Consider the following 57,671-nt stretch of genomic DNA (forward strand, 5'->3'; position numbering starts at 1 on the left):
CGAAGGCTATGTTGCTGCTGATTTTTATCCGTCGGTGGTCGAGCGCGAGGCTATTGTCAGTACCGTGTTGGGTGAGGGGATTGCACTGCCTCACTCATTGGGGCTGATGGCGAACAAAACCGTGGTGTACACCGTGCTTGCGCCACAAGGTATTCGCTGGGGAGATGAGACGGCACATGTCATCTTCTTGCTTGCTATCAGTAAAAGCGAGTACGAAGAAGCGATGGCGATTTACGATCTGTTTGTCACGTTTCTGCGTGAAAGGGCGATGCCGCGTTTGCGCGATAGTAAGAATTTTGAGGAGTTTAAAGCGGTGGCAATGGATTGTTTGAGTCGGTTTTAATGCCCTCACCCTGGTCCCTCCCCGAGGAGTTGTCTCTTAGTCACATCTCTGTGAGTCGGGAGACAGTTCCGTTCACCCGATGTTCCGTGTTTCATATAGCCACTGTAAAGGTGAACGTCTTAGGGTGGCCACCGTCGCCACCCTAAGAACCCGGACTCCCGGCAAATCAATCGCCGCAAGCGGTAAACACCGTTTTTCACCCAACATTCGCGAACGACCCTGATGTTGGGGATAAGCTGGGGTTTACCGCGTAGCGGCAATTTAATGACCGGGCGACGGGGTCGCCAGGGGGATGTCGTTATCCCACTGGCACGTTCACCGTTTTCGGGAAATAAAGAGATAACTGAACGCACGGGTGAACGGAAAATCAGCGAGGCTTACAGATCTTACCCTGACAAAATTGCCCGGGTGAGTTGTGTATAAGAGGCAACTGAGGGAGAAGGAGATAAATTCCCTCTCCTGAGGGAGAGGGTTAGGGTGAGGGCAGAAATTACTTCAGCATCGTAAACGCAGTCGTCACATGCTTCACACCGCTGACGCGGCTGGCAATATCTGCCGCAGCTTTGGCTTCTCTGTCAGTGACTAAACCTAACAGGAACACTTCGCCGTTCTCGGTAGTGACTTTCACATTCGTCGATTTTACCTGATCGCTTGCCAGCAACTGCGAGCGCACTTTGGTCGTTATCCAGGTATCGTTAGACGCCGTTCCCAGGCCAATTGGCGCCATGTTACGGATTTCGTTATACACCTCTGTGGTGCCATCAACGCCTAACGCAATCTGTTTGGCACGGGATGAGAGTTCGGAATTAGGCGACTGCCCAACCAACAGCACTTTGCCCTGATACGCACTCACGTTGATACGCGTTTCTTTCTTAATTTGCTCGTCTTTGCCAAGCGCGCTATTTACGCGCAATTCCAGCGTACCATCGTCAACCTGAGTACCGACTGAACGCGGATCTGTCGCCGTTTTAGTGGCGACTGCTGCGGTACCCACTACTGCGGCAGCAACACAACCTTGTAGAAGTAGCGCAGTAATAAGGACTGCAAGTGGCTTATATGCCTTCATCTGTACTCCTTAATCGTCCTGGTGAGGGAATAACGTATTATCAATCAGATCGCATAAGCAGTTTACCGTCAGCATATGCATTTCCTGAATGCGCGCGCTGCGGTGAGAAGGGATGCGAATTTCCACATCCTGTGGCCCTAATAGCCCGGCCAATTCCCCGCCATCGTAACCAGTTAGTGCAACAATCGTCATATCGCGCGTTACGGCGGCTTCTACCGCTTTGACGATATCACGACTGTTTCCGCGGGTCGAAATAGCGAGTAAAACATCACCGGTTTGACCGAGCGCACGTACTTGTTTGGCATACACTTCTTCGTGTAAACGATCATTTGCAATCGCGGTTAAGACCACATTATCAGCATTAAGTGCAATGGCAGGTAAACTCGGTCGCTCAGTTTCAAAGCGGTTGATCATACTGGCGGCAAAATGTTGGGCGTTGGCCGCAGACGTGCCGTTGCCACAGCAAAGGATTTTATTGCCGTTAAGCAGAGACTGAACCAGTGTCATTGCTGCACGGGAGATAGCATCTGGCAGAGCTTCCGCTGCGGCAATCTGGGTTTGAATACTTTCCGTGAAGCAGACTTTGATTCTTTCGAGCACGTTAGTTTACCTGGTTACTTTAAACATCTGCGGTGAACGCGTTGGTTAACCACTCTATTTCATTGCCGGTGAAGGCTAACACATCGAAACGGCAATCCACAGTATCAAAACTTCCTGATGTGCGGGCTAACCAATACGAAGCAGTGTGTAATAATTTTTGTTGCTTACGGCGAGTGATGCTTGCGGCTGCATCACCGAAGTGGTTTGAGCGGCGATATCGCACTTCTACGAAGACGATAACGCTGCCGTGTTTCATGATGAGGTCGATTTCGCCGCCGCGAGAATGGACGTTTGCGGCGATGAAACGCAGTCCATTGCGTTCAAGAAAGCGGCGCGCCTCTAATTCGTAGCGCGCGCCAGCTTGTTGACGGGTCAGGATGCCGGAACGATTTGACCTTGACTGAATTGCAGCCAATTTAACTTCCTGTTAATGACGCAATCCTGGGTTGCAGAAAGCGTGCCGGTATTGCCATTCACCTGATAGCCAGGGACCTGGCGGATTTGAGAGAAGTGATTTGCCAGTGACCACGCGTCCACGCCCATGGCGTAAAGACGTGCCAGTGAGTAATCGTTATTCACGCTACCCAGTGCTTGCTGCATCAGCGATGGGTTGTTGCCGGCAAGCATCGGGATTTCACTGAACTGCAAACCTTCCATTTCCAGACGGAAATCCGGGCCACTTACACCCTGAGAGCTACGCGAACTGGCATACAGTTGCGCTGGGCTGCGGCTGCCGGTACGCATGGCGATCATTGGTTTGATCAATGCGACTTCGTCAGACGTTGCAACGATGTAGGCTGCATCTACGCCACCGGATGTACCACCCGTAATTTGTGCATCTGTTGGTGGAGCAGGAATTGTCAGCCCACCAATGGTCACAGCTTCCGGTTGAGCGGCGGCGGCATTAACCGGAGTGCCGCTCAGCGCGATACCTGAACCGCTGTTAATCCCTTGTTTTAGCTCAGCCGTTGAACCGAACTTCTGCTGTAGTACTGTGCCACCACCGAGTTTCAACCATTCATCGGCAAAAGCTTTAGTGACGCGGTCGCCAAGGGCGCTACGCGGAACCAACAACAGCGGAGCACGATGGCCTTGCTGCCAGATATGATCGGCTGCATCACGCGCTTCGTCTTCTGGCGACAGGGCGAAATAGCAGATATTTGCACGGTTCTGCACGTTTTCAGGTTGGTTAAGCGCCAGGATATTCAGCGGGGAAGTTGTTGTTGCTAACTGATCGACGTTGTTTTTAAGCAATGGGCCGACAACAATCGTTGCACCATCTTGCTGGGCCTGAGCGAGTATCTGAGCCAGCGGTTGTGTGGTGGTGTCGTAGACTTTAACTTCCGCAGCCGGATTGGCTGGAGCCGCGGCAGCTGCAGCTGGCTGTGTTTGTGGAGCAGCTTGCGGAGCCGGAGCTACTGGGGTTGCGTCAGGCTGTTGAGTTAAATCATCAACCGATGCCGCCGCCGGGCTTGCTACCATATTTGGATCTGCGGGTTTCGGCAATGCGGCCTGAGTGGTGTCAACAGGCTGCCCGTTGGTATCAGCAACCTGCGCCGGAGCCGTAGTTTGCGCGACTGGTGCGGAGCCCATATTTTTCGCCGCTTCAAAACCTTGCTGGATAGTGCGACCAAATACAGCGGCCTGGCCACTTAATGGCAGCAACAGTGCGATTTTCTCAGTAGAGGCAGGTTTGTAATTCTGCATATTACTGAGCTGAGCTGGCAACGTTTTCGCACCTGGGTTTTGCGGGTAACGCGTTTGCCAGTCTTTAATACCGGCTTTTAGCATTTCGGGATCGTTACGGTTGTCGTTCCAGACGCGTTGCAGATCCAGCCAGCCTTGCAGCGTGTTTTCGTCGGCATTAATGACCAGCGAATTCATCTGCTCCGGTGTCATCTGAGACAGTGCCTGCCATGTACCGTCGATATTCTTCTGATGCGCAGGGCCAGTCAGCATTGGCTCTTGTGCAATATACGCGCGCAGCAGTTCAAGCGACGGGCGGTTCTGGCTTGCGTCGATAACCGCCTGGTAGTAGCGAGTTTGCTGGTTTTTATTGAGTGTAGAAAGCTCGATTTTGCTCAGGCGCGTGTTGGCGTCAGCAAAATCCTTCTGGGCAACTTTCACCTCGACTGCCAGTAACTTCTGCTCACGCACCTGTTCTTCATTCATCTCTTTTGGCAGTTGATTGTAGAGATCAACGGCTTGCTGAGTTTTGCCTTCTTTTAACAGCGCATGAATGGCGAGTAATTGCCAGGTGGTCTTGCTATCATCGCTACTTTGCTGCATTTGTTGCAGGTAATACGCTGAATCAGCAGTCGCCTCGCCTTGAATATGGGCAGCAGACTGGTCTGGTGCTTTAGTTGTACAGCCGGCGAATATTAGCGCGGCCAACATAACAGGCAGACAACGCCCGGCTTTAGAACGAATAAATTTAGACGGTACCATTCTGTATCCAGTGTAATTTTTATCTCAGTGTTCAATATTAAATCGGCAATACGGATGAAACAATGAAACAACTCGAAACGGCGGCTATTTCTGCCAGCACGCTCTACATCGTTCCGACACCCATCGGTAACCTCGGCGATATCACACAGCGGGCATTAGCCGTGTTGCAAAGCGTTGACCTGATTGCCGCCGAAGATACTCGCCATACCGGTTTGCTGCTGCAACATTTTGCGATTAATGCGCGGATGTTCGCATTGCATGATCATAACGAGCAACAAAAAGCAGAAACCCTGCTGGCAAAACTGCAAGAAGGGCAAAGCATCGCGCTTGTGTCTGATGCAGGAACGCCATTAATTAACGATCCTGGTTACCATCTGGTGCGTGCCTGCCGCGAAGCGGGTATTCGCGTGGTGCCGCTGCCAGGCCCGTGTGCCGCGATTGCTGCATTAAGTGCTGCTGGTTTGCCTTCTGACCGTTTCTGCTACGAAGGTTTTCTTCCTGCAAAGTCCAAAGGCCGTCGTGATGCACTAAAAGCCATTGAGCAAGAACCCCGTACGCTCATCTTCTATGAGTCTACGCATCGCCTGCTCGATAGTTTAGACGATATATGCGCTGTGCTTGGTGAATCACGCTATGTGGTGCTGGCGCGAGAGCTGACGAAAACCTGGGAATCGATTCACGGCGCACCGATTGGTGAGCTGGCTGCCTGGGTTAAAGAAGACGAAAACCGCCGTAAAGGCGAGATGGTGTTGATTGTCGAAGGCTTCAAAGCCCCTGTCGATGACGCGCTGCCAGCCGATGCGCTGCGCACGCTGGCACTCCTGCAAACGGAACTACCACTGAAAAAGGCTGCAGCACTGGCGGCTGAAATTCACGGCGTGAAGAAAAATGCGCTGTATAAATATGCTTTAGAAAACAGCGAGAAATAGTGTTTTCCGAGCATGCTCGCACTCTTTCATTACAGGTATCTCTATTGTTAGTGTGGTTTAAATAAGCGATGGTAGTTTGCTCATACTTTAGTCTGTTCAGGATGAGCAAATTATGCCGGTGTTGTATCAGGGATATTCAAATTACCCTATCAGCTATAGCCCTTCCGCTCTTGAGCGAGCATTTGATGTGTCCGGCACTACAGATATTCTTGGTATGCCTGCATTGATTGTGCTGCGAAAAGATAAAACGGCTGCGGCAATTGTTTATGCAGAACCCTCACAGGAAGAAAATGGTGAATTGCGCCATCTTGTCGCCGCTAAACTGGATTTGATTCCGCGTAAAAGCACGAACCAGAATGAATCTATTCTGGCGGTTAAGCGCTATTGGGAATCTAAAGCAGTTTTGCAGGTTGAGGGTGTTGTGGTTGATAGATCTGTGCAAGATACCCGAGTAGCGACAACGCTTTATGAGCATTTGATCGTTGAAAAGGGACCGATCCTGATGAGCGATCATGATCAATATATTGGCGGTCAGAATATCTGGAAACGCATCGCCAGGGTGTCTAAAAAAATTGATGTATTTATCCTTGATACGGAAAGCGGGCGTTTTTACCCTTATGACGGTGAACGCACCCGTTACGACTGTGAAAGTATTCCCGAGTCAGAAATCTGGAGTCTTGCTCCCGATGAATCCCGCCGAGGTATAGTGCTGGTGGCTGAACGAGCGGCTGAATGAATTTCCCAAGTCGGGTAATACGACGATTACCCGACTTGGGAAGAGGTTTGCTTAAATCTTCAATCTGCTTGGGCAGGATTGATCCTTAATTTTCAAGTTCTTGTGTGAAGCGTGTACTGTCGTACAGGCAATGAACGTTTTGATGCATCCATAAGAAGGAAGATGGAGTCTGACAACTCACCTTTTTTTCCAGCAATTTTGAAAATGCAGACTGTTTCCATTCGCCTGCGACCAGAAATAAGATTTCGCGAGCCGCCATTATCTCTCGTAATCCTAATGTTATTCCACGCTCAACTGGCTGCTCTGAATCTTTAATCATTGCATGTTGGCGGGTATGTTCATCGAGCATGGTAATATGGCAAGCCGGTTCTAATGAATCACCTGGCTCATTGAGCCCCAAATGGCCATTTTTACCCAGCCCCAGTACACACAAATCAATCCCACCATTCTGGGTAATCAATTCGATAACGCGCTGACACTCCTTATCATCGACATTCTGTGAACGAAACGAGATGAACCGTTCGGGGGCGATATTTAGCGGCTGGATGATATGGGTTTGTAAGAATGTCTCGCAAGTGCCATCGGCATTGAGCGGGATATTGAGCCATTCATCCAACTTAACAAACGTAATCTGGCTGATATCAATATTGCGTTGCTTCACTTTACTGACAAACATTGAATAAGTGAGCAGCGGTGTACCGCCGGTCGCGAGGCAAATTGTCGCCTGCGGATTCTGTGTTATCGCTCTGATTAGGCACTCGCTTGCCTTTTCGCTGAGCGCTTGATAATCAGCGCAACGATGGAAAGCCATTGCGTCCATTTGATGCTCCCTCTGTCATTAGTGCCATTACGAGCGTGCGTCGCACGCTCTGTGAGGTTACAAAATTCCCGCAGCCGAAGCCGCAATAGAAAGAATAAATGTCACTCCAATCAGTAACACTGGGTGCGCTCTTTTCACGCGCAGAAAGTAGTACATCAGCAGGGTGTAGCCCATTGGCAAAATATTGGGGAATATTTTGTCGAAGAAATCCTGCTGCAAATGGACGCTATGAGTGGCATCGATAGCGAAAGCGGTCACTACGTTAATATGCACATAAGAGGCAATTAACCCGCCGATAACAGTAATCCCCAAAATGGTGGCGGAGTTGGCTATCATCTGCGAGTTTTCTCGCACTTTATCAATGGCTTTTACCCCCACCGAATAGCCGATGTGCGTCCAGCCGACACGCAGGAAAAAGATAGCCAGATAGACAATGAAAAATAGAATCGGGCCAAGAATGTTGCCCTGGCTGGCGAAAGAAGAGCAAATCCCCGCCATAATAGGGAGTAAGGTAAACCAGAAAACGGCGTCGCCAATCCCGGCAATAGGGCCAAAAAGTGCAACCTTCAACCCTTTAATGGTGCTACGGTTTTCCCCCTTTTCCTCCATCGAAATGAGTAACCCCATCAAAAAGCCAACGAAGTTTGGGTGGGTGTTGATAAATTCCAGGTTGTCCTTCATGGCGGCACTGAGGCCTTCTTTGTCATCCCGATAGATTTTTTTCAGCAACGGAAGCATGGCCCAGGTAAAACCGCCTGCCTGCATTCTTTCGTAGTTGAAACTCGCTTGTAGCAAAGAAGAGCGAAAACCTAAGCGGGTGATGTCTTTTTTAGTAATTTCAGATTCCATTGCTGTAATCCTCTTCTTCAGGAGTTTTCATTTCTTGTTGTAATTCAGATTGTTTTTTGGCTTTGGCGCTGAAGAATTCATAGATGGCAAAGCCTGCACCCAGTACCGCAACAGGGAGCAAATTGCTTACCTGGATGTAGCAAACAAACAGGAAACCGGCGATCAGGTAAGGGATGTATTTGGCTTTAAACATCACGCGCAACAGGAGACCAAAACCGACAGCCGGTAGTATTCCGCCAGCGACTTCGAAACCGTGGGTCAACCAGACGGGCATTGACTTAACCAGCGATTGCATCGCGCCCTGGGCAAGATAGGTACATAAAAAAGCAATCACGGCGTATGAGCTTGCGACAATCAATGTTGTCGTCCAGTTTAGACGTGAGAATGCAGCAGTATTACCGTCTCTGGCATGTTTATCCGCTTTCGACATAAAAAGTGAGAATGCGGAATAGAAAAATAGAATGACATACTGCATGAGTAGGCTGAATGGCAGGCCCAGGCCGATTGCAGTTTTGGCGTCAACACCGGTAGAAAATGCAATTACTGTCGTCATTAACCCCGCCATGATGGGGTTCGGAGGTTGCACACCGCCTGCAGGCGTGAGGCCCGCAAATGCCAGTTCAGTTAAACCGCCAGTAATCAGGCCAATATGGATATCACCAAGAATCGCGCCCGTTAAAGTACAGACGATTATTGGCCGGAATAAAAAAAGTGCTTCCAGCCAAAAATCTATCCCTAAGAAGAAAACTAAGGCTGCAAGCGATAGCCCTTGTATTAATGTTATTTCATGCATTTAAAATTCCTCGTCCAGATAAAAACCCTGTAAATAACGATGGTTAAAATCGTTTATTATCCGGGAATATTTTCTTTCTGATCTCCAGGCACATCCTGGATAAAAATATTGACGTGATTTTTCTGAATAAACTGGAGATCTGCCAGGTCTTGTTCATCAACGTAAACCTTGCTGCTGATCTGTTTTTTCCCTTCAGAAAAATGCATATTCCCAACGTTGACATCTTTGAGGAGGACGCCACCTTCAACCAACTTCCTAACGGTGGAGGGAGTACGGCAGATCAGAAATATTTTCTGATGTGGCGCAGCTTTGGAAATAATATTTATCGTCTTTTCAATGGTAAAGAAGCGGATGCCAAAGCCGTAAGTTTCCGCTGTCATTCCCATTAATTTTTGCTGGATATCATCGTTTGCGGTTTCATCATCAACGACGATAAGAAGGTTTGCACCAATGGTGGATGTCCAGGTGACACCTACCTGGCCATGTACCAGTCGATTATCAATGCGTGTTAATAAAATGTTTGGGTTACTCATAAGTTAAATTCCTGTCGTGATTATTCCATTAATGTTACGTAAGAATATTATTGAGTTATTGTTTTTTTCATAATTCATTGAATGAAAAAGATTTTTTCTCCCGGTAATAATTGTTTAATTAAAAACGGATTTAATTGTTTTCAAATTAAAATAATGGGCGGTTTTGTTCAATTAAAAAAATATATTATTTCGGATTTTCTGTGGCATATTTATGTGCAGAGCCACAAACATTAATTTTATTTCTGATAATAGTTTTCATCGCATCCATTCCCACGCGCATGTAATAGCGGGGATCGTTACCTTCCGGATTCTCGGCAAACCATTTTTTCACCGCGTCAGCAAAGGCGATTTTTAGTTCGGTTGCGACATTTACTTTGCACACACCCAGTTCGATGGCGCGTCTGACGTATTCGTCCGGCACATCGCTTGCGCCATGCAGAACCAGCGGAATATCCACAACTTCACGAATTTCAGCCAGGCGCTGGAAATCAATTTTTGGGCGCTTGGTATAAAGCCCGTGTGCCGTGCCGATGGCAACCGCGAGGCTATCGATACCGGTGAGTTCGACGAAACGGCGTGCTTCTTGTGGGTCGGTCAGGAAGGCGCTTTCTTCGTCGACATCCATATCGTCTTCCACACCGCCGAGGCGGCCTAGCTCTGCTTCCACGCTGCAATCATGGCGGTGGCAAAAATCAACCACTGATTTCACCAGATGCACATTTTCTGCAAGTGGGAAATGGCTGCCGTCGATCATAGCGCTACGCACCCCCGCATTTACTTTGTGGCTGATATCGGCGAGCGATTCATGGTGATCAAGATGCAGTGCCAGTGGCATGTCGTAGCTTTCAGAATAGGCTTCGCATAATGCATAAATCTCTTCAAAAGCGATATGTTTGAAGGTACCTGGGGTACCCGCAAGAATCACCGGTGACTGCATTTCTTTGCAGACTTCTAAAATTGCCTGAATAGTTTCTGCGTTGTGAATATTGAATGCGGGAACGGCATAACCCCGAGCTTGTGCATCCTGCAGAAGATATTTAGTGGAAATAATACTCATGTTGTTATCCTCTCAGCCTTTCCACGGATGAATAATCACACCCTGCACAACACGGTTTACCGTGCCGCTGGCAGAAGGCGAATCAGGGGTAATACCGGCTTTGATTGATTCCGTGAGCGCGAAAATCTGCGCATACATCAGGAAACAAAAAGCCTGCTCGACGTCGATGAAATCGCGGGAAGGTGATAGCCAGATGTGTGGCCCTTTTTCCACTTCCGCGCAAGGTGAGGAGCAGATAGCGACTATGCGAAGAGCTTGTTGGTCACGGTGCAACTCAGCCAGCAAATCAAGGTCATACTGGCGTGTGTATGGATGGCTTGAAACCATGACCACAACTAACGTTTCTTTGTTTACCAGTGATTTAGGGCCATGGCGGAACCCGGTAGGGGAGTCATAAAATGCCGCCAGTTTTCCAGCCGTGAGTTCCATAACTTTCAGTGCGGATTCACGCGCTACACCTTGCAAACCGCCACTGCCGAGGTAGACAACCCGGCGGAAAGGCAAATCACCAAACACGCTTTCGCTGAGATTACCCTGTGAAGTAATGATTTCTTCACAGCGGTCAGCCACATCCTGGAAAGTGGTACTGTTGATAACATCCGGTGCAAACACGGCCAGGCAGCTTGCCATCATGGTGGTGATACTGCTGGTCATGGCGAAGCCACGGTCGTGAGTTTCTGCGGGCATTAATAACGCTAGTGCATTGCTACCTGTCTGAGCGTTTTGATACAGGCTTCCGGCTTCATTGCAGGTGATGACCAGGTGGTAGCAGTCACTGACGACCTGGTTAACTAAATCCACTGCAGCCACGCTTTCCGGGCTATTGCCGGAACGAGCAAACGAAACCAGCAATGTGGGCTGAGCTGGCGTTAAATAGTCCAGCGGATTGGTGACGAGATCGGTAGTAGGGACTGCAACAAAGTTTTTCCCGGTGTGGCGTGATAACCACGGCGTAATAATCTCGCCAATAAATGCGGAGGTTCCTGCACCCGTCAGGATAATTTTCAGTGAGGTGTTTTGCAGCAAAGGCTCAAGAAATGCGTTGATGTTGCTACGTAACGTATCGATATTTTTTAGCGATCGGATCCAGCTTTCTGGCTGTTGACGGATCTCTTTTTCAGTCCAGGTTGTTGTGCCGGAAAGACAGGCAGATTGGGTTTCGCTCATAACTCAGTCCTTAGCAGTGCAAGATCATGGGAAGTAGCACAAAACAGAAAAGGACAATCTTTCGTTTTGTTTCATTTACTCAATTTAATGCTTGAATAAAATTTATATAAAAGAAAACGAAAGGTCAATGCAAGAAAAACAATAAAACGAAAAATGTGATCTAGTGAACGGTTGGTTTAATGCAACCTGTTGATTTATATGTATTAACATAAAAGAGGGTAGTGCTGATAAATTAAAAAAGAAAGGAAAAGAAAGGTCTGTCGATCAGGTGACGGCAGATAAAAGAGAGGTGTAATGAAAGAACTACAAAGGAGACGGTAGGCTGTAAATCCAGATGCTGTGCAGCAAAAGCTGTGAGCTCAGTGCAAGCAGATTGGCACTTTTGCCCACGGCGAGTGAACCTCGGTTGCTATCTAACCCCAGTAATTTTGCGGGGTGTAGTGAAGCCATGTGAACAGCGGCTTCACTCAAGGGCGGCAGACTTGCAACCGTGTTCTCATATTCCTTCCTCTACCGCCTCAGCTTCGCGGTGGCGCCCCATTTCATCCACCAGGCTGGTTAATCCGCGATGACCACACTCTAGTGCTTGCAGACGAAACTCTTGGCTGGATAAGCCATCGCGCTCTAGCGCCATTTCCAGCAGGAGTTGCAGATTGATACCAGTAATCACTTCACGCCCAGGTTTTTGTAATGCCAGGGTTGAAGCCACGCGGAACGGTGTACCGCCAAGCAAATCGGTTAAAAACACCAGCCCATCGCTTTCATCTAATGCGCCAATGGCGTCTTCAAACTGTGATGTGAGTATTGCAGTTGATGAGGTTTCAGGGAAATCGATAGCAATAAACTGCTCTTGTTCGCCAAGAATCTGCTTCATCGCCTTTTCCAGCCCGGAGGCAAAGCCACCGTGGCCACTAAGAATAATGCTTAACATATTGTTTTCTCTCTTTTACAAGTCATCACTTATAGGAGGGGAGCAAACTTTCCGACAATGCCCAACACAACCGTAAAATCAATAAGACGTATAGCACTCAAGCTGCCGCGAACCAGCGCGGACATGCACAAATTATAAACCAATGGTAAGAAGGGGGGCATTAGCTGGTCGACATTGAACACCAACCTGGCCGTGGCTCAGTCGCTCATCAATGCGGCTTAATACAATGTTTGGCATGTTGTTTCCCCTCTTATTATGTTGGGTTTAGTTCGCTGGCTGTGCGCTCTGGCAGGCGCAATGGTACTGGTGCAACACGTCCTGGATATGGTCGATAATCAGCTCATGCGGTGTGGCTGAAATTTTTCCTTCACGGGCCCTGGCGTACTGAAGAGGCAGATACTGACTGATCAATGGCAAAGGAATAAATTCACCTGCCAAATTAGTGACAAGATCTGAATACGCCTCATCAATGTCATGATCCGGCCAGTAATAGCGAATGCGATCCGAGTAGCTGTAACCGCGCGCCAGTCGGCGGTCGCTGTCATTGCCGTGATAATGGTGTTTCCAGTATTCAGGGTGCTCAAGCATCACGCTTTCAAGAACATCTCGAAGCCCGGAGCATTTATGTGCCGGGCGTAATTCGCGCTCGATAGCGGCTAATGAAAACAGTGCTTCACGCAGTGCAAAGGTCAGCGCTGGTCCGACTTTCAGAATCGCAAAGTGGTTTTGTACCAGTTGCTGCAATGCCTGTGGCGTCTGGTAATCGGTGGAATGCGCTTCAAACACCATGGTGTCGAAAGCTTCAATCATCTGGCTTAAGAAAAGTGATTTCTCAGGTTGGTAGTCAATAACCTGCGTGTGGTCGAATTCCACACCTGGCTGGACAACCAGCCCGATAATGCGTGGCCACAAGTCACTCAAACCTTGTAATTCAAACGCATGGCGATGGGCTTCGAGCGTTGTTTTTGCAGCCTGTGGTGTAGTGACAGCGAGTTCTGCCAGCGTTTCGTGCGCGCCACCAGGGACTGGAACTTCAGTGCCGATAACGTATACCAAATCGGAAGCACCAAATTTCTCAATACAGGTTTGTTCTGCAATCTTTGCCAGCCGGGCGGCACGCATGGCAACAATGGTATCAGTCAACGGAACCGGGTCATCTGCGCAAGACATGCTGCAATCCAGGTGGATCTTTTTGAAACCTGCCGCGACATAGCAACGGATGAGCTCGTCCGCGTTACGCATGGCTTCTTCTGCGGGCAGAGCCTGCCAACGGTTCGGACCCAGGTGATCGCCCCCCAGAATGAGTTGCTCCCGTGGGAAGTGGTATTTATCTGCCATTTGTTCGACAAAACCACGGAAGTCTTCCGGTGTCATTCCGGTATAGCCGCCGTGTTGATCGACCTGATTGGACGTTGCTTCTATTAATAAGAGAGATTTTTCGTCCCGGCTATGGCGCATCGCCGCTTCGAGAACTAACGGGTGAGCAGAACAAACGGCAAAAATGCCACATCGTGAATCCTGTTTATGGTCGGCCACAAACGCGGTTAAATGTTTCACTTTCCTCTCCGTATGGGTTGGCTATCTGTTTGTCTTTCGATTTGTTTCATTTAATAGTGGTGTATCGTGCGATAAAAACAAAACGAAAGATAATAGAATTGAGATCTGTTTCGCAAAAGAAACATAATGAAAGCATATTTGACACAATGACAGTGAGTGCAGCACGCGATGTAAAGGCTTGCTTTCCGTGAAAAGAAAGGTGTTAATAGACGAAGTGAAATGAAACGAAAGGTTTTATGAAAGGATCATGTATGAATAATACCGACGCAGCAACGGACAAGCGTGTAACAGGTACAAGTGAAAGGCGTGAGCAGATCATTCAGCGTCTTCGTCAACAAGGAAGCGTGCAGGTTAATGATCTATCATCATTTTTTGGTGTCTCGACGGTGACGATCCGTAACGATCTGGCTTTTCTGGAAAAGCAGGGCGTTGCAGTGCGAGCTTACGGCGGGGCGCTAGTTTGCGATTCGGGTACTGCTGCGGTTGAACCGACCGTTGAGGATAAAAGCTCTCTGAATACTTCGCTCAAACGCAGCATTGCGCTTGCAGCGGCGGATCTCATCAAACCAGGCCATCGCGTCATTCTTGACTCAGGTACCACCACTTATGAGATTGCGCGTCATATGCGCCACCATAAGGAAGTGATTGCGATGACCAACGGCATGAACGTGGCGAATGCGCTGCTTGAAGCTGAAGGGGTGGAGTTACTGATGACCGGTGGGCACCTGCGCCGCCAGTCGTTGTCATTCTATGGCGATCAGGCCGATCAATCTTTGCAAAACTATCACTTCGACATGCTGTTTCTGGGCGTCGATGCCATCGATCTTGAGCGCGGTGTTAGTACCCATAACGAAGATGAAGCGCGTCTAAACCGCCGGATGTGTGAAGTGGCTGAGCGTATTATCGTGGTCACGGACTCCAGTAAATTTAATCGCTCCAGCTTGCATAAGATCATTGATACCCAACGCATTCATATGGTTATCACGGATGCAGGTATTCCTGAAGAGAGCCTGAATGGTCTGCGTAAAGGCGGCATTGAAGTGGTATTGGTTGGGGAATAAAAGCTAATTGGATTGGGGGGCGATGAGTATGGGAATGGAAACGAACTGATTTTATTCACAAGTGTTCCAGTTATTCAGGCTGCATACTAATGCAGCCTGAATATTGTCAATATACGGAATATGAGGGAAAATCGTTAATAACCACCGGCACCACACTTCGATTTATATCTCTGATTTTCATCTAATTGTCCATGTCTATACTTGATTCAAAGGCATCTTCAATCAGTTGACTGAGGCTATTTTTCTCATGCATTGTTACAAGGAGATTTTTAGTTGCGCGGGTGAAACCGACATACAATCTGCGAACATGATCGGTGAGGTCTTCATCTTTACCAGTAATATGGCTGGAACCCACCATTGCTACAGCTTTAAATTCAAGTCCTTTGCTGCTCTGAATCGTGACAATGCAAATGACATCGCTTACTGGATTATAATTTTTCTTGCTGTTTGAGTCCCTGAGATGTGCATGAGGAATATCATTTTCCTTAAGCACTCTTTCAAAATAATCCCCATCCTGATGGGTTGTGCAAATAATGGCAATATCGTTCCATGATTTAAGTTTTTCTTTTTGGGATTTGATCCATTGAACAACATATTTTCCTTCCTCTATTTGAGATGAAAAAATCTGAAGCTCAGGTGGCTCACCTGTGGTACCTGCGGTTTCTGGATCTATAAAACAATGTTCGCCTTCATTTTTGCTTTTTAAGTGGGCACCAGCAAAGTTATAGGCGAAGGATAATATCTCTCTGGTGTTGCGATAGTTTATACGAAGGATTTGTGTTCTTCCTTTCGCCTGAATCCCTACACTTGCCAGCGAAAAATCAAGCGTGCCACTTTTCTGATAAATAGTTTGAGCATCATCATAAAGGAAGAGTAAATGCCCATTTTCTGCATCTGTCATTTTCGATAACAGGGATAACCATTCAGGCTTGAAGTCATGGCCTTCATCAATGAGAATGGCACCATATTGCTGAGTTGGAATACCACCACGGTCAACCTCTGCAATTACATCTTCGACATGCTGCTCATAGGCTTTTCTGCTTGGGTCCGATTTTAAATTAGCTTTCGAGAATTGGTTTTTGCACCAGCCATGAAAATGCACTATTTCAACTCGGTTACCTAATCCGGCTGCAGTAATCCTTCCCCTCAGACTAGCTGCCAATGTGACATTGAAGCAGACGACTAAAATAGGCGTCGTTAATTCTTCAGCAAGATATAAACAACGATAAAGTAATATTACTGTTTTACCCGATCCTGCAACACCATGAATAATTCGATGTCCATTCCCCATGCTTCTGGCTAAGTCTTCTTGATGGATAGACATCACTTTCGTCATTTCCGCAACCTGAACGGGTACAGTGCGGGGACTTGAGGAAAGAGCTGAATCTTCAAGTAAATCCATTTGGGAGTGGTTAAGTCGCACTTCAGGATAAATATGCCAACGCACACGATCAACTTGCTCTGTTGATAAACTATCCTTAAGTGAATATGGCAGATTATTCCAAAGTTTTGTTGCTAATAATGCAGGGTCATTAATTTCATCACTGCAAATAATCATGTGAGGAGGCAATACATTATTTTGCTCCTCAATTGTTAAAGCCGCATCCAGTTGCTTACGGGTTATAAAGCTGAAAAACACGGCATAACCATAAGGGAATAGTGGCTTTCCTGCGTATTTCCCTTCCTGGAAAACAAGCTGATTATCTGAGGCAAGTGTATTAATAGCTGTATAAGCGTATTGCCTGACTTGTTCTAAGGGATTGCCATAGGACTCTAAACGTTCATTACGTAAATACTTTACCGTTAGCTTGTCTATCTCTTTGATATTGTCAATTTTCCAGTCCTTCACCTCCAAAAAGAACATCCCCCTGTCGGGATTGAGCACAATAAAATCTGGATAGCGCTTCTGCGTTTTACTGCCTACCCATACGTCATACCAACAGAGACAATTATCGGAAAGAGTGGACTCCAGTTTCCTGCCGAGTCTTTTTTCTCCAGATGTTATTTTTCCTGAGCAACTACTTAGAGAGGGAATTAACTTGGCCATACTATTCCTTTGGGTTGTAACATCCTGAAAGTAAATCATTATAAGCAAATGTGGAGTTCTTTCAGAAGAAAAAAGGAATATCAGGAGGTAGATCATAAAAACAACATATGGAAGTAACGATATATTAATTTTAGGTTTTCTTGTGGGGATCCATCGGCGTTTCTCCACTCCAGATCTTCACCACAAATTAAACAAATGTGCCAGCGGTTAGATCGCCATTTCTTCCACCACCCTGGCGGTAGAAATGGCGGTAGAAATAGTTTTAATTGTTAACGTAGTGGATGGCATTTTTACCTAAGCCTGCGACAACTTATATCCCCGCAGTCGACTCACGCTCAGCGCAATAGCTAACACCGTCGCAACCACCGCCATCCACAAGCTGAAATGCGCGGCGCTGTTTTGCGCATAAATCGACATCATCACACCGACAAACGCGGCGCCCAGGCACTGCCCGAAGGTGCGCATGATTGCCAGAACACCGGATGCATATCCGCTGTTTTCCCGAGAGGCATTGGACAACATTTCTTTGTTATTTGGGCTTTGAAAACAGCCAAAGCCTATCCCGCAAATCAAACTGCGCAAACAGATATCCCACGCTTGAGCGTGTTCCGGAAGCATAGCCAGCAATGTCAGGCCAATGGCGAAGATACACAGCCCTGCTGTTGAGATTATTGCGGCTGAATATCGGTCTGCAAGGCGTCCGGCATGGGGTGCCGCCAGAATAATCCCGATGGGCCATGGCGTGAAAAGCAGTGCTGAAACCAGTGCGCTGTAACCGTAAACGCTCTGAAACAGGAAAGGCAGGGCAATGAACGTGATGCCCTGGCTGACAAAGGAGGCAAGCGAAGTGAGTGCTGCCAAGGAGAACCGTGAAGAGGCAAAGATATTGAGCGGAAGCAATGGCTTAGTCACGCGCTGCTGAACCCAGATAAATGCAAGGCCGGTGAGAATCGCGATGCTCGCGAAAATCACAGCAGTGGTCAGGTCACCGTTGCCGGGATGGGTAAATGCATCTGCGGCCATAATCAATGCGCCTAACGCAACTGCCGAAAGTAAGGCTCCGGCATAATCGAATGGTTCGCGTTTTAACGCCGGGTTATTGGGAATAACACGCAGCGTGAGTAATAAAGCGATAATGCCCAGCGGAATATTAATCGCAAACAACCATTGCCAGCTCAACGTGGAAAGAATCGTGCCTCCCAGAATCGGCGCGATGGCAGTGCTAGTGCCAATCAGCAGAGCATTGAGGCCAAGTATTCGCCCCAACAGGCGATTGGGGAAAACTGAGCGCAGTATCGCCGGGCCAATACTTAATGTTGCCGCACCACCAATACCCTGCAAAACCCGCATGATAACTAACATATCCAGTGAGGATGAGAGCGCACATCCCACAGAGGCCAACGTGAAAAGGCCAAGACCGAAGGCGAAAATCGAGCGAAATCCGATGCGGCTGGACAGGGCGGCAAATATCGCCAGTGTCATCGCCGCTGATAATAAATATCCGTTGGAAACCCAGACGGTGGCACCCAATGAAGCATCGAGTGAGCGGGCGATTTGCGGCAAGGCAATGTTGATCATCGAGCCGTCAAACACGGCCATGGTCGTCATGGTCATGACGGCGGCCATCGCTAAGCCGCGCTCACGGCCAGGCAAACCTTCATCGCCTGGCTGGTCGGAAAATAGTGCCATTTTTTAATTCTCTCGCTTGGGTGTGCCAGAAATATAGCTGTACTGGAGATAAGGCGGAAGGCGCAGCATTTGCATTAATAACCTGCACTAAACGCCTTCTCTCATTTCAATGTGCGCGCTACTATTGAGTTTATGACTGAACCCGATCTGAACTTACTTATTGCTCTTGATGTGCTTCTGGCCGAAGGAAGTGTGGCAGGGGCTGCGCGTCGTCTGGGGTTAAGTGCCTCGGCAATGAGCCGAACACTAAGCCGCCTGCGCGACACCACTGGCGATCCGCTACTGGTGCGGGCTGGGCGTAATATGGTGCTGACTCCTTATGCGGAAGAAATCCGCGAGCGCACGCAAAATGCCGTCTTTGAAGCCCGAGCGGTACTGCGCCCGTCATCGGATGCTTTTAATCTTGCAACACTTGAGCGCAGTTTTACCCTGCGTACTAACGCCGGATTTATTGAGATATTCGGTGCTGCGTTGATTGCTGCGGTAGCCGCCGTTGCGCCGTTGGTCCAACTGCGCTTTATGCCCAAACCAGAGAAAACAGCAAAGTATCTGCGTGAAGGTTTAATTGATCTTGAGATCGGTGTACCTGGAGAGATGGGCCCAGAAATACGATTAACGGCGCTTTATCGGGATAAGTTTGTCGGCGTGGTACGAAAAGGCCATTCGCTTGAGCAAGAGGATGATATTACTGCTGCGAAGTATGCCGATTTGGGGCATGTGGTGGTTTCCCGTCATGAACGAGGAACTGGACCGGTTGATGTGCTGCTGACACAGATGAATTTACAACGCAAAATTGCGGCAATGGTGCCGGGGTTTCCCGCGGCGATTGCGGTGGCTCAGGCATCGGATTTAGTGGCGTTGGTGCCAGCTACATTCCTGCTGAACCAGCCGGGGTTGAATGGCAATTCAGGGGAGGCGAGGCTTTATGTTTTTGAGCTGCCGGTGAAAACCAATGAGATTACGGTGTCTTTAATGTGGCATCCGCGCTCGGAAGCAGACCCGGCACATCGCTGGCTACGGCAGTTAGTGTTGAAGGTTTGCCGCGAGAAAGTGCCGGGGTGAGGCAATCATTGCCGTAATAAGAATACCCAAAATAATTCGAGTTGCAGAAAGGCGGCCAAGCCGTAAGACCCCGGGAGCATAGTAAACTATGTGACCGGGGCGCACGGGTGCAGCCAACGCATCTGCAGCTTGAAGTATGATGGGTATCAGGTCACTGGTGCTGGGTTGAAAACGGCGAGCGCATTATGCAATCCCCACTGATCCGAGAACGTTTTCTTACGGCCACTCGCCACATCAAGAATAAATTTGAACAACTCCCAGCCGACGTCCTCAATGGTCGCTTCACCGGTGGCGATAGTGCCCGCGTTGATATCCATTAAGTCATACCAACGGTTGGCCAGTGCGGTACGGGTGGCCATTTTAATCACCGGAACTGCCAACAAACCGTATGGCGTACCGCGACCGGTCGTGAACACTTGCACCGTGATGCCGGATGCCACCTGTTGGGTGCCGCAAACGAAATCGCTCGCCGGTGTTGCGGCGAAAATCAGGCCGCGTTTGGTTGGACGCTGCCCTGGGGAAAGCACCTCAACAATGGCGCTTTGGCCTGATTTAGCAATTGAACCGAGTGCTTTTTCCACCACGTTTGCCAGGCCACCTTTTTTGTTGCCAGGCGACGGGTTAGCGCTACGGTCGGTTTTACCCATATCAAGATAGTTGTCATACCATTCCATCTCTTCGAGCAGGCGCTTACCCACTTCTTCGTTGATGGCACGCGGTGTTAGCAGGTGAATAGCATCACGCACTTCGGTAACTTCAGAGAACATCACCGTTGCACCACAACGCACCAGCAGGTCAGAAGCGTAGCCCACAGCTGGGTTCGCGGTTACGCCGGAGAACGCATCGCTGCCGCCACACTGCATACCGACAACCAGATCAGACGCCGGGCAAGTTTCGCGTTGGCGTTGGTTCAGTTTGACCAGATGGCGCTCAGCAACGTTGAGAATGTCATCGACCATCGATTTAAAGCCGACATGGTGTTCATCTTGCAGACGCACAATGCTGGCATCGCCAACATTAATCGACTGCACGTCATCGGTGCCTTCCAGCAGGCGCTCTGGCTGCAATTTTTCGCAACCCAGGCCGATGACCATAATCTCACCGCCAAAGTTCGGATTCAGAGAGATGTTATGGATAGTGCGAATAGGAATGACTGCCGCAGGGGCGTTGATCGCCACACCACAACCGTAGAGGTGATTGAGGCCGACCACGCCGTCAACGTTCGGGTAGCGCGGCAGCAAATCACGTTCAATAATTTTGATGACGTAATCGACCACACCTGCAACGCAATGCACGCTGGTGGTGATGCCAAGCAGGTTTTTGGTGCCGACGCTGCCGTCGGCGTTGCGATAACCTTCAAAGGTATAACCTTCCAGTGGCGGCAGTGGCTCAGGTACTTTCGTGGCTAATGGCAAAGTGTGGAGCGGTGGCGCTTTTGGCAATTCCACTAATGATTCGTCAATCCAGCTACCGCGTGGAATATCACGTACCGCGTAGCCAATCACTTCGCCATAACGAACAATTTCGCCATGTGCCGGAATATCAACCAGTGCTGCTTTGTGCCCTTGCGGGATATGTTCGATAAGTTCTAATCCATCCGGAAAACGGGTGCCAGCTTTCAGCCCATTATCATTAACAATAATAGCGACATTATCTGTCTCATGAACTTTTATATAAAAAGAACCAAGGGGTTGTTGTTTAATTTCAATATTCGACATTGCCGCTATTCTCCAGAATTTTTTCTAATCGTGACTTCTCACAAGCTAAATAAAGAATGTCAGGCCGTGAGAAATAAAAATGTGAGCGAGATCACTTTATATTGCAAGGCATTGCCCACCAGGCAGGGTTATCTATGAAATTGTGCAATACACCCCACAAACATGTGCATAAGTTTAATTATTTGGCTTTTAAAGTGTTATCTATTGGGCGTATGCCTAATGTCCATTTGTTCTGTGCTGGCTATACTGTGTTGCGAATGACAAACACCAGGTTAATTTCAGAGAGCAGTATTATCCCGAAAATATATTCGTGAAATACTGCTTATATAAATAAAAAATCCTTGAATTAAGTACCCGCAACAGAGGATGTAGAAAATGATTTTGGATACAGCAGTTGAGTCGAAAAAAGGTAAGAACACACGATACTTAATATTATTAATTATCTTTATTGTAACGACGATTAACTACGCGGATCGAGCCACTCTTTCTATTGCGGGTACTGAAGTTGCTAAAGAATTACAGCTCAGTGCAATCTCAATGGGTTATATTTTCTCGGCGTTTGGTTGGGCATACCTGTTAATGCAAATCCCTGGCGGCTGGTTACTTGACCGCTACGGCTCGAAGAAGGTTTACACCTACAGTCTGTTCTTCTGGTCTCTGTTTACGTTCATGCAAGGCTTTGTTGATATGGTGCCGCTGGCGTATGCGGGTATCTCCATGTTTATCATGCGATTTATGCTCGGATTCTCGGAAGCACCATCGTTCCCGGCAAACGCCCGTATTGTTGCGGCCTGGTTCCCGACAAAAGAACGCGGCACCGCTTCAGCCATTTTTAACTCTGCACAATATTTCTCGCTGGCGCTGTTCTCTCCGTTACTCGGCTGGCTTACCTTCGCATGGGGTTGGGAGCATGTGTTTACCGTGATGGGCGGCATCGGTTTTGTGCTGACCTTCTTGTGGGTGAAGTTTATCCATAACCCAACTGACCACCCGCGTATGTCAAAAGAAGAGCTGGATTACATCACTCAAGGCGGCGCAGTGGTTGATATGGACCACAAAAAACCAGGTGCCGTGGTTGAAGGTCCAAAACTACATTACATCAAGCAGTTGCTGACTAACCGTATGATGTTGGGCGTGTTCTTTGGTCAGTACTTCATTAACACCATTACCTGGTTCTTCCTGACCTGGTTCCCGATTTACCTGGTGCAAGATAAGGGCATGTCGATCCTTAAAGTAGGGATGGTTGCTTCAATCCCGGCACTGTGTGGCTTCGCAGGTGGTGTGTTGGGTGGCGTGTTCTCTGATTCGTTAATCAAGCGCGGTTACTCACTGACCGTTGCTCGTAAGATACCGATTGTTCTCGGGATGCTACTTGCTTCGACCATCATTCTTTGTAACTACACCGAAAGCACGGCTCTGGTTATCACCCTGATGGCATTCGCTTTCTTCGGTAAAGGTTTTGGCGCGCTGGGCTGGCCGGTTATTGCCGACACCGCACCAAAAGAGATGGTTGGTCTGTGTGGTGCTGTGTTCAACGTGTTCGGTAACGTTGCTTCTATCGTGACTCCACTGGTGATTGGTTACCTGGTTTCTGAACTTCACTCCTTTAATGCAGCGCTGATCTTCGTAGGCTGTTCGGCGCTGATGGCAATGGTTTGTTATCTGTTCGTAGTTGGTGACATTAAACGTATGGAATTGCAGAAGTAATTAACGCAACAGATAACCTGATAAATAAGGGCAAAAGATGAATACCAATGTTTTCCCCAATAAATTCAAAGCGGCGCTGGCGGCAAATCAGATTCAAATAGGTTGCTGGTCTGCGCTGGCAAACCCAATCAGCACCGAAGTGCTGGGCCTGGCCGGGTTCGACTGGATTGTGCTGGATGGCGAACATGCGCCAAACGATATCTCCACTTTTATTCCGCAATTGATGGCGTTAAAAGGCAGTGAAAGTGCCGCTGTAGTTCGCGCACCGACCAACGACCCGGTGATCATCAAGCGCCTGCTGGATATCGGTTTCTATAACTTCCTGATTCCGTTTGTTGAGACTCAGGAAGAGGCGGTGCTGGCGGTCTCTTCAACCCGCTATCCACCTGAAGGGATTCGTGGCGTGTCCGTTTCACACCGCGCCAATATGTTTGGCACCGTGCCGGATTACTTCGCGCAGTCCAACAAGAACATCACGATTCTGGTGCAAATCGAAAGCCAGCAGGGCGTGGATAACGTTGATGCCATCGCTACAACCGACGGTGTGGATGGCATTTTCGTTGGGCCAAGCGACCTGGCGGCGGCATTAGGCCATCTGGGTAATGCTTCACACCCGGACGTGCAGCAATGCATCAAACACATCTTTGCTCGCGCTAAAGCGCACGGTAAACCAGCCGGCATTCTGGCACCAGTTGAAGCCGACGCGCGTCGCTATATGGAATGGGGCGCGACCTTTGTGGCGGTGGGCAGCGATTTAGGCTGCTTCCGCTCGGCAACCCAGAAATTGGCTGATTCTTTTAAAAAATAACTACCACCTAAAGAGAGAGACTGAATTATGACACTGAAAGTTGGGTTTATTGGCCTGGGCATCATGGGCAAACCAATGAGTAAAAACCTCATCAAAGCCGGTTATTCCCTGGTGGTTGCCGACCGTAATCCCGAGGTGATTGCTGAACTTATCACCGCCGGTGCAGAAACTGCTGCAACACCGAAAGATATCGCCGAGCAGTGCGATGTGATTATCACCATGCTGCCAAACTCCCCACACGTGAAAGAAGTGGCGTTGGGTGAGAACGGCATTATTGAAGGCGCGAAGCCAGGCACTGTGGTTATCGACATGAGTTCCATCGCTCCGCTTGCGAGCCGTGAAATCAGCGAAGCGCTGAAAGCCAAAGGCATCGATATGCTGGATGCGCCAGTGAGCGGCGGCGAGCCAAAAGCGATTGAAGGCACGTTGTCTGTGATGGTTGGCGGCGACAAAGTAATTTTCGACAAGTTTTACGACCTGCTGAAATCCATGGCCGGTTCCGTGGTGCACACCGGTGATATCGGTGCGGGTAACGTTACCAAACTGGCAAACCAGGTGATTGTAGCGCTGAACATCGCGGCGATGTCTGAAGCGCTGGTACTGGCAACCAAAGCGGGCGTGAATCCTGAACTGGTATTCCAGGCGATTCGTGGCGGCCTGGCGGGCAGCACCGTTCTGGAAGCAAAAGCGCCAATGGTGCTGGATCGCAACTTCAAGCCAGGTTTCCGCATCGACCTGCACATTAAAGATCTGGCAAATGCGCTGGATACTTCCCACGGTGTTGGCGCTCAATTGCCACTGACCGCCGCCGTAATGGAAATGATGCAGGCGCTGCGTGCAGATGGCCACGGTAACGACGACCACAGCGCAATCGCGTGCTACTACGAAAAACTGGCGAAAGTAGAAGTCAGCAAATAAAAGAGATGGGCACCTTTCGGTGCCCGATTTTCTCGGCACTTTTTTGGCATGGACACATTATGAAAATCGTAATCGCACCCGACTCTTATAAAGAAAGCCTCTCGGCGGTTGATGTGGCTAAGGCCATTGAAAAAGGTTTCCGCGAAATATTTCCTGATGCGGAATATATATCGGTCCCGGTTGCAGATGGCGGGGAAGGTACGGTCGATGCCATGATCAGTGCAACACAAGGCAAGAAAATCACCACTACAGTGACAGGGCCGCTGGGTGAGCCGGTTACAGCATATTGGGGTATGTCCGGTGACGGTAAAACCGCGTTTATCGAAATGGCTGAAGCCAGTGGGCTTGCACTGGTGCCAATCGTGAACCGCAATCCTCTAATTACGACTTCGCACGGTACTGGTGAGCTGATCTTACGGGCTCTGGATAACGGTGCGCGCAACATTATTATCGGCATCGGTGGCAGCGCAACTAACGACGGTGGAGCGGGCATGGTGCAGGCGCTGGGCGCAAAATTATGCGACGCGGTGGGCAAACAAATTAGCCACGGCGGCGGCAGTTTAATGAGTCTGAACAGCATTGATATTTCCGGCCTCGACAGTCGCCTGGCGGATTGCGTGATTAACGTGGCCTGCGACGTGACCAATCCATTAATTGGCGACAACGGCGCTTCGCGTGTTTTCGGGCCGCAAAAAGGGGCCGACGAAGCGATGATTGTGGAGCTCGATGCCAACCTCGCGCACTTTGCCGAAGTGATTAAAAAAGATCTGCACATCGATGTGAAAAACGCTGAAGGAGCGGGAGCGGCAGGCGGTATGGGCGCGGCATTAATGGCTTTCTTAGGTGCGGAATTACGCAGCGGCGTCGAGATTGTGACCGAAGCGCTGCATCTTGAAGAACATATTCACGACTGCTCGCTGGTCATTACCGGTGAAGGGCGCATGGACAGCCAGAGCATTCGCGGCAAAGTCCCGGTGGGCGTGGCGGCGGTGGCGAAAAAATACCGTAAGCCGGTGATTGGCATTGCGGGCTCGTTGACCAAAGACGTGGCGATTGTCCACCAATATGGCATCGACGCGGTGTTTAGCGTGCTCAATAGCATCGGCACGCTGGAAGACGCGTTGAAGAATGCGTTCGACAATATTTATCGTGCGTCGCGTGATATTGCGGCAACGGTTGAAATTGGGATGCGGATCACTCACTAACCGTGCGTGACACAGCCGCACAAACCCTCTATAATCCGCGCCGAAGCTGACCAGACAGTCGCCGCTTCGTCGTCGTCCTTCTTCGGAAGGAGACGGGCGGAGGGGAGGAAAGTCCGGGCTCCATAGGGCAGGGTGCCAGGTAACGCCTGGGGGGGTAACCCACGACCAGTGCAACAGAGAGCAAACCGCCGATGGCCCGCGCAAGCGGGATCAGGTAAGGGTGAAAGGGTGCGGTAAGAGCGCACCGCGCGGCTGGTAACAGTCCGTGGCACGGTAAACTCCACCCGGAGCAAGGCCAAATAGGGGTTCATAAGGTACGGCCCGTACTGAACCCGGGTAGGCTGCTTGAGCCAGTGAGCGATTGCTGGCCTAGATGAATGACTGTCCACGACAGAACCCGGCTTATCGGTCAGCTTCAACCATTCAACAAAACGCCCGCACAGTGAAAACTGTGCGGGCGTTTTGTTTATACCCGTCATACTTCGCGCTGCCTCTTTGTTGGCTACGCTCACTCGCCCAAATCGCTTACTGGAGTAAGCTCATCGGGACTTGTTCTCTTGCCGCCGCGATGCACCTCGAATTATTTAGGGTATATATAGAACAATTGCCATAATACGACTCCCGCCATCACCGGATTCCGCACCGCCATGATCAAGTCTCTGTACATCGACAACTACCGCTCGGTGCGTAAACTTTCCATCGATTTGGGGCGGCTGAACGTGGTTTTCGGCCCAAATGGCTGCGGGAAATCCAATATCTATAAAGCAATCCATTTGATCCACGGCGCGGCGATGGGGCAGTTGTCACACTGGCTGTCTGATGAAGGTGGTATCCAAAAGGTTATGTGGGCAGGCTCCCGCGCCAAAGGGTATGCCAGTGCGCCACGGCGTATGACGCTTGCAGTAGATACCGACGATTTTGAATATGAATTGCAGGTCGGCTTCCCGGACAAATTACCGTACCCCACGATGTTCGATCTCGATCCTATCGTAAAAGAAGAGCAAATCTGGCTGAGTGGTTTTCGCCGCCGACCTTCTTCGTCAATTATGCATCGTCGCAACCAGGCTGTTTTTCTCAACGATGTTAACGGTGAGAAAGTCACGCACGCCGCCACGCTCTACGAGAACGAATCGTTGTTCGGCCAACTTGGCGAGCCACACCTGTATCCCGAAGTTTCCAGCGCCCGCGAAACGCTATGTAACTGGCGTTTCTACCATGAGTTCGATATCACGAAAGGAGCCGGGTTGCGCTTGCCACAGGTCGGTTACCGCTCGCCAGTGTTAGCAGGTGATGGGCTAAACCTGGCCGCCGCGTTCCAGACCATCGTTGAAATTGGTGATAGTGAGTTACTGTTTGAGGTGCTGGGCGAAGCCTTCCCTGAATGCACATTTTTCTGTGATAACAGTAACGGACGTTTTCAGATGATGATGCACCGGCAGGGGATTAACCGCCCGCTGGAGTCGGCTGAGTTTTCTGATGGGACATTACGATTTTTGTGCCTGACTGTGGCGTTACTTAGCCCGCGTCCACCGCGCTTTATTGCATTGAATGAACCTGAAAATAGCCTGCATCCACAGATGTTACCCGCGTTGGCTCGCCTGATTGCAGAAGCGAGTCGTTACACACAAATCTGGCTCACCAGCCATTCGCCAGAATTGGCCACATTTATTGAAAAACATACGCCATTTACGCTTTATCAGTTGGGGATTGAGAATGGGGAGACGCGTGTTAACCGTCTCTCGTGAGGGGAAAATTCCCCGGTGCTAGCCGGGGAAGGAGATTAGAGAGTGCCTTCTTCTTCTGCCAGACGTAAATCAGCTTCGCTAACAATCGCTTCCAGCTCGGTCAGCATATCGTCATAGCTCATTTCAGCTTGCGGATTCGTTGCCACAACAGTTGCTGCAACAGCAGGTTGTAGTACTTTCTTCTCGTTTCGTTTTGCTGTTGATTTCTTACTCACTGATGACTCCTGTTTATCCATTGTCGACACTGGTCAGACCGGTAAATCTATCAGCAATGCGCGCAATGGGGTATCTGCAACCAGCGTAATGTTAGCTTCATCACGGATAAAAGCGCCGTCACCACAGGTAAGCCCTTCTTTCTCTTCAGCAGAAGTTACAGCATGGACCGTACCGTGAATTGACTGTAAATAAGCACGCGGGCCGTGTAGCTGGAAACTGAGCTGTTGGCCTTTCTCCAGTTCAATCTGGTGAATCCATACTTGTTGGCGCAGTTGTAAGCTCTCTTTACTGCCATCTGGCGAGGCCAGTAATTGTTGTGACCCATCTGTAAGCGTGATTTTCTGAACCAGCGGATTTTCGCGCTCCGGGCAAGCATCAAGCCACAGTTGCATGCGCGTCAGAGAGTTCTCTTTACTCAGGTTATGCTCGCTGTAACTCAGCCCTGGTTGGGTGGAAATGAGCAGTGCTTCCCCGGCTTTAGCCTGAACGTGGTTGCCCTCGCTGTCGCGGTATTCCGCTTCGCCTTCCAGAATCAAATTGAGAATATCAACCTTCGGATATGTGCGTGGCTGGAATGACGCCCCCGGGGCTAACACTTCCTGGTTGAGTACGCGCAACGAAGCATAGCCCAACAATTTCGGGTCGAAATAGTGACCGAAGGAAAACGTATAGCGGGCCTGGAGCCATCCATAGTCCGCTTTCCCGCATTGTTTGGCAGTTCTTGGCGTAATCATAATTTCTTGACCTCTTTTTACACTGTACCCATGGTAAAGCTCTGGACGCTGCATTGTTAGCCAGTTAATCTGCTTGGTATGTTCAAATTTCCTGAATGAGAACGAGATGGCTAAAGAGAGAGCATTGACGCTAGAGGCATTGCGGGTCATGGACGCAATTGATAGGCGTGGGAGTTTTGCCGCTGCTGCTGATGAGTTGGGGCGAGTACCGTCGGCGCTGAGCTACACCATGCAGAAGCTGGAAGAAGAACTGGATGTCGTGCTGTTTGACCGTTCAGGCCATCGCACCAAATTTACCAATGTCGGGCGGATGTTGCTGGAGCGCGGGCGAGTTTTGCTCGAAGCGGCTGAAAAACTTACCACTGACGCCGAAGCACTGGCACGTGGTTGGGAAACGCATCTTACTATTGTTACAGAGGCTCTGGTGCCGACGGCGAAGCTGTATCCGCTGGTGGAAAAACTTGCCGGTAAAGCTGACACGCAGCTGTCGATTATTACTGAAGTACTGGCCGGTTCATGGGAGCGTTTAGAGCAAGGTCGGGCGGATATTGTGATTGCTCCGGATATGCATTTCCGTTCTTCATCTGAGATTAACTCACGCAAGTTATATAAGGTGATGAGCGTTTATGTCGCAGCACCAGATCACCCGATTCATAATGAACCGGAGCCGCTATCCGAGGTGACGCGCGTGAAGTATCGCGGTATCGCGGTCGCTGATACCGCACGGGAACGTCCTGTGCTGACCGTGCAGCTACTGGATAAACAGCCGCGTCTTACAGTAAGTAGCATGGAAGATAAGCGCCAGGCATTACTGGCCGGGTTGGGTGTAGCGACGATGCCTTATCCGATGGTCGAGCAGGATATTGCTGAAGGACGGCTACGTGTGGTGAGCCCTGAATACACCAATGAAATTGACATTATCATGGCGTGGCGACGCGATAGCATGGGCGAAGCAAAAGCCTGGTGCTTGCGTGAAATTCCAAAATTATTGAAATGAAAAGAGTGGGCAGCTTTTGCGCTGCTCCACCCTTTTTAAGTGAGTTTGTTGGGTATAAATTATTATTCACTAACGAATCGTGCATCCAGGCGTTTTGGATCCGCGCCGTACTCATTTTCGCCTGGCGTGCCGTTCTGGCAATTAAACGCCAGAATAATCAACCAGCCCACCAACGGTATTAACAGCAGTAACAGCCACCAGGCTGAACGGTCAGTATCGTGTAGGCGTCGAAACTGTACGGCCCAGTAAGGCAGGAAAATCAGTACGCCGTAAACCGTCGTCAGCAGACCTTCATCCCCCGCAATCCGTAGCCCTAACATCTTATCCAGAATGCTTAAAACCACGGTTAGCACAAGGTTGACCAGGATGAACATCCAGAACTCTTTGCGACGTGCACGTCCACTAAAGCCAAGATAATTTTTTAAAACTTTGAAATACCAATCCATTTGTAGCCCGCCTTGATTTTTTATCAATCACTTGATCTGTAAGCGATCTATTTCAAGAATAGCCGTGAATAGATTTTACGTAAAACATAGTTCATATGAATTTTATCAACCCTTGTTAAACCGTTCGTCGCGCCCGTGAGGCTCATTCAAATCCTGAGCGGGGCCAATGGAAATAATCCCGGTAGGGTTAATGGTTTTGTGGCTGCGGTAGTAGTGGTGGCGGATATGCCCGAAGTCGACAGTTTCAGCGATGCCCGGCATTTGGTAGATATCACGCAAGAATCCGTACACATTCAGGTAATCACTAATACGATGTTTATCGCATTTGAAGTGGGTGACATAGACCGGGTCGAAACGTACCAGTGTGGTCCACAAACGAATATCCGCTTCGGTAAGCTGGTCGCCGGTTAAATATCGATGCTGCCCGAGGATCTGCTCAACGCGTGCCAGTGACTCGAATACTTTGGTGACGGCTTCATCGTAAGCTTCTTGAGAGGTAGCAAAGCCGGCTTTATAAACGCCGTTATTAATGCTGTCGTAAATCCAGCTATTTAGCTCATCAATCTGGCTACGTAATGCAGTCGGGTAATAATCCCCAGCGCGAGCACCTTGCGCATCAAACGCGGTATTGAGCATACGGATGATTTCAGCGGATTCGTTACTGACGATAGTCTGCGTTTTCTTATCCCATAAAACAGGTACGGTAACGCGCCCGGTGTAATCAGAGTCAGCTTGTAAATAGAGCTGATAAAGATATTCATGCTGATATAAGCCATCACCGGTAGCGTTTGGGAAATCATCGTCAAACGTCCAGCCGTCCTGCAACATGAGCGGGTGAACCACAGAAACAGAGATAAAAGATTCGAGGCCTTTTAACGCACGCATGATTAATGTGCGATGAGCCCATGGGCAGGCGAGGGAAACATAGAGATGGTAGCGATCTTTCTCGGCAGCAAAACCACCTTTACCGGTTGGGCCGGGTTCACCATCCGCCGTCAGCCAGCTGCGAAAAGCTGACTCTGAGCGTTTGAAACTGCCGCCAGTGGATTTGGTGTCGTACCAGACATCGTGCCAGACGCCATCAATTAATTGTCCCATTTCATTCTCCTCGTGAGCCTTAAAAACAAAAAAGCGAAGGTATTAACCTTCGCTTTTACTTCTAATCAGTATAGAAGCCTTACCAGTTTTTCTTCAGAATACGGTCGATGCTGTATGCACCTGGTCCGAAGATAGCCAGTAACAGGTAACCACCGGCGATGGTGAAGTTCTTCATAAACATAGTTGAGTTCATGCCCTGGCTGAAATCACCGTGGAACAAGAACGCTGTCAGAATCGTGAACACTGCAGTGATAATTGCGGTGGTACGAGTAAAGAAACCGAATAGAATCGCCAGGCCGCCGCCAAACTCAAGCAGAATGGTCAATGGCAATAAGAACCCAGGAACACCCATCGCTTCCATATATTGTTGAGTGCCGGCATAACCGTTAATTTTGCCCCAACCTGCAACGATGAACAGAATCGGCATCAGGACACGAGCTAACAGAACACCTGCATCATCTAATTTTTTCATTTTACTCTCCAGCGAATCTCTTGTGGGTGCTATCAGCCCAGGGATGTTTGTCTTTGCAGTTTCCGGTAGTTACCGGTGACTGCGGTTGATGGGGAGGATAATAGACGTGACGTTAAGGGATTGTTAGCAAGGAAAACTGTCGATGTTTTTCAATATTACTGATTAATAAAAACGCCGCCTGAATAAGGCGGCGTTGGATACTAATGCGATTGTGGCTGTATTGTGTTGCGAATCAGGCGCCACGTACTCCAGGCGCCTAGTCCGCGCCTTGCCCAGCGCATCAGGAAGCTTGGGTGGCGCACTGTCCAGATAGCCATAACGCTGCTGGCGACAACTGCGTACCGGCGTAAGCTAATCAATGTGTTCCAGCTTCTGTCATAAGTCGCTGTCACTTCAAGCCAGTCGCGCTTGCTTGCACTTAAATCCAGCCGTTGTTGCTGAATCTGACTGAGTAAAAATGCTTTGCGTTTATCTAGCTCGCGTTTGCTCATAATTTGTCATCTTCCAGCAACGAGCGGTCATTTTCGAGCTCGCGACGGGTATGGCGCAGCAAGGTGGATTGACGCGATTTACGTAGAGTCCAGATACCACCGATGAAAGCCAGACCCAACAGAACGACTGTTGTCGCGATCATGGCGTTCAGGCGGTATTGCGGCTCGACGGCCCAGAAAACCAGCACCACAAGACTCATTAAGCCAAATGCAGCAAACAGCATGGTTAACCCAAGCATCAGTAGTAACTGGATGAGATGTGCTTTCTCCTCTTCCAGCTCTACCACTGCAAGCCGCACACGCGTTTCCACCATCCCAACGATGATAGTGACAAGGCGCTGGCCAATGCCAAGGACGCCTTTACCTGGACCTTGAGGTTGATGGGATTCAGGCATAATTAACGACGTGTCAGCAGGACACCGAGTACGACGCCAATCGCCGCCCCAATGCCAACACCAGTCCATGGGTTTTCACGCACATAGTCGTCAGCTTTCGCGGCAGCTTCACGGGTTTGTTTAGCAATAACATCACCGGTATCACCCAGGCGTACACGGCTTTCTTTCAGTGCTTTTTCAGCCTTGCCACGTAGCTTTTCAAGTTCGGACTTTGACTTATCCGTCGATGCACTCAGCACCTCTTCAAGGGTATCTGCCAGGGATTTCAACTCAGCGCGCAAATGTTCTGATGTGGTATCTTTTGACATGGTTCTCTCCAGGTGTTTGAGGTTGATCCTTGAACTTAGTAATCACGAGCCTGCAAAGTTTTCAGCTCGTGCTCAGCTTCAGCCAGTTTCTGTTCCCGTTTTGAAATTTTATCAGCATCGCCTTTTTCGCGAGCTTCCTTAAGATCTGCTTTCCGCTCGGTGATTTCAGCTTTTTGTTCGTTGATTTTTTTCTTGTGAGCCGCGCGTAAACTGCTATCGGTGCAGTTAGAGCGAACTTCTTTCAACGCTTTGTTAAGCCCATCGACACGGCTTTGATTCTGGTGTTTCTCCGCATAGCCAATTTCTCGCTGAATATCCTGCTCCTTTTCATTACACAGCGAGCTCGCATGCGCTGCGGACGTCAGAGACAATAGGGCGATAGCCAATACGGTACGATAGTTCATGATAAAAAACCTTCCATTGTGAATGTACGTTTACCCGCAAGGTTAAGCATACAAAAAGTCCAGAAATTAAACGAATGTGATGATTTGTAGCGGTTTAAGTAAAAACAAGCATAGTCAGGAATTGAGTAAAAACCCAATCCCCATTAGCAAATTAGGATTGCAGGAAAGGGTTAACCGATGCGGATATTTTCGTTAAGCACACGCGTAAGCCATGTGCTGGCGCTGTCATCTTCATCTTGCTGAGCGATGACGTAGCCATGTGGCAACGTTTTATATAACACGGCTTTAGCAGCCTCGCTTTGCGCACTCGAATCAAACTTTATCAATAACGAATTGTTGTCAGGCGTAATACTTTTAAAGCGAATACCGTTGGCATCAAGGTGGTGCCAGACATAAAACCCGTCAGGCATGCTGATCCCTTGTTGGCTGGAGCGAATCTCAAGTGTGGACTCAGTACGCTGCATTCCAGACCATATTAGTATTGAGGCCGCGGCAATTGCGCCAATCAACATCGTGGCCCTTAGGCCACGAAAAAAATGTGTTTTCATCGTTATCCCTCTTAACTGCGGTTACCGTATTTTTTACGCCAAAGCACAATCAACGAACCGATCAGACCAATTACCAGTAACACGACTGGTAGCAGCATCAGGCAGGACATCAATGCATCTTCATATTTCAGGAATACCGGCGTTTTACCGAGCAGATATCCTAGCGTGGTGAGGATTAGTACCCATAACAGGCCGCTCATCCAGTTGAAGAACTGGAAGCGCGCATTATTCAGACCAGATAAACCAGCAATAGTTGGTAACAGGGTACGAACAAAAGCAATGAAGCGACCAATCAGCAATGCCGATAAGCCATGTTTATGGAACAGGTTGTGCGCACGCTGATGATAATGCGCGGGAAGATGCGATAACCAGTTCTGCACGATTCGCGTGTTACCAAGCCAACGCCCCTGAATATAACTAAGCCAGCAGCCGAGGCTGGCCGCGGTGGTTAACAGTAAAACGGTTTCCGGAAAACCCATTGCCCCTTTGGCAATCAGCACACCGACCAAAACTAACAAACTATCGCCGGGCAGGAAGGCTGCTGGCAGCAAGCCGTTTTCAAGGAATAAAATCATGAACAAGACGAAATAAAGCATGCCAATCATTCCTGGATTGGCGAGCGTTTCAAAATCCTGGCTCCAGAGAGCGTTCAACAGTTGCGAGAGAAGTTCCATTCAGTGTTCCTGGCACATCGGTTAAGACCGCTGATCAAAGTCAGATAAGTAGAGTGCGGCTTTATTCTGTGTGGTTATGCTTGTGTAGTAGCCGCCTACAATCCACCGCTCGTTACCCAGGTTCGCCACAACTCCGTGTGAATGCGACCGGGCAGGTTGTTAGCAAAGCTAACACCGACAGTGAAATTGCATCTAATTGTAACAAAGCTCTGTCTAATGCGTCACAGTATTTGTGCTTTGTTGAGGATTGATTTTGATGAGTCGTAGGGGGGCTGGCGAGGGTATTTACAAACGCTGACACTATTGGTTGGTTTGCTTACCCTCGCGCGGGAAAATGACTATTTTTGACCGTTTGCGGCAGTATCGAGATGAATAACCGGGTTATCTGCAAATAAGTAGCGATCGGCATTGAATTCGAAATCATCGCTGGTTGCATCAAATAACATCTGTTTGGTGTTTTCCAGATGCTGCCACATTGCCACTTTAGCAGCATGAGGATCTTTGCGAATCAGTGCTTTAAGAATTTGGTCATGATCTTCACACCAGTTATCAGCGGTGCGTTTATCAATATGCTCGTGAAGTTTTTTCCAGTATGGGTTATGGATGCGTTGGCTCCACATTTTTTCTACGATGGCTGCAAGGGCGCTATTTTGTGAAGCTAGAGCAACCTGAGTATGGAAATGAAGGTCCCATTCTGAATCCTGGAAATTGTGCTCATTACGCGCCATTTCCTGAATTTCCATCAGCTTGACGATATCTTGCTTAGTCACTTGAGTCGCCGCGAATTCCGCGATGTTACTTTCAATAAGCTGGCGAGCCTGTAACAGCTCAAACGGCCCGAAACTGGCAAATTCAAACTGGTCATCAGGCAGGTTAGAGTATTTAGCCTGGTTCGCAATAACATGGATTCCGGAGCCTTTACGCACTTCAACGTAGCCTTCCACTTCCAGCATAATAATCGCTTCACGAACCACAGTGCGGCTCACGTTCTTTTCTTCAGCAATAAAGCGCTCTGCCGGGAGTTTTTCCCCAACCAGATAAACACCGTTTTCGATGCGTTGTTTAAGTTCAGCGGCCAATTGCTGATAAAGACGACGTGGTTCCATAACTTCCATCTGTAGCTCCGGGAAAGGTCCTGCGGGTAACCTTATTTGTTATACCACTTTTCAAAGTTCGGCTCCACATTCTAGATACACAAAAGCCGCCCGTGGGCGGCTTTGTAAACAAATTTGAGACACCGATTATGCTATTGCTTGCTTCGGTTTTTGTGAGTCGTTCAACTCACTGATTGGTTTGTTTTGCAGCACTGTCCAGATAACGATAGCACCGAGGATATCGAATACTGCCAGTGCAGCGAACAGTGGGCTGAAGCCAAGTGTATCAGCCAGTGCGCCCACAACCAGAGCAAACAGGGTGCTCGCAGTCCAGGCTGCCATACCGGTCAAACCATTCGCCGTCGCCACTTCGTTACGACCGAACACGTCAGAAGACAGAGTGATCAGAGCGCCAGACAGTGACTGGTGAGCAAAGCCGCCAACACACAGCAGAGCGATTGCAACATACGGGCTAGTGAACAGGCCAATAGTCCCTGGAGCAATCATCAGAATCGCGCCCATGGTCACTACCAGTTTACGGGAAACAATCAGGTTCACACCGAATACGCGCTGGAAGAATGGTGGCAGGTAGCCGCCAACAATACATCCCAGGTCAGCAAACAGCATTGGCATCCAGGCAAACATCGCAATGTGTTTCAGGTCAAAACCATAAGCTTTAAACATGAACAGTGGGATCCAGGCGTTGAAAGTACCCCAGGCTGGTTCAGCAAGGAAACGTGGCAGAGCAATACCCCAGAACTGACGGTTCTGCAGGATTTTCCAGGCGCTCATTTTTTTGCTGTTGTCAGTCTGGTGATGCGCTTCCTGGCCACCGATGATGTATTCACGTTCTTCTTCAGACAGGCGTTTCTGGTCACGTGGGTGTTTGTAGAAAATCAACCAGCACATTGCCCATGCAAAGCTCAGGACACCGGAGATGATGAACGCCATCTGCCAGCTGTGCATCACAATCGCCCAAACCACTAATGGTGGAGCAATCATGCCGCCGATAGAGGAACCCACGTTGAAGTAACCCACGGCGATTGAACGCTCTTTAGCTGGGAACCATTCGCTACTGGCTTTCAGGCCAGCTGGAATCATGGCCGCTTCAGCAGCACCAACGGCACCACGAGCGATTGCCAGGCCACCCCAGCTTCCTGCAAGTGCAGTAGCACCACAGAAAATTGCCCATGCGACAGCAAAGAATGCGTAGCCCACTTTCGTACCCAGTACATCAAGCACATAACCTGCGACAGGCTGCATGATGGTGTAGCAAGCTGAGTAAGCCGCGATGATGTAGGAATATTGCTGAGTGGAAATATGCAGCTCTTCCATCAATGTTGGCGCAGCAGCAGCAATAGTGTTACGTGTCAGGTAACCCAGAATTGTACCCATGGTTACCAGGGCAATCATGTACCAGCGCAAGCCTTGAATCTTTCGCATTTCGAATTTCATCCCGTCTTATAAACAACCGCACATCATGCGGCCGTACGTCCGGCACTGCTGCCAGAGCGTTTGATCTATTAAGGGGTTCATATCCGGGGGTATCACCCGGTACGACCCGTACCTTGCCATATGTAAAAAACTGCCTGTGGCAATTCCGGTTTCCGTACCGTGATGCGCTGTTATTGATGTCAGCGTCTGAAGTAATTCCATTACGTCTGTATTGCGACGGCAGAAAGATAACTTGTCATACAGCTTCAAAAGTTGAGTGATATCACAAAAGTGTCGATCAGCTCACTCCAAGGGGGTAGGGGCTTTCAAGCCAGAACTGGCGCGGGATGCGGCTTTGTTTTAAACACAATATTAACAATAAAAGTGTGGTTTTTGTGACGAATACCACAAAAATCCACTCGGCCTCCAGAAATTGGTGTGATAACTTTATTTGCATTATGCGCAAGCATCGAACTGCTATGAACAGAGGAACCCTACAATGGCCCAGTTTATGACTGAAGATTTTCTGCTTGATACCGAATTTGCCCGCCGTTTGTATCATGAGTTTGCAGCCGACCAGCCTATTTTCGACTATCACTGCCACTTACAGCCACAGCAAGTCGCTGAAGATTACCGCTTCAAAAACCTGTATGACATCTGGTTAAAAGGTGATCACTACAAGTGGCGCGGCATGCGTGCTAACGGTGTGGAGGAGCGTCTGTGTACAGGTGATGCGTCTGACCGCGAGAAGTTCGATGCCTGGGCTGCAACTGTTCCGCACACTATCGGTAACCCGCTGTATCACTGGACTCACCTCGAACTGCGTCGTCCATTCGGTATCACAGGCAAACTGTTGTCTCCAACAACTGCTGATGAAATCTGGAACGAATGTAATGAGTTGCTGGCTCAGGACAACTTCTCTGCGCGCGGCATCATGAAGCAGATGAACGTGAAAATGGTCGGTACGACTGATGACCCAATTGACGATCTGCGTTTCCACCGCCAAATCGCGCTCGATGCGTTTGAAACCAAAGTGCTGCCAAGCTGGCGCCCGGATAAAGCCTTCAACATTGAACAAGCTACTTTTGCTGAATACATGGGCAAACTGGCTGAAGTGTCTGATACCGACATTCGTCGTTTCTCCGATCTGCAAACTGCACTGAACAAGCGTCTGGATCACTTTGCTGAACACGGTTGTAAAGTTTCCGACCACGCACTGGACGTTGTTCTGTTTGCAGAAGCAGATGAAGCGACTCTGGACGGCATTCTGGCTCGTCGTCTTTCCGGTGAAACCCCAAGCGAGCACGAAGTTGCACAGTTCAAAACTGCGGTTCTGGTTTGGCTGGCTGCGGAATATACCCGTCGCGGTTGGGTTCAGCAGTACCACATTGGTGCGCTGCGTAATAACAACCTGCGCCAGTTCAAACTGCTGGGACCTGATGTGGGCTTTGACTCCATCAACGACCGTCCAATGGCTGAAGAACTTTCTCGCCTGCTCAGCAAGCAAAACGAAAACAACGAACTGCCAAAAACAATTCTGTATTGCCTGAACCCACGCGATAACGAAGTGCTGGGCACCATGATTGGCAACTTCCAGGGCGAAGGTATGCCAGGAAAAATGCAGTTTGGTTCAGGTTGGTGGTTCAACGACCAGAAAGATGGCATGGAGCGTCAAATGACGCAGCTGGCGCAACTGGGTCTGTTAAGCCGTTTCGTTGGCATGCTGACTGACAGCCGTAGCTTCCTGTCATACACCCGCCACGAATACTTCCGTCGCATCCTGTGCCAGATGATTGGCCGTTGGGTTGAAGCGGGCGAAGCTCCAGCTGATATCAAGCTGCTGGGCCAAATGGTGGAAAACATCTGCTTTAACAACGCCCGAGACTACTTTGGCATTGAACTGAACTAATCAGGCTCTGAGGTTGATATGCAATACATTAAGATCCATACGCAAGATAACGTCGCTGTTGCGTTAGTGGACCTGGCTGAAGGTGAAGTGGTTACCGTTGAAGGTGTAGAGGTGACTCTGCGCCAGCCGGTGCTTCGTGGCCATAAATTTGCGCTGGTTACCATTGCGCAAGGTGAGAACGTCGTTAAATACGGTTTACCAATTGGCCATGCTTTGGCGACGATTGAAGCCGGCGAGCACATTCACTCACACAATACGCGTACGAATCTGAACGATCTGGATGAGTATAGCTATCAACCTGATTTCCAGTCTCTGGCAAGCCAGGCTGCAGACCGCGATGTGAGCGTTTACCGTCGTGAAAACGGCTCAGTAGGCGTGCGTAATGAGTTGTGGATCCTGCCAACCGTGGGCTGTGTAAACGGCATCGCGCGTCAGATCCAGAACCGTTTCCTGAAACAGAACAACGACGCCGAAGATATCGACGGCGTGTTCCTGTTCAGCCATCCGTTCGGTTGTTCGCAGTTGGGTGAAGATCACGTTAACACCCGCACCATGCTGCAAAACATGGTGCATCACCCAAATGCGGGTGCGGTACTGGTGATTGGTCTCGGTTGTGAAAACAACCAGGTGAGCGCCTTCCGTGAAACGCTGGGTGAGTTCGATGAGTCCCGCGTGAAGTTTATGGTTTGCCAGCAGCAGGATGACGAAGTTGAAGCCGGGCTTGAGCAACTTCAGGCCCTGTACGAAGTGATGCGTAACGACAAGCGTGAACCAGGCAAAATCAGCGAGCTGAAGTTTGGCCTGGAGTGCGGCGGTTCAGACGGTTTGTCCGGTATTACGGCGAACCCAATGCTCGGTCGTTTCTCCGACTATATGGTGGCTAACGGCGGCACCACTGTGCTGACAGAAGTCCCGGAAATGTTTGGCGCAGAACGCATCCTGATGAGCCATTGCCGCGATGAAGCGACGTTTGAAAAAACCGTCACCATGGTGAATGACTTCAAACAGTACTTCATCGAACACAACCAGCCGATCTACGAGAACCCATCACCAGGGAACAAAGCTGGCGGTATCACCACGCTCGAAGAAAAATCCCTCGGCTGTACGCAAAAAGCCGGTGAGAGCGAGGTTGTCGATGTGCTGCGTTATGGCGAGCGCCTGAAAACGCCTGGCCTGAACTTGTTAAGTGCGCCTGGTAACGATGCGGTTGCCACCAGTGCATTGGCTGGTGCAGGTTGCCATATGGTGCTGTTCAGCACCGGTCGTGGCACACCATACGGCGGTTTTGTGCCAACAGTTAAAATCGCAACCAACAGTGAGCTGGCCACTAAAAAGCCACACTGGATTGATTTTGACGCAGGCAAACTGCTGCACGGCAGCGATATGAATACATTGTTGACCGAGTTTATCGACACTATTGTTGATATCGCTAACGGCAAGAAAACCTGCAACGAGCGTAATGATTTCCGCGAGTTGGCCATCTTTAAAAGTGGCGTCACGTTGTAAGTAGCGTTTCAAGTGCTACCATGAAACGGCATTTTGATATTCGAAATGCCGTTTTTTTTCGCCTCGTTTTTACTCACAAGGATTTGTCATGACCGCGTATTGGGTTGCCCAGGGCGTCGGGGTTCTCGCCTTTGTGGTTGGTATTACCACGTTCATTAACCGCGACGAGCGGCGCTTCAAGCTACAACTGGCGGGTTACAGCGCCATCATCGGTATTCACTTCTTCCTGATGGGTGCAAGCCCGGCGGGTATGAGCGCCGAACTTAACGCAATCCGTACCGTTATCTCCCTGCGTACCCGCAGCCTGTGGGTGATGAGCATTTTCATTGCCTTAACGCTGGGCCTGGGGCTGGCTAAATTTAACCATGCGATGGAGCTGCTACCGATTGCCGGAACCGTGGCTAGTACCTGGGCATTATTTCGCTGCAAAGGGCTGACCACTCGCTGCGTAATGTGGTGCTCCACGGCTTGTTGGGTGACACATAATTTCTGGCTAGGGTCGATTGGCGGAACGTTAATCGAAGGGAGTTTTCTGGTGATGAACGGCCTGAATATTATTCGCTTCTGGCGGATGCAAAGGCGGGGCATTGACCCGTTTAAGGTCGAAAAAGAGGTTCAACAACAAGAGGGATAACTCCCCGCCTCGAAGGGCAGGGAGCTTTGAGAATTAACCGCGTAACGGATTATTGTCTGCCAGACGTGCATCTTCGGCCTGGCAAGCCGCAGCTGTAAACAGCACATCGGTAGAGGAGTTCAGTGCGGTTTCGCAAGAATCCTGCAACACGCCGATGATAAAGCCGACTGCGACGACCTGCATGGCAATTTCATTCGGAATACCGAACATGCCGCATGCCAGTGGGATAAGCAGCAAAGATCCCCCCGCCACACCAGACGCCCCGCAAGCACACAACGACGCCACAACACTCAGCAGAAGTGCGGTTGGTAAATCAACCGGCACACCCAGAGTATTCACCGCCGCCAGCGTCAGCACGGTAATGGTGATCGCCGCGCCAGCCATGTTGATGGTTGCGCCCAGTGGGATTGAAACGGAATAAGTATCGCGATCCAGATTCAGCTTCTCGCACAGCGCCATGTTCACCGGAATGTTGGCCGCAGAACTACGGGTAAAGAAGGCGGTTACGCCACTTTCACGCAGGCAGGCGAACACCAGCGGGTACGGGTTGCGACGAATCTTGATGAACACCAGCAGCGGGTTAATAACCAGCGCCACGCCGAACATACAGCCAACCAGCACCAGCAGCAGTTGCGCGTAGCTCCACAGGGTTTCAAAGCCAGTGGTCGCAAGAGTTGATGCCACCAGGCCGAAGATACCAATCGGCGCAAAACGAATCACCACGCGCACGATGAACGTCACCGCGTCGGACACATCGTTAATCAGGTTTTTGGTGCTTTCGTTACCGTGGCGCAGAGCAAAGCCCAGACCAACAGCCCACACCAGAATCCCGATGTAGTTCGCTTTAAGCAATGCATCAATGGGGTTGGAAACCATGCTCATCAGCAGGCCGCGCAACACTTCTACAATGCCTGACGGCGGAGTGATATCAGTCGCACCAGTGACCAGGTGCAGCGTGGAAGGGAATGCAAAACTGACCACGACAGCAGTCAATGCAGCGGTGAACGTACCCAGAAGGTAGAGCACCAGAATCGGACGGATGCTGGTTTTCTGGCCGTGCTTATGATTGGCGATAGACGCCATCACCAGCATCAGAACCAGCACCGGTGCGACAGCTTTCAGTGCCCCAACGAATAATGTCCCGAGCAGACCGACAGCGATTGCTGCTGGTTTCGAAATTGCCGCTAGTGCGATACCGAGCACCAGTCCGATCAGAATTTGTTTGACCAGACTGCCCTGTGCCAGGCGTTGTAGTAAACCCGGAGATTGTATAGACATGAATAACCTTCCTGTGTTGTATGTCGTCCCATCCTGTGTCGGTACTCTGAGGTACTTTTTTGACCGGATGTAAAGAAATGTGTTTGCCTGGTCGAGTATAAGGAAATGTCGCAGGGTAGTAAGTAGTAATCACTGATTATTTCGGTACAGGCTAGATTTTATAACTAAATATTAACAAATATGTGACATTAGCAACACTTCATGCAGTTGGCGCTATAAAAAGAAAAACCCCGCCATAGACGGGGTTTGAAGGGTTTCGTAGGTCGGATAAGCGATAGCGCCATCTGACAAAAATCTTACTTCGCGAGCTTTTTCTGATCGTTACGGTAGTTCACGATAGCGTTAAGAATCAGAGTGAACGCCAGAATACCGCCCACCACGCCAAGCGAAATTGCGATTGGGATGTGGTAGAAATCGACAATCATCATCTTCACGCCGATAAACACCAGAATCACCGACAAACCGTACTTCAGCATGCTGAAGCGTTCTGCCACGCCTGCCAACAGGAAATACATCGCGCGCAGGCCGAGGATGGCAAACAGGTTCGACGTCAGCACGATGAACGGGTCGGTCGTCACAGCGAAAATAGCCGGGATACTGTCGACCGCGAAAATCACGTCGCTCAGTTCAACCAGAATCAGCACCAGCAGCAGCGGCGTTGCAAACAAAATACCGTTCTTACGAATAAAGAAGTGCTCGCCTTCGATTTTATCCGTCATGCGCAAGTGACTGCGGATCCAGCGCACCAGCGGTTTGTCACCAATGCCGCCTTCATCTTCTTTCGCCAGCGCCATTTTGATACCGGTGAACAGCAGGAACGCGCCGAATACGTACAGCAGCCACTCGAACTGAGAAATTAGCCAACTGCCCGCGAAGATCATAATGGTACGCAGCACAATCGCGCCCAGCACGCCGTAAACCAGCACACGGCGCTGCAAAGCCGCAGGCACGGCGAAGTAGCTGAACAGCATCAGCCAGACGAAGACGTTATCCACCGCCAGCGCTTTTTCAATCAGATAACCAGTAAGGAAGGCGAGAGCTTGCGTATCCGCCACTTCACGGCCTGCTGTCCCGGTGAGATACCACCAGAATGCTGCGTTAAACAGCAGCGAAAGCGAAACCCAGACCAGGGACCACGCGGCCGCCTGCTTCATGGACATGGTGTGCGAGCCTTTACGCCCCTGTAAAAAGAGGTCGATAGCCAGCATGATGACGACCACGACGGCAAAACCGCCCCACAGTAATGGAGTGCCGACACTATTCATAAAAATTATTCCTATAAAAACAAAAACGGCCAACGTCGGAAGACGCCAGCCGCTAATGCTTGCAACAGGGATCTCGCCTTCCGGCAAGGTCTCACTTACAACACGGAATGGTTTTTTGTATAAAAAGCCATTCGTATTGCTCGGTAACCGGGTGCTTTCACACCGTAATGACGATTAACCGACAATGAAGTTACTCCCCTTTGCGGGTAACAAAATATTACGGATGCTACAATCCGTCAACATGCTGCTACCCCGCTTTTACACACCTTTACGCCGGTAGCTGCACCGAGACATCATCCGCCGGGAATTTCACGCCGGTTTGCGAGCGGATCTCGGTACTCAAGGCCGCAGTAGAACGCGACGTCACCAGACCTGGATGATTCACTTCGTTGTCATTGACCAGACGAGCAAAGACTTCGGCTTCATAAAGCATAGTATTGATATGCTGTGGGAGCGTCAGATCCTGTGGTTTGCCGCCGCGTGGAATAAAGGTAATGCGCTGGCATTCAGAGATTTTCTCAATCACCAGTGAACCGGATTCGCCCTGAATCTCGCTTGGGATAGTTGAATCGCTGACTTTTGAGTGCAGCAGATTCACATCGAAATCGCCGTAATTCATCTGCACTGAACCGTGCGCATCGACACCACTTTCGAGCAGGCTTGCTGTCGCGTGAACCGAATACGGTTCGCCCCACAGTGCAACCGCCGAGGCCAGCGTGTAAAAACCGATATCCATAATCGAGCCGTTCGAAAACGCCGGATTAAAGGTATTAGGGTTTTCGCCATCGAGATAACGCTGATAGCGCGAGGAGTACTGGCAATAGTTGAGCAGCACTTTGCGGATCTTGCCGACTTTCGGCAATGCCTGCTGCAGTGCAATAAAGTTTGGCAGGCTGGCAGTTTTAAATGCCTCGAACAGCACGACCTGATTTTCACGCGCGCAGGCAATCGCTGCTTCCACTTCACGCAAATTAGACGCCAGCGGCTTCTCGCAAATCACATGTTTTTTATGGCTGAGGAACAGTAACGTTTGCGGGGAGTGCAGGGAGTTCGGGCTTGCGATGTAAACCGCATCAATGGCATCACTCTTTGCCATCGCATTCAGATCGGTAAACAGATGTTCCACCGGATAGTCACTAGCAAAACTTTGTGCCTGTTCCAGCGAGCGGGAGTAGACCGCGGTGAGTTTATATTTGCCACTTTCGTGGGCAGCATCGACGAACTGACGGGTGATCCAGTTAGTTCCAATAACAGCGAGGCGTATCATAAACGGGTGCTATCTCCGAAGGCGGGGTGTGTTTGAAAGACTATCACGATGTATTGGGAAAACCAGTGTTGGGAGTTGCAGATTTTGTTGGCTTTTGGTTGTACTCATAAGCCTTTATTAAGGCTTATGAGTACAACCAACTGATGATGCGCTGTTTTTTTCAGCACTTAGAACGTAAATGGTAGAATGGGGCTTGCAAGGCGGTCTGTGACAGGTATAATCCCCAACGTTTTCCGCATACCTCTTCGTGCCGAAGTGGCGAAATCGGTAGACGCAGTTGATTCAAAATCAACCGTTGAAAGACGTGCCGGTTCGAGTCCGGCCTTCGGCACCATATGTATGTAAATAGACCTCAACTGAGGTCTTTTTTTATGCCTTAAATCCAGTCCCCGCAAGGCTTTGCCCCGCTTTTCAGTCAACCGACGTCAATCTGAGTTACCCCACATCAACATGCTTGTGAGTATAGAACCGAGTATATATGCTGGTTCGATAATGCTTATATACTCACGGCAGCATATGGAAGGAATACCATCATGGCCCTGACTGATACCAAGGTGCGTTCGGCAAAACCTGAGGCAAAGGAATACTCGCTTGTAGACGGCGATGGCATGTTTTTGCTTGTTCACCCAAATGGCTCAAAGTATTGGCGGTTTCGCTTTCGCTTTGGCGGGAAACAGCATCTCATGGCATTTGGCACTTACCCGGAGGTGTCGTTGGCGGATGCCAGACAGAAACGAGAAGACGCCAGAAAGTTAGTCGCTGCTGGGGTCGATCCGCGTGAGCATAAACGAGCGAAAAAAGAAGAGCAGGCAAAAGCAATTTTTACCTTTGAGGTGGTTGCCAGAGAGTGGCATGCGACCAATAAAAAATGGTCTAAAGATCACTGCAATCGTGTTTTGAAAAGCCTACAAGACAATCTATTTCCGGCGATTGGTAAGCGCAATATTGCCGAACTCAAAACCCGTGATTTATTAGCACCCATTAAAGTGGTAGAGGCATCGGGACATCTCGAAGTGGCATCACGCCTTCAACAACGCACAACGGCAATTATGCGGTACGCAGTACAAAGTGGCTTGATTGACTACAACCCAGCACAGGAAATGGCAGGGGCTGTCGCATCCGCTAATCGACAGCATCGTCCGGCACTTGAGTTAAAACGTACTTCTGAGCTACTTCATCGAATTGATAGTTATACTGGAAGACCGTTAACTCGTCTGGCAGTCGAACTTACACTGCTAATTTTCATTCGTTCAAGCGAGTTACGTTTTGCTCGTTGGTCAGAGATCGACTTTGAAACGTCTATGTGGACGCTCCCTCCAGAGCGAGAACCGATCGAGGGTGTTAAGCATTCTCAGCGCGGTTCAAAAATGCATACACCTCATCTTGTTCCACTTTCCCGACAAGCACTAGAGATCATAAAGCAAATACAGAAATTTAGCGGCGACCACGAGTTGATATTTATTGGTGATCACAATCCACGAAAACCGATGAGTGAAAATACGGTGAACAAAGCGCTGCGTGTTATGGGTTATGACACTAAGGTTGAAGTCTGCGGCCATGGCTTCAGGACGATGGCATGTAGCTCGCTGATTGAATCAGGGTTGTGGTCGAGGGATGCGGTTGAGCGGCAAATGAGCCATATGGAGCGTAACTCTGTGCGGGCGGCTTACATTCATAAAGCCGAACATCTTGATGAGCGCAGACTGATGCTGCAGTGGTGGGCGGATTTTCTTGATGCCAACAGGCAGCAAACTATCTCACCTTTTGATTATGCAAAAGTAAATAATCCATTCAAATAACCACAACTGGTCATTTATGGTAATGCATCTCATTGAATAATTTTTTGATATCAATGAAAGCCTCTTTCAAAAGACAGGGGCTTTTTTGCGTTTTAATCAAACTAAAAGGAAATCATGATGGAAAATAACATTTGTTGTCAGGCAGGCGCATCTGGGCTGAGAATAATTTAAGCCAGATGTAATCTGACAGATACCTGTATAAATAACCGGTGACTGTCAGATCAGGTCTGAGTTAATACAAATTAAGAACACTCAGCATAAGTGTGGTAGGACTTACGCTGAGGGAGGAACACCCATCACGTCACTATATCAACAATATCTGTACCACTTAAGAAATCATCCGTTTGCGCAAAAATAAACTGCTTTAAAAACTGATCAATGCGTATATTCAATTTAAATGGAGGTATGATTACGCCGTCTTGTTTTTCAAAATAGATCTTAGCTTTTGCCTTATCTACCGAATCTTTTAATGCGTCGAAACGACCAAACTCGTTGAGATTCTTATCATTAACACTATCAGCCATTAATGCTATGAGTAGCCCTTTATCTAAACCAAGAGCATTAACAACTGCGTTTAATTGCGCATTTTCAGCGTTATCTTTGTAGGTGTTGATGTAGTCTCTAAAAGTATGGCCTTCAATTAACTGCGCATCGCCACGCTGCAAGTCGTGCAAGAAGAGCTTGGCGTACTTTTGCTCACTTTGGGTGAGCGATGCAAATGACTTGTGCAGCTCATTTAATGTGGTTTCAATGCTCGCAGAGTCTTGATGTATGTTCAGCTCTTTTAAATATTTATCAAAGCGGCTGTTCATATAGTCCGCATCTATCTTGCCGGTATCTATCTCAGTTAAATAACCACTGATATCAAAAGGCACATCGCCGCCACCTTCGCCACCGCCACCACTTTTGCCTACCAACTCTTTGTAACGCAGAACCAGGCTCAGGTAAGTTTGTTCGTCTATAGCCCGCGTTACCTCATGCTCTACATCATTTTCAGTAAATGAATACACCGACTTGTCCCACTGTAAACCTTGTACTTTGGCGGCTTCGAGATGCTGGCTAAAGGTGTTAAATAATTTGGCGAATTGGGCACAGGTTTCTATATCGTCTGGCAGCTTTTCAAAATTATCAACACCGGCGCTGACAAACAGCTCGGTAATGTCAGCCACTAATTCATTCATGGCTTTAAGATTGCTTTCTAACCTATCAACAAATAAGCCGATAGGTGTGTCGCCAGAATACAGTTTTACCGCATCGATAATGTGCTGCTCCATGGTGTGTGGATAGCGGTAATAACGGATGATGCCGTGGGGTTTGTCGGGGCCAAATAAACGATTGGTGCGTGAGAACGCTTGAATAATGTTTTGGTATCTAATCACCTTGTCTAAATACAAAGTATTAAGCCATTTAGAGTCAAAGCCAGTAAGCATTTGATCTACAACAATCAGTAAATCTAATTGCTTTGAAGGCTCGGTATGAATGCGCTCGTAGGGCTTTTTATGGGCAAGGCGTGCCGCCAGATCTTTTTTAAAGGCTGCATGGCGGGCAAAATCAAAATCTTGACTGTAACGCGCGTTATAGTCGGCCATAATTTCTTCCAGACCATCGCCTTTAAAGGTGGGGTCACGGTCGCCACTACCGTCGTTATCAATGTTCGGGTCAAACAGGGCCGATACTTTAAGTTCAGGTTTGGCGGCTTTTAAACGACGATAATAATCAATGGCTTCAGCAATGCTGTTAGTGGCAAAAATAGCATGGAATTTATTACACTGGCTGAGCACATCCCATTTATGCAGAATATCTTCCACCACTTTGGCTTGGTGAGTTTCGCTTAAATATTGGCTTTTAGGCACATAGTCTTCAATGCCTTTGTGGTACTTGCCTGTGGCGTTTTTATTGCCAGCCATAGGTACATCTTTCATAAAGTGGTTAAACTTTTTCTTTTTGGCTGGGTTATCCATAGCCTCCATTACCGTGTTGGCTTTGGCTTGTTCTAACGCTACCGCTTGTCTTAGATCACTGTCTCTAAAAGTTGGAACTTTGTAAGGGTCGAAGCCCAGCACGTTGCCATCGCGTATACCATCGGCAATGCTATAGCGGTGTAGCTCGTTGCCAAATACGGTACTGGTGGTATTGCCGTTTTTTTCGTTTTCTTCTTGAATTGGTGTACCGGTAAAGCCAAAAAATAATGCGCGCGGAAAGGTACGTTTAATAATAATCAGCATGTCGCCAAAGGTAGAGCGGTGCGCCTCATCGACAATAAACACCAAACGCTTAGCGCGAATTTTTTCAATATCCGCAGAGTTTGTGGCCGTGCCTGCATCGTCTATCGCTTCAAAAATATTACTCATTTTTTGAATGGAGCTAACAATTAACGTATCGGCGGGGGCGGTGCTTTTTAATTTGGTAATCAGTACGTGAGTATTTTCGGTGGCTTGAACGTCTTCGCCATCGCCAGCAAAATTGCGATATTCAGCGAGCGACTGGGTGCCCAGTTCAATCCTGTCCATTAAAAAAATCACTTTATCGGCATCTTTGGATTGTGCAATCAATTGCGCCGATTTAAAGCTGGTCATGGTTTTACCCGAACCCGTGGTATGCCACACGTAACCCCCGAGGCGATCGGGATTATTGGCCGCGCTACCCAGTTGCTGCCAGTTGGTTTTGGCTACTTTGTCAGATATCGCATTGGCGGCGTAATACTGATAGCTGCGCATAACTTTAAGCACGCCGTCGGTATCGTCGGCGACGGTATAAAAGCCAATCAACTGGTGCGCCATAGGGATGGAAAGCAAGGTTGAGGCGATGTCTTTCCAGTGGTTCATGGGTTCGTTATTAAAATCGGCCCAGTTAAACTGATAGTCGGGGTTAAACTTGCCGTCTAACCCTGGATTGGCAAAGTATTTTGTCTCATTGGGTTCCATTGCCACATAGACTTGGATAAGCGAAAGCAAGCCGCTAAATACACCCTCTTTGCTGTATTTTTCAATTTGGTTCACTGACTGGCTAACCGGTATGCCGCTGCGCTTTAGCTCTACATGGATCACCGGCATACCGTTAATCAGTAGCAGCACATCACCGCGTCTGTCGTTACGCAAAGGGCTGCCGCGTTCAAATTTGGGTTGCTGCACAATCTGGTAACGGCTTTGGCCTGCGGCGATTTCCTGGCGGTCGTATATTTTTAAGCTGACTTCTTTGCCCATATGCAAGGTATCGGCTGGGTTATCGCGCTTAATCGCTACGGTTTTGCCGTTAATTAAACCGTTTAGCTTGAGCGGGGTTTTAAGTTCTTTTATTTGCTCAATAATTTGCTGCATTTCCGTATCGGTTAACGGCACATCGTTTAAGCGGTCACGCTGGCGATTGTTTTCAAACAAAATGTTTGCCCAGTTTTGCAGTAAATCCGCTTCGGTTTTGTTTTTGAGTATCTCCGGCTCCCAACCTTTGTGGGTGAGTACCTCAATAAAGGCCTGCTCAAATTGCGCTTCGGTTTTAAAGGTAATCATGATGGCGCTCCCTGTTAGACAAACATTTTGCTCAAGCAGGCCTGCTTGATATTATTAAGTTTGGCGATTTGTTCTTGGTGTTTGTTTATTAATGTATCGAGATTTTGGAAATAGTTGCCTATCTTTTCTTGTTCCGTAAGGTTCGGAATGCTAATTTTTATATCCATAACTTTCGTTTTTGATATATTGTAGCGAGATATACCTTGAGCCAAAAATACAACTTTTTCTCTAAATGAATTTGACCGAAACATGTATGCTAGGTAATAGTTATCAAACTTTTGTTTTGGTCTATAGCCAAAACAAAAGCTATTTAGATATACATTTTTAATTTCGCTCATCCAAATAGACGACATTCCGACTTCTTCAGGCGTCTCTGAGGAAGTAGTAAAAAAAACGTCACCTTTCTTGACTTCGTTTTGATTTGTATCGATCTCTATCGGTTCAACTGAATTTTCATTTGAAATCGCATTTGAAAATACATTTAGGTACGTAACAAATCGACCTTGGCCATGCCCAAAATCATCTTTAGTTTTACCTGATAATCCAGTAAATGTGTCGCCTATCTCTCCTAACTTCTTCCTCTCCCACTCCCCACTAAACCCTTTAAAGCGGATTTCTGGGATGGTTTCGCCTTGTTGGGGGAACATTTTTTCCAGCATGGCTTTTTTAATGCTGCTGAGTTTGTCATGCTTTTGTTGGTGTTGAGTGATTAGTGCATCGAGATTTTTGAAATATTGGCCGATCTTATCAGACTCAACAACATCTGGTGGGCAGTTAACCACAACTTTCTTAATTTCATTCATATTGATCTTTTTAGGGAATGCAATATGTAGAGTTCGAAGCCAAATATCTTTTTGAACAAATGGTGACGCGATTGAACTTTTTAAAAAGTATGGACTTATCTTTTTATATTTTAATAATGCTAGAGTCACGTAATAAGCTCTATCATCATCAGTTTCAACAACGTTTGCAGTTCCAACGTCGCCTATTCTGGTCATTAGTACATCATTTTTTTTTGGGTATACCTTAAATTCCCTCTTAAATGCCTCTTCTGAAATAAATTTCGTTGAAGTTAACGACTTGATATTCTCTGCCGAAAGAAACATTACGCCACTTTTTGTATATGCGGGCGTTTGATGAGTTCCATCATAGACATCAGTAATCTGACTTAAATTGAAATTGAGCCAGTTTGTACTGAACCCTTTAAACCGAATTTCTGGCACTTTGCTATCCATACTCATCTTATTCGCCCTTCAATAAGCTGGTGAGCTCTGCTAAGCCCTGTAAATCAAATTCATTACCTGTGAGCTCTCCCATTATCTCCGCCAATTCTTGCTCGGTGTTTTTTATCTCATTGGCCACTTGCGAGTAAGTGACGGCATATTTATCGGCAAGGGCTTGTACTTGGCTGGTAAGTTGGCTAATCACGGTGGTTGGCATGGCGGCGAGTTCGGTGCTTAATGGCGCAATCCATTTAAGGTGCAGCAGGTTGTTCACTTGTTCATCGGTTAAGGCTTCGATGGTCGTTTTAGTTTTTAAGTGCAAAACAGTGGCGGCATCTTTGACCGTTTTTTTCAGGGTTTTTTCTTCATCAATTAATTTGTTCGCACGAATGATTTTGGCTTCATAGCTGTCCTCGGCAAATTTAGTTTTGGCATCTTTTTGCTCTTTCAAGAAGGCTTTGGCGGCTTTGCCGACTTCGGCATTGGCAAAGCCGTCTTTGCTATCTTTTAACGTATCTTGTTCTTTTTCTTCTTCGGTTAGGGATTCTAAAATTTCTTCAAGCAGGCTGGCGATTTCAGCCAGACGGGTTTCTTTAGTTGCCAGAGCCTGTAAGTCATCACTTAAGTAAGTTTGTTGCACTAAATCAAAGGGCAATATGTGGCCTTTCCAGCCGTCTTGTACTTCGGTGTCTTTACCGTCTTTCTTCTTGATGACTATATTAGGGTCAACTTGTCTGGTGGCGGCAAAGCTTTCAGTTTGCATCATTTCTAAATCGGCGCTGATAATTTGCCATTGGTTGTTCAGAAATTGGTAAGCCTGGTATTTGTCGATTAAGGCAATGTGGGCTAAGCGAGTAAATAGCTCGGTACTCAATGCCGACTCTTGTTGGTTACGCTGTACGCTTTGCCAGTTTTGTATTAACTGGGCGTTTAGGTGGTCATCAAAGCCATTAAAGGCTTGGTTGTAGGTGTTGATAAACTCCAAAACTTGCGGGTGCCCACTAATGCTCGCGTTGACGGCTTGTTTGGCAATGGCCAGCTCACTATAAGCGGTAGATTTTTGCTTAAACAGAGCATCGTGCAATTGTGGGAAGGCTTGCCAATAGTTGTTTAGCTCGGCAATTTCGCTGTTGGGGATGCCGCCGAGCATAGTTGCGTGTAAATCCCAGCTTTGTGCCGCTGCAGATGAATCCACATAGCGCGGTATGTTGAGGTTGTAACCGTTGTCGCGCAGGGTTTGTTTGCTCACCAGTTGCGAGAACTTGTCGATACTTTCACGCTTAATCACTGCATCAGTAATGCGCTTGATATCACTGGCTTGAAGTTTGTTGTTTTTGCCTTCTTTCATAAAGTGTTTGGAGGCATCGACCACTAATACATCGGTGTTTTGGCGTTTTTGTTTGAGTACTAAAATTACCGTTGGAATGCCGGTGCCAAAAAAGATATTGGCCGGTAAACCGATAACAGTATCAATATGATTCTGCTCAATGAGTTGCTTGCGAATTTGACCTTCTTCACCGCCACGGAACAAGACACCATGGGGCAGTACAATAGCCATAATGCCATCGGGTTTTAGGTGATAGAGGTCATGCAGCAAAAAAGCAAAATCGGCTTTGGTTTTAGGTGCCAGGCCAAAACGTGAATAGCGTGGATCGCTGTCTTTAAAATTTGGGTCCCAGTTTTGTGAGTAAGGCGGGTTGGACACCACTGCATCGACATGCAAGGCGTAGTACGAGCCTTGAGGATCGCTTTCATCAAAATACGGCCAATCGTCTTCTAAGGTATCGCCATTACGGGTTTTAATGTTGCTGGCTTTGATACCGCGCATGATGAGGTTCATACGGGTTAGGTTGTAGGTATTGGCTTTTAGCTCTTGGGCAAAATAGGTGATGCTGTCTTTGTTTTTAGCGTATTTCTCGACCGCCTCACCGATATTGATCAGCAACGAACCAGAGCCGGAAGTGGGGTCGTAAATTTTGATAGTATCTTTGTGTTTTAACTCATGGGCGATGATGTTCGACATGAGCACCGAGACTTCATGAGGCGTGTAAAACTCACCGGCTTTTTTACCCGCATTGGCGGCAAATTTTTCAATCAGGTATTCGTAAATGTAGCCCAGTACGTCATACCCTTGATTGCTATTCATGGGGATGCTTTTGATCAGGTGTAGTAAGTCGCTGATGGCTTTGGTACGTTTGCCAGCACTTTCACCCAGTTTGCTTAAACCTGTTTCTAAGGTGGTAAAAATGCCTTCAAACAGTTTTTTGTATGTTGGCGAAATCAAACGGCTAAAGGCGGAGAGCGCATCACGCACGTTAGATTCAGCAAATTCGGATTTTGGATCAACCCATGTAGAAAACAGATTATCGTAGGCTATAAAGTAGCCCAGGTTGTCTTGCACGTATTTAACAGTGTCGGCGTCTTCTTCATTGAGGGCTTTGATGTCTTCGGGCGTCATACCCTGTCTGGTGACAAATTGCACTAGCTGGTCGCTGAGGTACTTGTAGAAGATGAAACCGAGTATGTAATCTTTGTATTCGTTGGCTTCAATTTTAGATCGCATCTGGTTGGCTGATTCCCAGATTTTTGCTGCAAGCTGCTGTTTATTCACTATGAGTCCTGTTAAAAACAATTCTTTTTTGGAAAGGGCAATTTTAGGGTTTTGATTGTACGTTTGATAAGAGCGTCTTGCTAGCGGCAGGGCTTTCGAATCTGCAGTATCGATTCCTACCAAACTTGCCAACTTTATCTGAGACAGCTTCGATGTTTTGGACTGACCCATTCCAACGGGCTTAGTAACTAAATATTGGACACATCACTCGCCCACATCATCCTCTCCCCGCGCTTTGCCATTATCCGATATGGCACAACCCACAATCTTAAGGTGTCAGAGAAAGCAAAGTGCTGCTGTATCGGCTGGCTAAAGTCATCATGCGCAGGGTAGATCAGGTACATTTCACCAATCCCATTAAGATACTTTTGGCCGTAGGCAAACATTTGATAGAAGTCGGATTGCGCCAGCCCATACAGTGATTTTTTTTGTGAGTTGTTATTCACCAGCTTCCATTTTGTATCCATCACCATTTTGGTTTGAACCGGTTGGCGTGATTGAATCAACAAGTCTGGGCGAAGCTTAAAGCAATCGTTAAGCCCATGCTTTACCAAAGAATAAGTGGCAGCCTGCGGTTTAACTTTAAGGTGAGGAGGGAGTTCGTCGGGAAGGGTTTGTGCAACAAAGGATTCAAATACCGCTTCCATAGGGAATAGGAGTGATATTGCATTGGTGTTTCCCAGCAAGGCACTGGGGCTCATCCCTCTGAGGATCAACTGTGCCCAGACCATCGGCTCGCTGTAATGAGCCATACCACGCTCAATGCGTAGGCTGTTTATATCGCTTTCAATATCCCGACTTAGTGGAATACCGTCAAAAGCAAAGCGCAGTTCGTAAAGCCAGCGTTGATTCTCAGATGAAAGCTTCAGGCTAAGTAGCCTATCCAGCGCTGAATGTAAGAGCCGATTGGCTGAACAATCCGGCATGTAGTCATCATAATCTATACAAAACTTATGACGATTCACCACGTTATGCCGCAACTGTGTGGAAAGCATCAGCTTGCCCTTCATAAAAGACAGATTACCTTGCTCGCTCACATAGTCGGAGCGCAAACCTTGTTTAAGCAATTGGCTGACGCTTTGCAAAAACTGGCTGATAAAAATCTCGAGCAAAGGCATGCGCTGTGCCTGGAGAGTTGCCTGCTGGGTTTGAATATGTCGAAACGCAGGCAGGTGACTTAGCATCGTGATGAATGTTTCTCGCGCACTCGCAGTAGTGAGGTTTTTACCAACCTTAGGCAATATCTCAAGTTGTAGACCGTGAGGCGTAGAAAGCATCCCCGCGTAGTTTTGCACCTGAAGCAATTTGAAACCTGAGCGTGAGGTGAGTTTGAGAAAGTGGTTTCCTTGAATGCTTGTTAGGCTAAGTGTTTCTAAATAATCAAAGACCTGTTGAGGGACCAGCTTTGCGCCAACTGAAGCCGCTTTTCCACTCCCTAGGAGGTCATATTCAAAAACAGAGAGCACTTCACCCATGGTTTAAAGCCTGCTCATCAAGAGTGGTCTGCTGTGGCTGATAAATAGCGCGGTAAGCCTGTGGCATATTCCAGATCTCTTCATCAAATGCTTCTAGCTCGTAAGCAGTCGATTGCTGATCATGGCGTCGTAAAGCATGATTGCTACCAAAAAGCGTATCCAGATCGTCGGTTTTCTCAATCACGAATTGCAGGCTGTCGTCTTGTTTCTGGTTGTCTGCCAGCACCAGACTGATCTTGTTCCAGTCATCGAAAAAGTATTCCTGTAACAGCGGAATGATCTTTTTCTGGAATGCGATCTTCAATTGTTTAAACGCAGCTTCTTCATCACCGGCATCGAGTGCATTTTTTACCGGCATAAAGAACGCATGTCCTAGCGTATGTTCACGATCGTAAAGTGCTTCGATGCGGCTGTTGAGTTTCTCTAACAACGACTCGAGTTCTATGCCTTTCACCTTACTTCCACTCAGCAAAGAGAGATCAGGCATCATCTCGACAAAGTCAAAGCGACGGCGCAAAGCCGTGTCCATCAGAGCTAAAGAACGATCCGCAGTGTTCATGGCTCCGATGATGTCGACATTGGCGGGTACGCTGAAGTGATCACCGCTATAAGACAGTTGCAAGCTCATTGCATTGGACATACCCGTACGCTTGTCTACTTCAATGAGTGAGATCAGTTCACCAAAGATCTTGGATATGTTGCCGCGATTGATTTCATCGATGAAAATGGCGTAGCGATGTGCTGGATCGGCATTGGCACGCTGACACAGGCGCATAAAGATACCCGGCTCAATAGGGTAAGAGATATTGCCACTTTCGTCTGAGCGAGCGCGGATACCTTCAATAAATTCTTCATAGCCGTAAGATTGGTGGAACGTAACCACTGCAAATCTTTGGATGGATTCGGCAGATTTAGGGCCGCGTTTAAGTTCGGCGTAGAGTTCTACCAAATCCTCCACTTGCTCGAGCTGTGAATCAACTAGCAACCATTCGCTATTATCTGTTTTGTTAAATACGGCAGGTTCACGACGATTCTTATAATCAACGGTTAACGACTCGGGAACGGTATAGGATTGCAAAGCAGCCCAGGCAGTATTCGATAAATTGCCATTACGACCATTTAATAATGCCTTACGTTGAAACCACGTATGCTCAATAATTTGGCGAACTTTTGCTCGTTTACCAAGATCGAGCAGTACCAGGGTTATGACTTGCATCCAGTTCAACGATTCAAGGCGAGAATCCAGCCAGGCATCACGATCGGCCAGTACAGCATGAGAAGTGTACTCTTTCATCTTTTGCTGCAACGTGAAGGTCTTGCCAGTGCCCGGCGGACCAAAGTAGATCACGTTAGTTGGTGAGTGTGAGAGGGGCTTAATTTCGGTGAGCTCACTACTGGTTGTTGATGTGGTGCTGGATACTTTCTCCTGTCTCTGTTCATTATCGCGTTCGCGTAATAATTCATAGAGATGCCAAATAGCCATATTCACGTAATAAGGATCTGCATTGGGAGATTGGGCGTGTATGGCTTGCTTCAATTCATTGTTTTTCTGCAACCAATTACCGTTCAGCGCCAAACCGAGGTGGAATTTCTTATTCAGAAAATCTGCCGCTTTAGTAAACGCATTCTCATCCACTGTACTGGTGCAGGTTTCTGGCGAAAACGCGGCAAAGACACGATTTCTCAAACTCCAATACATACGCTTCAGAAGCCCGGTCTCTTTTGCCTGCTTTAGAGCATCGCCAACATATTGGTAGGTCGCTTCATCCGGCTGCTGACGAATACGCTCGGTTAATTCTCTGAGCAGTGGCAGGCTTTGCTGATATTCCGCTAAAGACGGAACACCCTGGCGAATACTGGCAATACCGTTGCCACGTTCATACCAAAGCCGTTTGACCAAATCATCCGTTTCAGGCTCAGTAAAAGTTGAGGTTTGCTGTAGCAAGGTCGTAAATTCGCGGTATCGCTGATCCCACTTTGAAGCTGCGTAATTTTTATCTTTTGCCAGGGTATCAATCAATTCACTGAGAGTCAGCTTGCCTGCTTCGACACTATCCACAAGATCCATCGTGAGTTTCCTTTACTGTGACATTGCTTA

The 57,671-nt window shown here is 48.4% G+C and carries 52 protein-coding genes, 1 tRNA gene, 1 other RNA gene and 1 pseudogene (1 of these 55 cut by a window edge); 17 read left to right on the plus strand and 38 right to left on the minus strand.

Going from position 1 to position 57,671, the window contains the following annotated elements; genetic code table 11:
- Window positions 1–343, plus strand: the 3' end of a protein-coding gene (locus LVQ76_RS14260; protein ID WP_232921896.1) for a BglG family transcription antiterminator. It extends 1,568 nt beyond the left edge of the window; 343 of the gene's 1,911 nt are visible here — the last part of the coding sequence; the start codon falls outside the window, past its left edge; its stop codon occupies window positions 341–343.
- A 490-nt stretch (window positions 344–833) separates the two neighbouring features.
- On the opposite strand, the gene dolP is transcribed toward LVQ76_RS14260, so the two are convergent.
- The 4 genes from dolP to LVQ76_RS14280 are packed head-to-tail and all read right to left on the minus strand — an operon-like array spanning window position 834 to window position 4,457.
- Entirely contained in the window at window positions 834–1,409 is a 576-nt protein-coding gene (gene dolP, locus LVQ76_RS14265; protein WP_151994010.1) for a division/outer membrane stress-associated lipid-binding lipoprotein, read from the minus strand.
- A 9-nt stretch (window positions 1,410–1,418) separates the two neighbouring features.
- Window positions 1,419–2,009 (minus strand): DnaA initiator-associating protein DiaA, encoded by a 591-nt coding sequence (diaA, locus tag LVQ76_RS14270; protein ID WP_034461282.1) that lies wholly within the window; start codon window positions 2,007–2,009, stop codon window positions 1,419–1,421.
- Between the two features lie 19 nt (window positions 2,010–2,028).
- A complete protein-coding gene (locus LVQ76_RS14275) occupies window positions 2,029–2,424 on the minus strand; it encodes a YraN family protein (protein ID WP_064515874.1) in 396 nt (131 codons plus the stop codon).
- Window positions 2,382–4,457: a penicillin-binding protein activator gene (locus LVQ76_RS14280; RefSeq protein WP_232921897.1), complete on the minus strand. Its 2,076-nt coding sequence runs from the start codon at window positions 4,455–4,457 to the stop codon at window positions 2,382–2,384. Before LVQ76_RS14280 ends, LVQ76_RS14275 begins: the two co-directional genes overlap by 43 nt.
- Window positions 4,458–4,519: 62 nt before the next feature.
- Here LVQ76_RS14280 and rsmI point away from each other — a divergent pair, with 62 nt between their 5' ends.
- Window positions 4,520–5,386, plus strand: a complete 867-nt coding sequence (gene rsmI, locus LVQ76_RS14285; protein ID WP_064515879.1) for a 16S rRNA (cytidine(1402)-2'-O)-methyltransferase — start codon at window positions 4,520–4,522, stop codon at window positions 5,384–5,386.
- 112 nt (window positions 5,387–5,498) lie between these two features.
- Entirely contained in the window at window positions 5,499–6,122 is a 624-nt protein-coding gene (locus LVQ76_RS14290) for a hypothetical protein (protein WP_232921898.1), read from the plus strand.
- Window positions 6,123–6,207: 85 nt separating this feature from the next.
- Here LVQ76_RS14290 and LVQ76_RS14295 read toward each other — a convergent pair whose 3' ends face one another.
- The 10 genes and pseudogenes from LVQ76_RS14295 to kbaZ all read right to left on the minus strand — a co-directional run bounded on the left by LVQ76_RS14295 (window position 6,208) and on the right by kbaZ (window position 13,829).
- Complete coding sequence (locus LVQ76_RS14295; RefSeq protein ID WP_232921899.1) at window positions 6,208–6,942, minus strand: galactosamine-6-phosphate isomerase; 735 nt, start codon at window positions 6,940–6,942, stop codon at window positions 6,208–6,210.
- 57 nt (window positions 6,943–6,999) lie between these two features.
- Window positions 7,000–7,791, minus strand: a complete 792-nt coding sequence (gene agaD, locus LVQ76_RS14300) for a PTS galactosamine transporter subunit IID (protein WP_064540490.1) — start codon at window positions 7,789–7,791, stop codon at window positions 7,000–7,002.
- Window positions 7,781–8,584, minus strand: a complete 804-nt coding sequence (agaC, locus tag LVQ76_RS14305; RefSeq protein ID WP_232865638.1) for a PTS galactosamine transporter subunit IIC — start codon at window positions 8,582–8,584, stop codon at window positions 7,781–7,783. Before agaC ends, agaD begins: the two co-directional genes overlap by 11 nt.
- Before the next feature lie 56 nt (window positions 8,585–8,640).
- Window positions 8,641–9,117 (minus strand): PTS galactosamine transporter subunit IIB, encoded by a 477-nt coding sequence (gene agaB / locus LVQ76_RS14310; RefSeq protein WP_232865637.1) that lies wholly within the window; start codon window positions 9,115–9,117, stop codon window positions 8,641–8,643.
- 184 nt (window positions 9,118–9,301) lie between these two features.
- Window positions 9,302–10,174, minus strand: coding sequence for a tagatose-bisphosphate aldolase subunit KbaY (gene kbaY / locus LVQ76_RS14315; protein ID WP_232865636.1), 873 nt, complete (start codon window positions 10,172–10,174; stop codon window positions 9,302–9,304).
- 12 nt (window positions 10,175–10,186) lie between these two features.
- Entirely contained in the window at window positions 10,187–11,341 is a 1,155-nt protein-coding gene (locus LVQ76_RS14320) for an SIS domain-containing protein (RefSeq protein ID WP_232865635.1), read from the minus strand.
- Between the two features lie 303 nt (window positions 11,342–11,644).
- The gene (locus LVQ76_RS14325) at window positions 11,645–11,812 is read right to left on the minus strand and encodes an amidohydrolase family protein (RefSeq protein ID WP_370639860.1); all 168 of its coding nucleotides are present in this window, start codon (window positions 11,810–11,812) and stop codon (window positions 11,645–11,647) included.
- 25 nt (window positions 11,813–11,837) lie between these two features.
- Window positions 11,838–12,272 (minus strand): PTS galactosamine/N-acetylgalactosamine transporter subunit IIA, encoded by a 435-nt coding sequence (agaF, locus tag LVQ76_RS14330; RefSeq protein WP_232921900.1) that lies wholly within the window; start codon window positions 12,270–12,272, stop codon window positions 11,838–11,840.
- Window positions 12,273–12,446: 174 nt separating this feature from the next.
- Window positions 12,447–12,509: pseudogene (locus tag LVQ76_RS14335) on the minus strand (PTS N-acetylgalactosamine transporter subunit IIB); the annotation flags it as partial.
- A 27-nt stretch (window positions 12,510–12,536) separates the two neighbouring features.
- Window positions 12,537–13,829: a tagatose-bisphosphate aldolase subunit KbaZ gene (kbaZ, locus tag LVQ76_RS14340; protein WP_232921901.1), complete on the minus strand. Its 1,293-nt coding sequence runs from the start codon at window positions 13,827–13,829 to the stop codon at window positions 12,537–12,539.
- A 251-nt stretch (window positions 13,830–14,080) separates the two neighbouring features.
- On the opposite strand from kbaZ, the gene LVQ76_RS14345 reads away from it, so the two are divergent.
- Window positions 14,081–14,890, plus strand: a complete 810-nt coding sequence (locus tag LVQ76_RS14345; RefSeq protein WP_232921902.1) for a DeoR family transcriptional regulator — start codon at window positions 14,081–14,083, stop codon at window positions 14,888–14,890.
- Window positions 14,891–15,071: 181 nt separating this feature from the next.
- On the opposite strand, the gene LVQ76_RS14350 is transcribed toward LVQ76_RS14345, so the two are convergent.
- Both LVQ76_RS14350 and LVQ76_RS14355 read right to left on the minus strand, forming a co-directional pair.
- Entirely contained in the window at window positions 15,072–16,937 is a 1,866-nt protein-coding gene (locus tag LVQ76_RS14350) for a 3'-5' exonuclease (RefSeq protein ID WP_232921903.1), read from the minus strand.
- Between the two features lie 294 nt (window positions 16,938–17,231).
- Complete coding sequence (locus tag LVQ76_RS14355; RefSeq protein ID WP_232921904.1) at window positions 17,232–18,626, minus strand: MFS transporter; 1,395 nt, start codon at window positions 18,624–18,626, stop codon at window positions 17,232–17,234.
- A 132-nt stretch (window positions 18,627–18,758) separates the two neighbouring features.
- Between LVQ76_RS14355 and LVQ76_RS14360 the strand changes: the two genes are divergently transcribed.
- Complete coding sequence (locus LVQ76_RS14360; protein ID WP_232921905.1) at window positions 18,759–19,688, plus strand: LysR family transcriptional regulator; 930 nt, start codon at window positions 18,759–18,761, stop codon at window positions 19,686–19,688.
- Between the two features lie 146 nt (window positions 19,689–19,834).
- Here LVQ76_RS14360 and garD read toward each other — a convergent pair whose 3' ends face one another.
- Complete coding sequence (gene garD / locus LVQ76_RS14365; RefSeq protein ID WP_232921906.1) at window positions 19,835–21,406, minus strand: galactarate dehydratase; 1,572 nt, start codon at window positions 21,404–21,406, stop codon at window positions 19,835–19,837.
- Window positions 21,407–21,781: 375 nt separating this feature from the next.
- Here garD and LVQ76_RS14370 point away from each other — a divergent pair, with 375 nt between their 5' ends.
- From LVQ76_RS14370 to LVQ76_RS14395, 6 genes are all read left to right on the plus strand, one after another.
- Window positions 21,782–23,113 carry an MFS transporter gene (locus LVQ76_RS14370; RefSeq protein WP_154152142.1) on the plus strand — a complete coding sequence of 444 codons (1,332 nt, stop codon included), beginning with the start codon at window positions 21,782–21,784 and terminating at the stop codon, window positions 23,111–23,113.
- Between the two features lie 37 nt (window positions 23,114–23,150).
- On the plus strand, window positions 23,151–23,921 hold the full coding sequence (gene garL / locus LVQ76_RS14375) for a 2-dehydro-3-deoxyglucarate aldolase (protein WP_232921907.1): 771 nt from the start codon (window positions 23,151–23,153) through the stop codon (window positions 23,919–23,921).
- A gap of 27 nt (window positions 23,922–23,948) precedes the next feature.
- Window positions 23,949–24,839 (plus strand): 2-hydroxy-3-oxopropionate reductase, encoded by an 891-nt coding sequence (gene garR, locus LVQ76_RS14380; RefSeq protein ID WP_232921908.1) that lies wholly within the window; start codon window positions 23,949–23,951, stop codon window positions 24,837–24,839.
- A gap of 59 nt (window positions 24,840–24,898) precedes the next feature.
- Window positions 24,899–26,044, plus strand: coding sequence for a glycerate 2-kinase (gene garK / locus LVQ76_RS14385; protein WP_232921909.1), 1,146 nt, complete (start codon window positions 24,899–24,901; stop codon window positions 26,042–26,044).
- Between the two features lie 42 nt (window positions 26,045–26,086).
- An RNA gene (gene rnpB / locus LVQ76_RS14390) (RNase P RNA component class A) lies at window positions 26,087–26,465 on the plus strand.
- Window positions 26,466–26,691: 226 nt separating this feature from the next.
- Window positions 26,692–27,789: an AAA family ATPase gene (locus LVQ76_RS14395; RefSeq protein ID WP_232921910.1), complete on the plus strand. Its 1,098-nt coding sequence runs from the start codon at window positions 26,692–26,694 to the stop codon at window positions 27,787–27,789.
- A gap of 35 nt (window positions 27,790–27,824) precedes the next feature.
- Here LVQ76_RS14395 and LVQ76_RS14400 read toward each other — a convergent pair whose 3' ends face one another.
- Together LVQ76_RS14400 and LVQ76_RS14405 are read right to left on the minus strand one after the other, a co-directional pair.
- Complete coding sequence (locus LVQ76_RS14400) at window positions 27,825–28,004, minus strand: protein YhaL (protein ID WP_232865621.1); 180 nt, start codon at window positions 28,002–28,004, stop codon at window positions 27,825–27,827.
- Between the two features lie 33 nt (window positions 28,005–28,037).
- Window positions 28,038–28,739, minus strand: coding sequence for a pirin family protein (locus LVQ76_RS14405; RefSeq protein ID WP_232904633.1), 702 nt, complete (start codon window positions 28,737–28,739; stop codon window positions 28,038–28,040).
- 106 nt (window positions 28,740–28,845) lie between these two features.
- Here LVQ76_RS14405 and LVQ76_RS14410 point away from each other — a divergent pair, with 106 nt between their 5' ends.
- A complete protein-coding gene (locus tag LVQ76_RS14410) occupies window positions 28,846–29,736 on the plus strand; it encodes a LysR family transcriptional regulator (protein WP_034461321.1) in 891 nt (296 codons plus the stop codon).
- Between the two features lie 62 nt (window positions 29,737–29,798).
- Here LVQ76_RS14410 and LVQ76_RS14415 read toward each other — a convergent pair whose 3' ends face one another.
- The 11 genes from LVQ76_RS14415 to LVQ76_RS14465 form a co-directional block, all read right to left on the minus strand.
- Entirely contained in the window at window positions 29,799–30,182 is a 384-nt protein-coding gene (locus tag LVQ76_RS14415; RefSeq protein WP_151993985.1) for a DUF805 domain-containing protein, read from the minus strand.
- A 105-nt stretch (window positions 30,183–30,287) separates the two neighbouring features.
- Window positions 30,288–31,280 (minus strand): glutathione S-transferase family protein, encoded by a 993-nt coding sequence (locus LVQ76_RS14420; protein WP_232921911.1) that lies wholly within the window; start codon window positions 31,278–31,280, stop codon window positions 30,288–30,290.
- Between the two features lie 79 nt (window positions 31,281–31,359).
- Window positions 31,360–31,752: a DoxX family protein gene (locus tag LVQ76_RS14425; RefSeq protein ID WP_064515925.1), complete on the minus strand. Its 393-nt coding sequence runs from the start codon at window positions 31,750–31,752 to the stop codon at window positions 31,360–31,362.
- A gap of 200 nt (window positions 31,753–31,952) precedes the next feature.
- The gene (locus LVQ76_RS14430) at window positions 31,953–32,243 is read right to left on the minus strand and encodes a YqjK-like family protein (protein ID WP_064515928.1); all 291 of its coding nucleotides are present in this window, start codon (window positions 32,241–32,243) and stop codon (window positions 31,953–31,955) included.
- Window positions 32,240–32,638, minus strand: coding sequence for a phage holin family protein (locus LVQ76_RS14435; protein ID WP_064515930.1), 399 nt, complete (start codon window positions 32,636–32,638; stop codon window positions 32,240–32,242). Before LVQ76_RS14435 ends, LVQ76_RS14430 begins: the two co-directional genes overlap by 4 nt.
- Window positions 32,639–32,640: 2 nt before the next feature.
- Window positions 32,641–32,946 (minus strand): ElaB/YgaM/YqjD family protein, encoded by a 306-nt coding sequence (locus LVQ76_RS14440; RefSeq protein WP_034461328.1) that lies wholly within the window; start codon window positions 32,944–32,946, stop codon window positions 32,641–32,643.
- A gap of 35 nt (window positions 32,947–32,981) precedes the next feature.
- A complete protein-coding gene (locus tag LVQ76_RS14445) occupies window positions 32,982–33,350 on the minus strand; it encodes a DUF1090 domain-containing protein (protein ID WP_232865618.1) in 369 nt (122 codons plus the stop codon).
- A 170-nt stretch (window positions 33,351–33,520) separates the two neighbouring features.
- A complete protein-coding gene (mzrA, locus tag LVQ76_RS14450) occupies window positions 33,521–33,898 on the minus strand; it encodes an EnvZ/OmpR regulon moderator MzrA (RefSeq protein ID WP_034461332.1) in 378 nt (125 codons plus the stop codon).
- A gap of 11 nt (window positions 33,899–33,909) precedes the next feature.
- Window positions 33,910–34,572 carry a DedA family general envelope maintenance protein YqjA gene (gene yqjA, locus LVQ76_RS14455; RefSeq protein ID WP_034461333.1) on the minus strand — a complete coding sequence of 221 codons (663 nt, stop codon included), beginning with the start codon at window positions 34,570–34,572 and terminating at the stop codon, window positions 33,910–33,912.
- 338 nt (window positions 34,573–34,910) lie between these two features.
- A complete protein-coding gene (gene exuR / locus LVQ76_RS14460) occupies window positions 34,911–35,687 on the minus strand; it encodes a transcriptional regulator ExuR (RefSeq protein ID WP_232865617.1) in 777 nt (258 codons plus the stop codon).
- 126 nt (window positions 35,688–35,813) lie between these two features.
- Window positions 35,814–37,109: an MFS transporter gene (locus LVQ76_RS14465; RefSeq protein ID WP_232865616.1), complete on the minus strand. Its 1,296-nt coding sequence runs from the start codon at window positions 37,107–37,109 to the stop codon at window positions 35,814–35,816.
- A gap of 490 nt (window positions 37,110–37,599) precedes the next feature.
- Between LVQ76_RS14465 and uxaC the strand changes: the two genes are divergently transcribed.
- The 3 genes from uxaC to LVQ76_RS14480 all read left to right on the plus strand — a co-directional run bounded on the left by uxaC (window position 37,600) and on the right by LVQ76_RS14480 (window position 41,149).
- A complete protein-coding gene (gene uxaC, locus LVQ76_RS14470; protein WP_232865615.1) occupies window positions 37,600–39,009 on the plus strand; it encodes a glucuronate isomerase in 1,410 nt (469 codons plus the stop codon).
- 18 nt (window positions 39,010–39,027) lie between these two features.
- Window positions 39,028–40,515, plus strand: a complete 1,488-nt coding sequence (locus LVQ76_RS14475; RefSeq protein ID WP_232865614.1) for a UxaA family hydrolase — start codon at window positions 39,028–39,030, stop codon at window positions 40,513–40,515.
- An 88-nt stretch (window positions 40,516–40,603) separates the two neighbouring features.
- Entirely contained in the window at window positions 40,604–41,149 is a 546-nt protein-coding gene (locus LVQ76_RS14480; protein WP_064515943.1) for a YgjV family protein, read from the plus strand.
- Between the two features lie 33 nt (window positions 41,150–41,182).
- Here the strand turns inward: LVQ76_RS14480 and sstT are convergent, their stop codons facing one another.
- The 3 genes from sstT to LVQ76_RS14495 all read right to left on the minus strand — a co-directional run bounded on the left by sstT (window position 41,183) and on the right by LVQ76_RS14495 (window position 44,959).
- Window positions 41,183–42,427, minus strand: coding sequence for a serine/threonine transporter SstT (sstT, locus tag LVQ76_RS14485; protein WP_232865613.1), 1,245 nt, complete (start codon window positions 42,425–42,427; stop codon window positions 41,183–41,185).
- 296 nt (window positions 42,428–42,723) lie between these two features.
- A complete protein-coding gene (locus LVQ76_RS14490) occupies window positions 42,724–43,692 on the minus strand; it encodes a TerC family protein (RefSeq protein ID WP_232921912.1) in 969 nt (322 codons plus the stop codon).
- Window positions 43,693–43,960: 268 nt separating this feature from the next.
- The gene (locus LVQ76_RS14495) at window positions 43,961–44,959 is read right to left on the minus strand and encodes a Gfo/Idh/MocA family protein (protein WP_232921913.1); all 999 of its coding nucleotides are present in this window, start codon (window positions 44,957–44,959) and stop codon (window positions 43,961–43,963) included.
- Between the two features lie 249 nt (window positions 44,960–45,208).
- On the opposite strand from LVQ76_RS14495, the gene LVQ76_RS14500 reads away from it, so the two are divergent.
- Both LVQ76_RS14500 and LVQ76_RS14505 read left to right on the plus strand, forming a co-directional pair.
- Window positions 45,209–45,293, plus strand: a tRNA-Leu gene (locus LVQ76_RS14500).
- Between the two features lie 199 nt (window positions 45,294–45,492).
- On the plus strand, window positions 45,493–46,758 hold the full coding sequence (locus LVQ76_RS14505) for a tyrosine-type recombinase/integrase (protein WP_232921914.1): 1,266 nt from the start codon (window positions 45,493–45,495) through the stop codon (window positions 46,756–46,758).
- Between the two features lie 296 nt (window positions 46,759–47,054).
- Here the strand turns inward: LVQ76_RS14505 and LVQ76_RS14510 are convergent, their stop codons facing one another.
- From LVQ76_RS14510 to LVQ76_RS14530, 5 genes are all read right to left on the minus strand, one after another.
- Window positions 47,055–50,264, minus strand: coding sequence for a type I restriction endonuclease subunit R (locus LVQ76_RS14510; protein WP_232921915.1), 3,210 nt, complete (start codon window positions 50,262–50,264; stop codon window positions 47,055–47,057).
- A gap of 14 nt (window positions 50,265–50,278) precedes the next feature.
- Window positions 50,279–51,505: a restriction endonuclease subunit S gene (locus tag LVQ76_RS14515; protein WP_232921916.1), complete on the minus strand. Its 1,227-nt coding sequence runs from the start codon at window positions 51,503–51,505 to the stop codon at window positions 50,279–50,281.
- A gap of 1 nt (window position 51,506) precedes the next feature.
- The gene (locus tag LVQ76_RS14520; RefSeq protein WP_370640080.1) at window positions 51,507–54,098 is read right to left on the minus strand and encodes a type I restriction-modification system subunit M; all 2,592 of its coding nucleotides are present in this window, start codon (window positions 54,096–54,098) and stop codon (window positions 51,507–51,509) included.
- A 188-nt stretch (window positions 54,099–54,286) separates the two neighbouring features.
- Window positions 54,287–55,573, minus strand: a complete 1,287-nt coding sequence (locus LVQ76_RS14525) for an McrC family protein (protein WP_232921918.1) — start codon at window positions 55,571–55,573, stop codon at window positions 54,287–54,289.
- Window positions 55,566–57,641: an McrB family protein gene (locus LVQ76_RS14530; RefSeq protein WP_232921919.1), complete on the minus strand. Its 2,076-nt coding sequence runs from the start codon at window positions 57,639–57,641 to the stop codon at window positions 55,566–55,568. The genes LVQ76_RS14525 and LVQ76_RS14530 overlap by 8 nt, the downstream gene beginning before the upstream one ends.
- Window positions 57,642–57,671 lie beyond the last annotated feature (30 nt).

Source organism: Buttiauxella cochleicola, assembly GCF_021283185.1.
In the GTDB taxonomy this organism is placed as follows: Bacteria; Pseudomonadota; Gammaproteobacteria; order Enterobacterales; family Enterobacteriaceae; genus Buttiauxella; species Buttiauxella massiliensis.

Bases quoted from the DNA above. Each gene is read 5' to 3' on its own strand.
- LVQ76_RS14425 (WP_064515925.1), bottom strand. From the start codon at position 31,752: ATGAAAAAATTAGATGATGCAGGTGTTCTGTTAGCTCGTGTCCTGATG.
- LVQ76_RS14295 (WP_232921899.1), bottom strand. From the start codon at position 6,942: ATGGACGCAATGGCTTTCCATCGTTGCGCTGATTATCAAGCGCTCAGC.
- LVQ76_RS14480 (WP_064515943.1), top strand. From the start codon at position 40,604: ATGACCGCGTATTGGGTTGCCCAGGGCGTCGGGGTTCTCGCCTTTGTG.
- LVQ76_RS14360 (WP_232921905.1), top strand. From the start codon at position 18,759: ATGACTGAACCCGATCTGAACTTACTTATTGCTCTTGATGTGCTTCTG.
- LVQ76_RS14475 (WP_232865614.1), top strand. From the start codon at position 39,028: ATGCAATACATTAAGATCCATACGCAAGATAACGTCGCTGTTGCGTTA.
- LVQ76_RS14350 (WP_232921903.1), bottom strand. From the start codon at position 16,937: ATGGCCAAGTTAATTCCCTCTCTAAGTAGTTGCTCAGGAAAAATAACA.
- LVQ76_RS14410 (WP_034461321.1), top strand. From the start codon at position 28,846: ATGGCTAAAGAGAGAGCATTGACGCTAGAGGCATTGCGGGTCATGGAC.
- agaF (WP_232921900.1), bottom strand. From the start codon at position 12,272: ATGTTAAGCATTATTCTTAGTGGCCACGGTGGCTTTGCCTCCGGGCTG.
- LVQ76_RS14370 (WP_154152142.1), top strand. From the start codon at position 21,782: ATGATTTTGGATACAGCAGTTGAGTCGAAAAAAGGTAAGAACACACGA.
- LVQ76_RS14495 (WP_232921913.1), bottom strand. From the start codon at position 44,959: ATGATACGCCTCGCTGTTATTGGAACTAACTGGATCACCCGTCAGTTC.
- LVQ76_RS14420 (WP_232921911.1), bottom strand. From the start codon at position 31,280: ATGGGACAATTAATTGATGGCGTCTGGCACGATGTCTGGTACGACACC.
- LVQ76_RS14530 (WP_232921919.1), bottom strand. From the start codon at position 57,641: ATGGATCTTGTGGATAGTGTCGAAGCAGGCAAGCTGACTCTCAGTGAA.
- agaC (WP_232865638.1), bottom strand. From the start codon at position 8,584: ATGCATGAAATAACATTAATACAAGGGCTATCGCTTGCAGCCTTAGTT.
- LVQ76_RS14515 (WP_232921916.1), bottom strand. From the start codon at position 51,505: ATGAGTATGGATAGCAAAGTGCCAGAAATTCGGTTTAAAGGGTTCAGT.
- LVQ76_RS14395 (WP_232921910.1), top strand. From the start codon at position 26,692: ATGATCAAGTCTCTGTACATCGACAACTACCGCTCGGTGCGTAAACTT.
- garD (WP_232921906.1), bottom strand. From the start codon at position 21,406: ATGTCGAATATTGAAATTAAACAACAACCCCTTGGTTCTTTTTATATA.
- LVQ76_RS14440 (WP_034461328.1), bottom strand. From the start codon at position 32,946: ATGTCAAAAGATACCACATCAGAACATTTGCGCGCTGAGTTGAAATCC.
- LVQ76_RS14320 (WP_232865635.1), bottom strand. From the start codon at position 11,341: ATGAGCGAAACCCAATCTGCCTGTCTTTCCGGCACAACAACCTGGACT.
- mzrA (WP_034461332.1), bottom strand. From the start codon at position 33,898: ATGAAAACACATTTTTTTCGTGGCCTAAGGGCCACGATGTTGATTGGC.
- garK (WP_232921909.1), top strand. From the start codon at position 24,899: ATGAAAATCGTAATCGCACCCGACTCTTATAAAGAAAGCCTCTCGGCG.
- LVQ76_RS14490 (WP_232921912.1), bottom strand. From the start codon at position 43,692: ATGAATAGTGTCGGCACTCCATTACTGTGGGGCGGTTTTGCCGTCGTG.
- garR (WP_232921908.1), top strand. From the start codon at position 23,949: ATGACACTGAAAGTTGGGTTTATTGGCCTGGGCATCATGGGCAAACCA.
- LVQ76_RS14525 (WP_232921918.1), bottom strand. From the start codon at position 55,573: ATGGGTGAAGTGCTCTCTGTTTTTGAATATGACCTCCTAGGGAGTGGA.
- LVQ76_RS14465 (WP_232865616.1), bottom strand. From the start codon at position 37,109: ATGCGAAAGATTCAAGGCTTGCGCTGGTACATGATTGCCCTGGTAACC.
- dolP (WP_151994010.1), bottom strand. From the start codon at position 1,409: ATGAAGGCATATAAGCCACTTGCAGTCCTTATTACTGCGCTACTTCTA.
- LVQ76_RS14430 (WP_064515928.1), bottom strand. From the start codon at position 32,243: ATGAGCAAACGCGAGCTAGATAAACGCAAAGCATTTTTACTCAGTCAG.
- LVQ76_RS14405 (WP_232904633.1), bottom strand. From the start codon at position 28,739: ATGATTACGCCAAGAACTGCCAAACAATGCGGGAAAGCGGACTATGGA.
- exuR (WP_232865617.1), bottom strand. From the start codon at position 35,687: ATGGAAGTTATGGAACCACGTCGTCTTTATCAGCAATTGGCCGCTGAA.
- LVQ76_RS14510 (WP_232921915.1), bottom strand. From the start codon at position 50,264: ATGATTACCTTTAAAACCGAAGCGCAATTTGAGCAGGCCTTTATTGAG.
- LVQ76_RS14290 (WP_232921898.1), top strand. From the start codon at position 5,499: ATGCCGGTGTTGTATCAGGGATATTCAAATTACCCTATCAGCTATAGC.
- LVQ76_RS14280 (WP_232921897.1), bottom strand. From the start codon at position 4,457: ATGGTACCGTCTAAATTTATTCGTTCTAAAGCCGGGCGTTGTCTGCCT.
- LVQ76_RS14355 (WP_232921904.1), bottom strand. From the start codon at position 18,626: ATGGCACTATTTTCCGACCAGCCAGGCGATGAAGGTTTGCCTGGCCGT.
- uxaC (WP_232865615.1), top strand. From the start codon at position 37,600: ATGGCCCAGTTTATGACTGAAGATTTTCTGCTTGATACCGAATTTGCC.
- LVQ76_RS14445 (WP_232865618.1), bottom strand. From the start codon at position 33,350: ATGAACTATCGTACCGTATTGGCTATCGCCCTATTGTCTCTGACGTCC.
- agaB (WP_232865637.1), bottom strand. From the start codon at position 9,117: ATGAGTAACCCAAACATTTTATTAACACGCATTGATAATCGACTGGTA.
- LVQ76_RS14345 (WP_232921902.1), top strand. From the start codon at position 14,081: ATGAATAATACCGACGCAGCAACGGACAAGCGTGTAACAGGTACAAGT.
- garL (WP_232921907.1), top strand. From the start codon at position 23,151: ATGAATACCAATGTTTTCCCCAATAAATTCAAAGCGGCGCTGGCGGCA.
- LVQ76_RS14505 (WP_232921914.1), top strand. From the start codon at position 45,493: ATGGCCCTGACTGATACCAAGGTGCGTTCGGCAAAACCTGAGGCAAAG.
- kbaY (WP_232865636.1), bottom strand. From the start codon at position 10,174: ATGAGTATTATTTCCACTAAATATCTTCTGCAGGATGCACAAGCTCGG.
- LVQ76_RS14415 (WP_151993985.1), bottom strand. From the start codon at position 30,182: ATGGATTGGTATTTCAAAGTTTTAAAAAATTATCTTGGCTTTAGTGGA.
- sstT (WP_232865613.1), bottom strand. From the start codon at position 42,427: ATGTCTATACAATCTCCGGGTTTACTACAACGCCTGGCACAGGGCAGT.
- yqjA (WP_034461333.1), bottom strand. From the start codon at position 34,572: ATGGAACTTCTCTCGCAACTGTTGAACGCTCTCTGGAGCCAGGATTTT.
- agaD (WP_064540490.1), bottom strand. From the start codon at position 7,791: ATGGAATCTGAAATTACTAAAAAAGACATCACCCGCTTAGGTTTTCGC.
- LVQ76_RS14435 (WP_064515930.1), bottom strand. From the start codon at position 32,638: ATGCCTGAATCCCATCAACCTCAAGGTCCAGGTAAAGGCGTCCTTGGC.
- rsmI (WP_064515879.1), top strand. From the start codon at position 4,520: ATGAAACAACTCGAAACGGCGGCTATTTCTGCCAGCACGCTCTACATC.